39 protein-coding genes and 1 riboswitch (1 of these 40 cut by a window edge) are annotated in these 40,959 nt (G+C 33.1%); of the genes, 18 read left to right on the forward strand and 21 right to left on the reverse strand.

Annotation, left to right across the window (positions count from 1 at the left end; translation table 11 throughout):
• From ilvD to ilvA, 5 genes are all read left to right on the forward strand, one after another.
• Positions 1 to 1,127, forward strand: the 3' portion of a protein-coding gene (gene ilvD, locus BMY33_RS22055) for a dihydroxy-acid dehydratase (protein ID WP_091412544.1). Its footprint begins 550 nt before the window's first position; the window shows 1,127 of its 1,677 coding nt (coding positions 551-1,677); its start codon lies off the left edge, out of view; the stop codon is at positions 1,125 to 1,127.
• Between the two features lie 43 nt (positions 1,128 to 1,170).
• Positions 1,171 to 2,904: a biosynthetic-type acetolactate synthase large subunit gene (ilvB, locus tag BMY33_RS22060; RefSeq protein ID WP_091412546.1), complete on the forward strand. Its 1,734-nt coding sequence runs from the start codon at positions 1,171 to 1,173 to the stop codon at positions 2,902 to 2,904.
• A gap of 2 nt (positions 2,905 to 2,906) precedes the next feature.
• Entirely contained in the window at positions 2,907 to 3,440 is a 534-nt protein-coding gene (gene ilvN / locus BMY33_RS22065; RefSeq protein ID WP_091412548.1) for an acetolactate synthase small subunit, read from the forward strand.
• A 79-nt stretch (positions 3,441 to 3,519) separates the two neighbouring features.
• The gene (gene ilvC / locus BMY33_RS22070; protein WP_091412550.1) at positions 3,520 to 4,995 is read left to right on the forward strand and encodes a ketol-acid reductoisomerase; all 1,476 of its coding nucleotides are present in this window, start codon (positions 3,520 to 3,522) and stop codon (positions 4,993 to 4,995) included.
• 187 nt (positions 4,996 to 5,182) lie between these two features.
• The gene (gene ilvA / locus BMY33_RS22075) at positions 5,183 to 6,448 is read left to right on the forward strand and encodes a threonine ammonia-lyase (RefSeq protein WP_091412552.1); all 1,266 of its coding nucleotides are present in this window, start codon (positions 5,183 to 5,185) and stop codon (positions 6,446 to 6,448) included.
• 21 nt (positions 6,449 to 6,469) lie between these two features.
• Here the strand turns inward: ilvA and BMY33_RS22080 are convergent, their stop codons facing one another.
• The 12 genes from BMY33_RS22080 to BMY33_RS22135 all read right to left on the reverse strand — a co-directional run bounded on the left by BMY33_RS22080 (position 6,470) and on the right by BMY33_RS22135 (position 17,133).
• Positions 6,470 to 6,856, reverse strand: coding sequence for a hypothetical protein (locus tag BMY33_RS22080; RefSeq protein ID WP_091412554.1), 387 nt, complete (start codon positions 6,854 to 6,856; stop codon positions 6,470 to 6,472).
• A gap of 91 nt (positions 6,857 to 6,947) precedes the next feature.
• Complete coding sequence (locus BMY33_RS22085; protein ID WP_091412556.1) at positions 6,948 to 7,490, reverse strand: acyl-CoA thioesterase; 543 nt, start codon at positions 7,488 to 7,490, stop codon at positions 6,948 to 6,950.
• Positions 7,491 to 7,521: 31 nt separating this feature from the next.
• A complete protein-coding gene (locus tag BMY33_RS22090) occupies positions 7,522 to 7,887 on the reverse strand; it encodes a 6-phosphogluconate dehydrogenase (protein ID WP_091412558.1) in 366 nt (121 codons plus the stop codon).
• Between the two features lie 13 nt (positions 7,888 to 7,900).
• Positions 7,901 to 9,181 (reverse strand): IPT/TIG domain-containing protein, encoded by a 1,281-nt coding sequence (locus BMY33_RS22095; protein WP_170837153.1) that lies wholly within the window; start codon positions 9,179 to 9,181, stop codon positions 7,901 to 7,903.
• A gap of 99 nt (positions 9,182 to 9,280) precedes the next feature.
• Positions 9,281 to 10,435, reverse strand: coding sequence for a serine hydrolase domain-containing protein (locus BMY33_RS22100; protein ID WP_091412561.1), 1,155 nt, complete (start codon positions 10,433 to 10,435; stop codon positions 9,281 to 9,283).
• Positions 10,432 to 10,776, reverse strand: coding sequence for a hypothetical protein (locus BMY33_RS22105; protein WP_091412563.1), 345 nt, complete (start codon positions 10,774 to 10,776; stop codon positions 10,432 to 10,434). Before BMY33_RS22105 ends, BMY33_RS22100 begins: the two co-directional genes overlap by 4 nt.
• 9 nt (positions 10,777 to 10,785) lie before the next feature.
• The gene (locus BMY33_RS22110; protein WP_091412565.1) at positions 10,786 to 12,177 is read right to left on the reverse strand and encodes a DNA recombination protein RmuC; all 1,392 of its coding nucleotides are present in this window, start codon (positions 12,175 to 12,177) and stop codon (positions 10,786 to 10,788) included.
• Positions 12,178 to 12,345: 168 nt separating this feature from the next.
• On the reverse strand, positions 12,346 to 12,810 hold the full coding sequence (locus BMY33_RS22115) for a DUF5063 domain-containing protein (protein ID WP_091412567.1): 465 nt from the start codon (positions 12,808 to 12,810) through the stop codon (positions 12,346 to 12,348).
• Between the two features lie 118 nt (positions 12,811 to 12,928).
• Positions 12,929 to 13,978: a hypothetical protein gene (locus BMY33_RS22120; protein WP_091412569.1), complete on the reverse strand. Its 1,050-nt coding sequence runs from the start codon at positions 13,976 to 13,978 to the stop codon at positions 12,929 to 12,931.
• Positions 13,979 to 14,117: 139 nt separating this feature from the next.
• On the reverse strand, positions 14,118 to 14,927 hold the full coding sequence (locus BMY33_RS22125) for an ABC transporter ATP-binding protein (protein WP_091412572.1): 810 nt from the start codon (positions 14,925 to 14,927) through the stop codon (positions 14,118 to 14,120).
• 34 nt (positions 14,928 to 14,961) lie between these two features.
• On the reverse strand, positions 14,962 to 15,993 hold the full coding sequence (locus tag BMY33_RS22130; protein WP_091412574.1) for a FecCD family ABC transporter permease: 1,032 nt from the start codon (positions 15,991 to 15,993) through the stop codon (positions 14,962 to 14,964).
• Positions 15,994 to 17,133, reverse strand: a complete 1,140-nt coding sequence (locus tag BMY33_RS22135; protein WP_091412576.1) for an ABC transporter substrate-binding protein — start codon at positions 17,131 to 17,133, stop codon at positions 15,994 to 15,996.
• An 87-nt stretch (positions 17,134 to 17,220) separates the two neighbouring features.
• Between BMY33_RS22135 and BMY33_RS22140 the strand changes: the two genes are divergently transcribed.
• Positions 17,221 to 17,868, forward strand: coding sequence for a Dph6-related ATP pyrophosphatase (locus BMY33_RS22140; RefSeq protein WP_091412619.1), 648 nt, complete (start codon positions 17,221 to 17,223; stop codon positions 17,866 to 17,868).
• Here the strand turns inward: BMY33_RS22140 and cobC are convergent.
• From cobC to BMY33_RS22165, 5 genes are read right to left on the reverse strand one after another with little or no spacing between them, the layout of a single operon-like run.
• Positions 17,865 to 18,383: an alpha-ribazole phosphatase gene (cobC, locus tag BMY33_RS22145; protein WP_091412578.1), complete on the reverse strand. Its 519-nt coding sequence runs from the start codon at positions 18,381 to 18,383 to the stop codon at positions 17,865 to 17,867. The two genes, BMY33_RS22140 and cobC, sit on opposite strands and share 4 nt — an antisense overlap.
• The gene (locus tag BMY33_RS22150) at positions 18,365 to 19,129 is read right to left on the reverse strand and encodes an adenosylcobinamide-GDP ribazoletransferase (RefSeq protein WP_091412580.1); all 765 of its coding nucleotides are present in this window, start codon (positions 19,127 to 19,129) and stop codon (positions 18,365 to 18,367) included. The genes cobC and BMY33_RS22150 overlap by 19 nt, the downstream gene beginning before the upstream one ends.
• Before the next feature lie 18 nt (positions 19,130 to 19,147).
• A complete protein-coding gene (locus tag BMY33_RS22155; protein WP_091412582.1) occupies positions 19,148 to 19,456 on the reverse strand; it encodes a hypothetical protein in 309 nt (102 codons plus the stop codon).
• Positions 19,457 to 19,467: 11 nt separating this feature from the next.
• Positions 19,468 to 20,502: a nicotinate-nucleotide--dimethylbenzimidazole phosphoribosyltransferase gene (cobT, locus tag BMY33_RS22160; RefSeq protein WP_091412584.1), complete on the reverse strand. Its 1,035-nt coding sequence runs from the start codon at positions 20,500 to 20,502 to the stop codon at positions 19,468 to 19,470.
• The gene (locus tag BMY33_RS22165) at positions 20,503 to 21,006 is read right to left on the reverse strand and encodes a bifunctional adenosylcobinamide kinase/adenosylcobinamide-phosphate guanylyltransferase (RefSeq protein ID WP_091412586.1); all 504 of its coding nucleotides are present in this window, start codon (positions 21,004 to 21,006) and stop codon (positions 20,503 to 20,505) included.
• A 79-nt stretch (positions 21,007 to 21,085) separates the two neighbouring features.
• Positions 21,086 to 21,315, forward strand: a riboswitch (cobalamin riboswitch).
• Between the two features lie 77 nt (positions 21,316 to 21,392).
• Here BMY33_RS22165 and BMY33_RS22170 point away from each other — a divergent pair.
• Positions 21,393 to 23,345, forward strand: a complete 1,953-nt coding sequence (locus tag BMY33_RS22170) for a TonB-dependent receptor plug domain-containing protein (protein ID WP_091412588.1) — start codon at positions 21,393 to 21,395, stop codon at positions 23,343 to 23,345.
• A 71-nt stretch (positions 23,346 to 23,416) separates the two neighbouring features.
• On the opposite strand, the gene BMY33_RS22175 is transcribed toward BMY33_RS22170, so the two are convergent.
• Entirely contained in the window at positions 23,417 to 24,826 is a 1,410-nt protein-coding gene (locus BMY33_RS22175) for a S41 family peptidase (RefSeq protein WP_244543078.1), read from the reverse strand.
• A 138-nt stretch (positions 24,827 to 24,964) separates the two neighbouring features.
• Between BMY33_RS22175 and BMY33_RS22180 the strand changes: the two genes are divergently transcribed.
• From BMY33_RS22180 to BMY33_RS22195, 4 genes are all read left to right on the forward strand, one after another.
• Entirely contained in the window at positions 24,965 to 25,474 is a 510-nt protein-coding gene (locus BMY33_RS22180) for an RNA polymerase sigma factor (protein ID WP_091412590.1), read from the forward strand.
• The gene (locus BMY33_RS22185) at positions 25,461 to 25,973 is read left to right on the forward strand and encodes a hypothetical protein (protein ID WP_091412592.1); all 513 of its coding nucleotides are present in this window, start codon (positions 25,461 to 25,463) and stop codon (positions 25,971 to 25,973) included. The genes BMY33_RS22180 and BMY33_RS22185 overlap by 14 nt, the downstream gene beginning before the upstream one ends.
• Before the next feature lie 49 nt (positions 25,974 to 26,022).
• On the forward strand, positions 26,023 to 26,556 hold the full coding sequence (locus BMY33_RS22190; RefSeq protein WP_027393815.1) for a DUF4252 domain-containing protein: 534 nt from the start codon (positions 26,023 to 26,025) through the stop codon (positions 26,554 to 26,556).
• Between the two features lie 113 nt (positions 26,557 to 26,669).
• Positions 26,670 to 27,218, forward strand: a complete 549-nt coding sequence (locus BMY33_RS22195; protein ID WP_091412594.1) for a DUF4252 domain-containing protein — start codon at positions 26,670 to 26,672, stop codon at positions 27,216 to 27,218.
• An 83-nt stretch (positions 27,219 to 27,301) separates the two neighbouring features.
• On the opposite strand, the gene purB is transcribed toward BMY33_RS22195, so the two are convergent.
• The 3 genes from purB to BMY33_RS22210 all read right to left on the reverse strand — a co-directional run bounded on the left by purB (position 27,302) and on the right by BMY33_RS22210 (position 30,068).
• Positions 27,302 to 28,645: an adenylosuccinate lyase gene (gene purB / locus BMY33_RS22200; RefSeq protein ID WP_091412597.1), complete on the reverse strand. Its 1,344-nt coding sequence runs from the start codon at positions 28,643 to 28,645 to the stop codon at positions 27,302 to 27,304.
• Positions 28,646 to 28,805: 160 nt separating this feature from the next.
• A complete protein-coding gene (locus BMY33_RS22205; RefSeq protein WP_091412599.1) occupies positions 28,806 to 29,357 on the reverse strand; it encodes an adenylosuccinate lyase in 552 nt (183 codons plus the stop codon).
• A gap of 33 nt (positions 29,358 to 29,390) precedes the next feature.
• The gene (locus BMY33_RS22210; protein ID WP_091412600.1) at positions 29,391 to 30,068 is read right to left on the reverse strand and encodes an SIR2 family NAD-dependent protein deacylase; all 678 of its coding nucleotides are present in this window, start codon (positions 30,066 to 30,068) and stop codon (positions 29,391 to 29,393) included.
• Between the two features lie 433 nt (positions 30,069 to 30,501).
• Here BMY33_RS22210 and BMY33_RS22215 point away from each other — a divergent pair, with 433 nt between their 5' ends.
• The 7 genes from BMY33_RS22215 to BMY33_RS22240 all read left to right on the forward strand — a co-directional run.
• A complete protein-coding gene (locus BMY33_RS22215) occupies positions 30,502 to 31,239 on the forward strand; it encodes a LytR/AlgR family response regulator transcription factor (RefSeq protein ID WP_091412602.1) in 738 nt (245 codons plus the stop codon).
• A 1,037-nt stretch (positions 31,240 to 32,276) separates the two neighbouring features.
• The gene (locus BMY33_RS23640) at positions 32,277 to 32,426 is read left to right on the forward strand and encodes a hypothetical protein (protein ID WP_170837154.1); all 150 of its coding nucleotides are present in this window, start codon (positions 32,277 to 32,279) and stop codon (positions 32,424 to 32,426) included.
• A gap of 113 nt (positions 32,427 to 32,539) precedes the next feature.
• On the forward strand, positions 32,540 to 34,597 hold the full coding sequence (locus BMY33_RS22225; protein WP_091412606.1) for a tetratricopeptide repeat-containing sensor histidine kinase: 2,058 nt from the start codon (positions 32,540 to 32,542) through the stop codon (positions 34,595 to 34,597).
• Between the two features lie 109 nt (positions 34,598 to 34,706).
• Positions 34,707 to 35,378 carry a response regulator gene (locus tag BMY33_RS22230; protein ID WP_091412608.1) on the forward strand — a complete coding sequence of 224 codons (672 nt, stop codon included), beginning with the start codon at positions 34,707 to 34,709 and terminating at the stop codon, positions 35,376 to 35,378.
• Positions 35,379 to 35,837: 459 nt separating this feature from the next.
• Positions 35,838 to 36,002, forward strand: a complete 165-nt coding sequence (locus BMY33_RS23645) for a hypothetical protein (protein WP_170837155.1) — start codon at positions 35,838 to 35,840, stop codon at positions 36,000 to 36,002.
• Between the two features lie 48 nt (positions 36,003 to 36,050).
• Positions 36,051 to 36,215, forward strand: coding sequence for a hypothetical protein (locus tag BMY33_RS23650; protein WP_170837156.1), 165 nt, complete (start codon positions 36,051 to 36,053; stop codon positions 36,213 to 36,215).
• A gap of 1,053 nt (positions 36,216 to 37,268) precedes the next feature.
• On the forward strand, positions 37,269 to 40,959 hold a 3,691-nt coding region (locus tag BMY33_RS22240), incomplete at its 3' end, for a VCBS domain-containing protein (RefSeq protein WP_139195722.1).

Consider the following 40,959-nt stretch of genomic DNA (forward strand, 5'->3'; position numbering starts at 1 on the left):
TTATTAAAAAAGCGGTTCCAGGTGCTGGAGCTTGTGGAGGAATGTATACTGCGAATACAATGGCTTCTGCCATTGAAGCTCTAGGAATGTCACTACCTTATAATTCTTCTAACCCAGCAATAAGTAAAAACAAAGAACAAGAAAGTATAGCAGCAGGACGTGCTATGCGAACGCTGTTAGAGAAAGATATTAAGCCATTAGATATTGTAACCAAAAAATCCTTAGAAAATGCGATTCGTTTAGTTACAGTACTCGGTGGTTCTACGAATGCGGTATTACATTTTCTAGCAATTGCTAGAGCTGCGGATGTAGAGTTTACGTTAGCAGATTTTCAAAGAATAAGTGATGAAACACCATTTTTAGCTGATCTTAAGCCAAGTGGAAAATATTTGATGGAGGATGTACATGAGGTAGGCGGGGTTCCCGCAGTACTCAAATATCTTTTAAAGAAAGGATTGTTGCATGGAGATTGTTTAACGGTAACAGGAAAAACACTCACAGAAAATCTTTTAGATGTTCCAGATCTTACAGAAGGACAGGATGTAATAAAGCCATTAGAGAACCCAATCAAACCAACTGGTCATTTAAGAATTATGTTTGGTAATCTGGCAGAAGATGGTTGTGTTGCTAAAATTACAGGAAAAGAAGGACTTCGTTTTCAAGGAAAAGCAAAAGTTTTTGATAGTGAATATGATGCCAATGATGGAATAAGAGATGGATTGGTTAATAAAGGTAATGTAGTCGTCATAAGGTACGAAGGTCCTAAAGGAGGTCCCGGAATGCCAGAGATGTTAAAACCGACTGCGGCAATCATGGGAGCGGGCCTTGGTAAAGAGGTAGCATTAATTACAGACGGAAGATTCTCAGGTGGTACTCATGGGTTTGTGGTTGGTCATATCACTCCAGAAGCACAAGAAGGTGGATTGATTGCATTAGTAAAAGATGGAGATGTTATTACCATTGATGCAGAAACAAATTCTATTACTGTCGCTATTGAAGAAGAAGAAATTAAGAGAAGAAAAGCTTCTTGGATTCAGCCACCATTGAAATTCAAAAAAGGAGTTTTATATAAATATGCAAATACAGTTTCATCTGCATCACAAGGATGTGTTACAGATGAGTTCTAAAAGAACATTTCAGCATAACTGAAATATAAAAACATATAGCGTAATGGAGACACAAACGCAAATAATAGAAAAAGAAATAGAAGAAACCACTGGTCCTATGACAGGTGCAGAAGCAGTAATACATTGTTTACTTGCGGAAGGTGTGGACTTAATTTATGGATATCCTGGAGGAGCAATAATGCCAGTTTATGATGAGCTTTATAAGTTTCAGGATAAACTACATCATGTACTTACTAGGCATGAACAAGGAGCTACACATGCTGCTCAAGGATATGCAAGAACAAGTGGTAAAGTAGGTGTAGCTATTGCAACGTCTGGTCCTGGAGCTACTAATTTTGTGACAGGTATTGCGGACGCGCAAATAGATTCTACGCCCATGGTTTGTATTACGGGACAGGTTGGTTCTCATTTATTAGGGTCTGATGCTTTTCAGGAAACGGATATTATAGGGATTTCAACTCCAATTACTAAATGGAATCATCAGGTTACTAAAGCTGAAGATATTCCTTCTGTGTTAGCCAAAGCATTTTATATTGCTCGTTCAGGTCGTCCAGGTCCTGTTTTGATTGATATAACAAAAGACGCTCAGTTTGGTGAACTTGATTTTAAATACGAAAAATGTAAAGGAGTTCGAAGTTATAAGCCAGTTCCTGAAACAGATCCTAAAACATTAAAGCACGCGGCGGATTTGATCAACAATGCAAAAAAGCCAATGATCGTTTTTGGTCAAGGAGTTATTCTTGGAGAGGCCGAAGAAGAACTAAAAAGTTTTGTAAACAAATCAGGTGTTCCTGCTGCTTGGACAATATTGGGATTATCAGCATTGCCTACAGCTCATGAGTTAAATGTTGGTATGGTAGGAATGCACGGTAATTATGGGCCTAATAAGCTTACTAATGAATGTGACTTACTAATAGCAATTGGAATGCGTTTTGATGATCGGGTTACGGGTAATTTGGAAACCTACGCTAAACAAGCTAAGATTATTCATTTTGAAATTGATCCAGCAGAAGTAAATAAAAATGTAGAGGTTAATGTTGCTGTAATGGGTAATGTGAAGAATACACTGGCAGATATTCTTCCTTTAGTGAATGCTAATACTCATAAAGCTTGGTTACAGGAATTTAAGGATTTTGATACTGTAGAATATGATAAGGTGATCAAAGAAGAACTATACCCATCAAAAGATGGACTTTCTATGGGAGAAGTGCTTAGAGGTATTAATGAAGAAACAAAAGGAGATGCCGTAATCGTATCAGACGTGGGACAGCATCAAATGATAGCTTGTAGATATGCTGAGTTTGTAAAAACAAAGAGTAATGTGACTTCTGGAGGATTAGGAACTATGGGGTTTGCATTGCCAGCTGCAATTGGAGCTAAAATGGGGGCACCAGAACGAGAAGTTGTAGCAATAATTGGAGACGGTGGATATCAAATGACCATACAGGAATTGGGAACTATTTTCCAAACAAGAGTTCCTGTGAAAATTGTAGTGTTAAATAATGACTTTTTAGGAATGGTACGTCAATGGCAGCAATTATTTTTTGATAAAAGATATGCTTCTACTGAAATGGTAAATCCCGATTTTGTAACTATTGCTAAGGGGTATCATATTGATGCAAAAAGAGTTTCTAAAAGAGAAGAACTAGGTTCTGCAATAGAGGAAATGATTGCCTCTAATGAGCCTTACTTTTTAGAAGTATGTGTAGAAAAAGAAAATAATGTATTCCCGATGATACCAACAGGAGCATCGGTTTCAGATATAAGATTGAGTTAGTTATGGAGAGAGAATGTTATACCATATCAGTATATACTGAGAATAATATAGGATTGCTTAATAGAATATCAGCAATTTTCCTAAAACGTCATATCAACTTAGATAGTATGACAGCTTCAGTTTCAGAAATCAAAGATGTATTTCGATTTACCATTGTAGTAAAAATAACAGAAGAACGTGTTAAAAAATTGGTGGGTCAGATAGAAAAGCAAATCGAAGTAATTAAAGCTTTTTATCATAAAGATGATGAAACTATTTATCAGGAAACAGCATTGTTTAAAGTAGCTTCAAAATTATTGTTTGAAGAACGCCAAATACAAAATGTTATTAAAGAAAGTAATGCAAATATTGTCACTGTAACTCCAGAGTTTTTTGTGTTAGAAAAAACTGGAAGACGCAAAGAAGTAGAGGAACTGTATGATAAGTTAGAGCCTTATGGGTTGATGCAATTTGTGCGTTCTGGTAGGATTGCCGTGACAAAAGAAAAGATGCATATTTCTAAAATAATCGAAAGTTTCGGAATAGAAGTAGCATAATACTTAAAAAACAAACAACTAAAAATCAAAATTAAATAGATTTCCGTGTAAGCGGAAGTAACCACAAATTAAGAAGGAAATGGCAAATTATTTTAATACGCTATCATTAAGAGATCAATTAACACAATTAGGGAAATGTAGATTTATGAATTCCTCTGAATTTACAGATGGAGTTGATGAACTAAAAGGAAAAAAAATAGTAATTGTGGGTTGCGGAGCACAAGGACTTAATCAAGGATTGAATATGAGAGATTCGGGATTAGATATTTCATATACTTTGCGCGAGGCTGCCATTAAAGAAGAAAGACAATCATATAAGAACGCAACAGGTAATGGTTTTGCTGTAGGAACATATGAAGAATTAGTTCCAAATGCAGATGTAGTGATTAATCTTACACCAGATAAGCAACATACACAGGTTGTGAATACTGTCATGCCTTTGATGAAGAAAGGAGCTACTTTATCTTATTCTCATGGATTTAATATCGTAGAAGAAGGAATGCAAGTAAGAGAAGATCTGACAGTGATTATGGTTGCACCAAAATGCCCTGGCTCTGAAGTTAGAGAAGAATATAAAAGAGGGTTTGGAGTGCCTACGCTTATTGCTGTACATCCAGAAAATGATCCTCAAGGGCATGGATTGGCTCAAGCAAAAGCATATGCTGTGGGAACAGGTGGCGATAGAGCTGGTGTCTTAGAATCTTCATTTGTAGCAGAAGTAAAATCTGATTTGATGGGAGAGCAAACTATCTTATGTGGATTGTTGCAAACAGGTTCAATTCTTTGTTTTGATAAGATGGTTGCGAAAGGAATTGATGCAGGATATGCGTCAAAACTAATCCAATACGGATGGGAAACTATTACTGAAGGACTGAAGTATGGAGGAATTACGAATATGATGGATAGATTATCTAATCCTTCTAAGATTAAGGCATTCGAACTTTCTGAAGAATTAAAGGATATTATGCGTCCATTATTTCAGAAACACATGGATGATATTATTGGAGGACATTTCTCTAAGACAATGATGGAAGATTGGGGGAATGATGATAAGAACTTATTGTCCTGGAGAGCAGCAACTGGAGAAACAGCATTTGAAAAAACACCTGCTGGCGATGTTGAAATTTCAGAACAAGAGTTTTATGATAATGGCGTATTAATGGTAGCAATGGTACGAGCAGGAGTGGAACTAGCTTTTGAGGCAATGACTTCTTCTGGTATTATAGAAGAATCGGCATATTACGAATCTTTACATGAAACACCACTTATTGCGAATACCATAGCTCGTAAGAAATTGTTTGAAATGAATAGAGTAATTTCTGATACTGCTGAGTATGGTTGTTATTTGTTTGATCATGCTTGTAAACCGTTGTTAGGAGACTTCATGAAAAATGTGGATACAGATGTAATCGGAAAAGCATTTGATCAAGGTAAGAACAATGGAGTAGATAACGCAAAGTTAATTGAAGTAAACGCAGCTTTAAGAAATCATCCGATAGAAGTGGTAGGAGCAAGATTAAGAGCTTCTATGACAGCAATGAAACGAGTAATTTAACAATAGTAAATTATCCTAAATGATTGTTTACGAGTTCAATCTGTCAACTAAAACAATAGAAATAATAGATTAAACCAATTGTATAATAATTTATTTGTCTAGCTGGGTCTGTCGAAGTTTTTTGAGATGTGTATTGTGTAATCTTTGATGGACTCAGACTGGCAGATATAATTAATTAACTTATTATATGAATACTGAAGTAACCACATATTTTCCTCAACTAGAGGATATACAGAAAGCATCCTCTATTATTAAAGAGGTTTCTATGGTTACTCCTTTGATGAATAGTATTCGATATTCTCGTAAATATGATACTAATATTTTATTAAAAAGGGAAGATTTACAGCGTGTTAGGTCTTATAAAATAAGAGGAGCTTTTAATAAAATTAGTTCACTTACTAAAGCGCAATTAGCAAAAGGAGTTGTGTGTGCAAGTGCTGGAAATCATGCGCAAGGAGTGGCTTTTGCTTGTCATCATTTAGGTATTCAAGGAACTATTTATATGCCTTCCGTTACGCCAAAACAGAAAATCGAACAAACTGAAATGTTTGGAGGTAAGCATGTGCGAATTGTACTAGAAGGAGATACATTTGATGACGCTTCAAGAGCGGCGAAGGAGGCTTGTGTCACGGAAGGAAAAACATTTGTGCATCCTTTTGATGACCCTAAAACTATAGAAGGTCAAGGAACTATTGGTTTAGAAATTTTTAAGCAAGTCGATCATCCTATTGACTATATTTTTGTTGCTGTTGGAGGAGGAGGTTTGGCATCGGGTTTATGTGGAGCAATGAAAGCATTGTCTCCTAAAACTAAAATTATTGGAGTAGAACCTGAAGGCGCACCATCAATGTTAACTTCAATACAACAAAATAAGAATACAGAAATCTTTAACATAGATAAGTTTATCGATGGAGCAGCGGTACAAAAAGTAGGTGATATAAATTTTGAAATCTGCAAATCGTATTTGTCTGATATGATAACCGTTCCTGAGGGATTAGTGTGTCAGACTATTTTGGATCTTTATAATAGAGATGCAATTGTAGTAGAGCCTGCTGGAGCTTTAACGTTAGCGGCCTTAGAATCTTATAAGGATAAGATAGCAGATAAAAATGTAGTATGTATTATTGGCGGAAGTAATAATGATATTACACGTACAGCTGAGATTAAAGAAAGAGCATTATTGTATGCTGATTTGAAACACTATTTTATTGTTCGTTTTCCTCAAAGAGCAGGTGCCTTAAAACAATTCGTAGGAGAGGTTTTAGGACCAAATGATGATATCACTCACTTCGAATATTCCAAAAAATCAAGTAGAGAAAATGCCCCAGCTGTTGTAGGTATAGAACTTAAAGATAAAAAAGACTTAAATCCTTTGATTACCAGAATGAAGAAATTTAATTTTTTCGGAGATTATCTAAATGATAAGCCAGATTTATTTCAATTCTTAGTATAGATAAAATATCAAGTGGATCTATTACTGTTGTAATAAACCATCTGCTATCCAATCCTCTACAATATCAATAGTAGCTTGTGGCATTCTTCCTCCTTCATCGGATGGAGGCATTACATTAAAAGCATTGTTTGTGCTTATAAAACTAAACAAGTTTCTATCATTTACTGCATTTACGACTTCTTGAAAAGTTTCTAATGCCATTGGAGCCGAATTTTGCAAAGGAGTTCCATGACATTCTGTACAATTAGTATCAATAATTACTTTTACATGACCAACATAAGTAGAGGTTTGTCCTGGGATAGGATCTGGATCAATAGGTACTTCAGGTTCTGTAGTACTATCATCACTACTGCTGCAGCTAAATAATGTAAACGCAACTAATGCAACTAATAGAATTGGGGATTTCATAGATTTTATTTTTTTCTTCAATATAGCAAATATTATCAGGATCAAATAGGATTCCTGATTTTACAAGTATAACGCTGAGATATTAGATAAATTATAGATCTACCTGAACATTATATTCTTTTAGTAATTCTAGGTGATCTTCTAATTGGAATTCTGAAGCTTTAAACCGATCTTTTCTTGACTTTGCATCTTCCTTACGAATAATACTTCTAACAAAACGACGCACTGCTGTTTCATTTTCTAACACTAAACCAGGGACAGGGACACTACTTCCTTGATCATTCTTAGCAACCATAGTAAAATAACTAGAATTGCAATGTTTTACTTTGCCAGTCATAATATTTTCAGATTCTACTCTTACTCCAACAACCATAGAAGTTTTCCCTACGTTATTTACTGAGGCTTTCATGGTTACTAACTCTCCAACTTCTATTGGTTTCAAAAAGTCTACTTTGTCTACGCTAGCGGTAACACAATATGCTTCAGAATGTTTAGATCCGCAAGCAAATGCAATTTGATCCATTAATGATAGGATGTATCCACCGTGGATTTTGCCACTGAAATTGGAATGGGAGGGAAGCATTAATTCAGAAATGACTACTCTGGATTCTCTGGCGGTTTTAAATTTCTTCATTTCTATTTTTTTAAAGAATTCTTTTGAAGCTTTATTTCCTAAAATGAGGTGATTCTTCTTCTTCTACATCAATTACAAAATACTTAGAATCTCCTAACCAAGAAACTGTAGCAAAACGTTCTTTATATTTTAGTTTTACATATCTCCCTTGGTATTCTTCTAATTTTTTAATGACTTCCTTATCTTTATCTTCTACGGAAAAACTAAATATTTGAGCCCCCGAAATCCCTTGACTGATCTCGCCTTCCCAGGTTTTAAAAACAATACCTTTGTTACTAAATTTTATAAGTTCACCGCTACGTACACCTTCACTATACGTGGCAAAATATACAGAAGTATACCATAAGGTAAACAAAAGTACAATTCCTAAAATTATGAAAAACAGCGTTTTTTTCATCAAAAAATATTTACTAAAATTCTGGTGTTATAATTCTGATACTATCATCTGTTGATATATAAATAATATCATTTTCTCCAACCAACAGACCTCTAGGGTTATTAAATGTAGCTATAGTTGGAACACCATCCATAAAACCAATTTCTCCGGTACCTGCAAGTGTACTTACGATACCTTCTGGGCTAAGCTGGCGTATTTTTTTATTTCCAAAGTCTACAACAATAATATTTCCTTCAGAATCAATATCTAAATCAAGCAGACCATCAAATTGAGCAACATCGCTTTCTCCATCAACATCACCATCAACTCCTGTACCTGCAATAGTAGATACTACTCGTTCTGGAGTAACCTGTCGTATCCGATTACCATCGCCAAATATGAGATTACCATCATTATCAAACTCCATTCCTGTGACAAAACCAATTTGAGCCACATCAGCAGGGCCATCTACAAAACCTGCTTCTCCAGTTCCTACAAACGTACTAACTACATTGTCCGGTGTAATTTTTCGGATAGTAGCAGCTGAAAAATCACTTACATATAGGTTTCCAGAACTATCAATAGCAAGCCCAATAGGGGAAGAAAATTGAGCGATACTGCCAATTCCATTAACCAATCCGAATTCTCCAGTTCCTGCAATAGTTTCAACTGTTTGATTAATAAGGTCTATTTTTCTAACATTGTTGTTATTGAAATCAACCAATACAAGATTTCCGTCAGGATCTATGATCATACTTCTCGGATTCGAAAAAGTAGCTTCAGCTAATGTACCGTCAACTGATCCAGTAACTCCAGTCATTCCTGTAACTGTACTTACGATATTATTGATATCAATTTTTCTAATCTTATTATTGCCATAATCCGTTATATAAATAGCACCTTCATTATCTTCTGCAATATTCCATAGAGAAGAAAAAGATGCTTCTGCAACAGGTCCATCTACATCACCAGATACTTCACTACGTATTAGCGTGCTTACTTGTGCTGGTGTGATTATATATGTAAATTCTGGTCCTAAGGTTTCTTCTCCTTGCGTCACTACTTTGACGATTCCAGTTTGTGCGCCTCTTGGAACAATAGCCTTAATTTCTGTTTCGGTAATAGAGTTTATTACGGCCTCTACATCATTAAAAAATACAGAAATAGCATTTTCATTGGTTTCAAAAGCAATACCGGTAATCGTAACTTCAGTATCCCCTGGTCCACTTTCTGGAGATATATTTTCTATAGCAGTATTAGTGGTAAAGGTAAGATTGTCTCCATCTTTAGTGCAACCTGTAATTCCCAAGATCATTAGAAAAAGAATAGTACAAATGCTATTTTTTTTAAAAATAAGTGTGAAAGATACCATGTGTTGATTTTTTATATTACTACAAATATATATGTAAAATTTTTAGAAAGAATCATAAATCTTAGTCACGAATTCATCAATTTTGCTGGGTTCTAACCATCTAGTTACAATAACAAGACTTTGTTTTTGATCAATTACGATAAAATTACCTCCAAAACCTGCGGCATAATAAATATGTTCAGGGAGACCTTCCCAGTGACGAGTCCCTTTTTTATTTAACCACCACATAAACCCATAATTAGAATTTGCCTTGGATGATTTTATAGCTTCGGTTATCCAATTTTTAGAAATAAGTTGCTTGTTGTTCCATGTGCCATTATTCATGAAAAGTAACCCAAAACGTGCGTGATCTAGCGTGTTAATAAATAATCCTCCGCCAGAATGACCACCACCACTTACAGATTGCATTTTTATCCCATCAATGTTTACCCAAGAGTTATCATACCCATACCATCTCCAAGTGGTTGAGGCTCCAATTGGGGCCATTATTTTTTCTTTCAAGACTTGTGGAAGCGGCTTTCTCCAAACATTAAGAAGCGAATATGCTAATAAATTTACTCTAACATCATTGTATTCGAAAACATCACCTGGAGTATTTAATTTTCTGAATTTCCAATCATCAATACCTCCTTCTTTTGGTGGGCGATCTGCCCAATCATAGCCTCCCCATAATTGTCCAGACCAATCAGATGACTGTGTTAGTAGGTGTCTCCAAGTTATTTTTTTATTATGGTTACCATCATACGTGTTATCCCAAATATAGTTGTACGCAAAATCATCTACTGTACTAATTAGTTTGTCATCTATAGCTAAGCCTGCTAGAGTAGATAGGTAACTTTTAGTAACACTAAAAGTCATATCTACACGATCTATATCACCCCATTTAGCAATAATATATCCGTCTTTTAGAATAAGGCCCGAAGGAATACCTCGTTTTTTTGTAGGTCCCAGTATTTTATGATAGGGCTCTTTTTCGAAACCTTTTAAAATCGCTCGCCTTAAGTCTTTAGGACCAGAATATTCTTGATTCTTTGCATATTGAATGGCTTCATTAAGTATTTTCGTGTCAATATTAAATTCTGAAGGACTCTTTTCCTCCCAATTTCCACGTTCTGGGAAATAGAGCTGTTGCGCAACACCTATTTCTGTAAAAAGCCCAAGAACTAATAAAAAAATGAATGTGCGATTGGTTTTCATAAGGTTAATGATTTTGTCTTGATCACTTTTTTCATTAAAAGAAATATTCCAATTGCAAATAAGATACTCCCTATAACAGATACGATGCTAATTGCTGTTGTTATATAGGAGTACATATTACCTTCCCATTGTTGATAAAAAGCAAATTGAATAAATAATATACGCCCAATAACAATACATAAAAATATGATCACATTACCAATCAAAATTAGAATGCCATCAATTTGAGATCCCATTTTTAGTAGATAATATATACTAATTACAATAAAGAATAATGTTGGAATTGCATATGCTAATCCCATTAATAATTGTATGATAATCTGAGTAATATCTGCTTCCATAAGTAAAAATTAAATATCGTTATCTTCAGAAGCTCGTTTTATAATTGCCTCTGGTAGGGATTTCTTAGCTTTAGCTCCCATTTTTTTAAGTTTTTCTACACTGGTAATTAGATTACCACGTCCTTCTACGAGTTTATTCATAGCAGAGGAATAGTCTTTTTTAGCATCATCGATCTTTTTTCCTACTCCCGTCAGATCTTTAACCAATCCTTCGAATTTGTCATAAAGTGCACCTGCTTGTCTTGCAATTTCTATCGCATTACGTTGTTGTTTTTCATTATTCCACATAGTGTCAATGGTTCGCAGAGTTGCTAAAAGAGTGGATGGAGTTACAATAACTATGTTTTTCTCAAATGCTTGATTGTATAGTTTACTATCCTCATTAATGGCAATAGCAAAAGCAGGTTCTATTGGTACAAAAAGTAATACAAAATCAGGAGATTCTATGTCATATAAATCTTGATAATTTTTCTCGGAAAGCTGATCGATATGACGTTTTAAAGATGTGATATGCTCCTTTAGGTACGTTGTTCTAAGATCTTCATCATCTTCATTTACATAGCGTTCATAAGCTGTTAATGTTACTTTAGAATCAATTACCATTTTCTTGCTGTCAGGTAGATGAATTACCACATCTGGTAAAACACGTTGCCCATCAGCGGTTGTGAAACTTTGCTGGACAAAATATTCTCGATCTTTTTCTAGTCCAGATTTTTCCAATACTCGTTCTAAGACCAATTCACCCCAGTTTCCTTGCATTTTACTATCACCCTTCAAAGCTTTTGTAAGGTTAGTAGCTTCTTTACTCATCTGTTCGTTAAGATCTTTTAATCCTACTATTTGCTGACGTAAGGCTGCATGATAATCAATACTTTCTTTATGCGTTTGTTCTACTTTTTTCTCAAAAGTATTTATTTTTTCTTGTAAAGGATTCAGAATATTTTTAATATTCTCTTTATTCTGTTCAGTAAATTTATTGGATTTCTCATCCAGGATTTTGTTTGCAAGATTCTCAAATTCTTTTGTGAATTTTTCTTGTAACTTTTCTACTTCTTCCTTTTGCTCTTGGTTTTTGAGTTGTAAGTTTTCAAACTCGGCATTACGTCGGGTAAGTTCAGTATTGAGAAACTCTTTTTCTCTACGGATTTCATCTCTTTCCTTAGCGGTGTTAGAAAGTTGTTTTTCTAAAGATTCTTTTTGTACTTGTTGTTGTTGTTTTGCGAGTTCTAGCTGTTGTTCAGAAGTTTTTTTTGCTTCTTCTAACTGTAATTGTAATTGATTAGAGCGTTCGTTTAACGTACTTTGATCACTTTTGTTTTTAAGTGATGCCACGTATTTACCTATAAAAAAACCTATTATAATTGCAACGACTGCAACGACTAGCAATATGTATTCTGACATGTAATTTTTTGTTTACTCGATAATCGAGATTTTGATTTTCCGAGGCTTGCCTCAAGATAAAAAAATAAGTTTACCACAAATGCTCAAGAGCTTGCCTTAAGAGTAGTTTTTTCAAAGATAAAAATTTAGCCAGTATAAGTCGAAAAGAAGTAAGGGTAAATAATCAAATTATGATTGTTCTTCTAAATCTTTTAATGTTTTTAAAATATTAACAATATGTCTCTCAGAATGATTACGCATAATAAATTCAAAATACCACAAAGCATCTTTATCACTTGTGTTTTCGAATCGCCATTGTACTTCCATAAGATCTTTGATGATATCTGATAAGTCATCATTAGCATCGCCAAGTCCATTATCGGGTTTGGTCATTTCAAAAGGATCTAAAATCATTTGATAAAACCCTAACTTTGGAAAATTTGATCGTATAGTATTTGATATCTTTTCAAAACTAAATTCAGGAGCTTCGGGGTATTCTTGTTCGTCTTCAGGAATGTCTCCTGAGATAGCAAGATATTCCTGATATAAAGATATGAGGGTTTGTTTTAAAACAAGTTCCTTATTCTCAATAGGAAGTTTTGGAGTAGTTCCCCATTGTACAATTTGAATGATAATTTCTTTTAGGTTTTTCAAATCAATAGTTTATTACAAAATTAAGTAAGAATCTGGATACAACCATTTCTTTTTGGTTATAAAATAAATGGCTACCCGAAAAACGAATAGCCATTTAATATATATATAAGTGTTATAGTTATATCTGAACTTTGATATCAAGAGTGATCGATCCGTCGTTACCATCAGTTCCAGTAATGTTTGTAACTTTGATCATCCCCTTTTTTCCATATTGATCTGTAAATTCTAAAACATCTCCCATTGATAGACCTGTAACTCTTTCTGTCGTTGCCTGAGTTATTACATCTAGATCAGAAGCACTAGTAATAGCATCAAAATCAATAGTCGAAGTAGCAATATAGAATTTATTTAATTCATCTTGCGCTACACCAGTAAGACCAGATACCGCAGCGTCAGCAACATTATCATTATCAGTGTCAAAAAGTTCAGGATAGTTTGAAGTTGAAGCAAGGGATGCATTTTGGGTAAATCCATAATAATATCCAAAATCCCATAAAGCAGCTGTTTCTTCACCTTCACTTATTTTGTAAACTTTATTGTTAAATACAGACATAAAAGTATCAGAAGAACCATCACCAAGAGGTGCAGCTAATAGTGTACTTGTAAATGTTTTTATACCATTAGCAGTACTTGTTCCACTACCAGTAATAGTAATAGTTCCTATAGCAGTATCACTAATTGCATTTCTTTTAGAGATATCTCTAAAGTCACCACGACCAGTTGTAGCCCATATAGTATATACAATGTTACTATCTGCACTGGTAGGCACTGGGAATGGAATTGCAAATTCAAATGCATCACCATTATCAGATGATAGATCTAAAGAACCGTCTTTTTTATCATCTACAGTTACACCTGCAACCGCAAAATCGTAAGGTGCCGCTCCAAAACCAGAGACATTTTGAGTTACATATAATCGTCTCATTGTATTACTAGAGGATTGAAAAGAAACTTTTACAGTTGCATTAGTTCCAGAAACATTAGCTCCGTCGATAGTTACTGTGCGATTGTCATTTCCTGTTTCGAAAACAGAAAGTTCGCCATCAAAAGCAGTAGGGTCAGTAGGATCAATAAAAATATCATCATTACTATCAGAACTACAACTTGTAATAAATAGTGTTACAGCAGATAATAATGCGATTGATTTGAGTCTAAAAATTTTGTTCATTTTGTTAAGGTTTTATTTGAGCGGCGAAGGTATTGGTTTTATACATGGAAGAGGGATGTTAACAACGCAGAAATCATACGCTTTTTCTATAAAAGGTTTGTTTACTCGATGAACGTATTTATGATTTGTACTGGGAAAGTTAGTGCCTAACTTTATAACTTCCAGTTTCTGGATCAAATAGAATAAGATCTTCTGGGAACAAAGAAGAAAATGCTCGGCATTGTATTAATTCTTTAGGACGACCAAACTCAAAACCTTCTGTATTCATCACGATCATTTTGTCACACAATTGTATTGCAAAATCAATTTCATGTGTAGAGAATAGAATGGTTTTTTGTGTTTCAAAGGCTAAACGCTTTAATAATTTTAGAATATACGCTTTATGGTAAACATCAAGATGAGTAGTGGGTTCGTCTAACATAATAAAAGGTGTATCCTGAGCAATAGCTCTAGCGATAAGGACCTTTTGTAGTTGTCCATCACTCAATTCGAAACATCTTTTGTCTACTAATTTTTCAATATGAGTTACTTCGATGGCTTTTTTTATTTTCTCAATATCTTCCTCAAGTAATTTGCCTACCCAGTTGGTATATGGCTGCCTTCCAAGTGCTACGAGTTCTTTTACGGTAAGGTTTTTTGAAGCAATTTGTTCCGTAAGGACGATGCTTAATTGAGAAGCTAATTCAGACGTTTTGTAGTCTTTAATTTCTTTTTCAGATAGAAATACATTGCCACGAAGTGCGGGTTGAACTTTAGATAAGGTACGAAGTAATGTTGATTTTCCAATACCATTCGCACCAACTAATCCTACGAGTTCTCCTTCATATAACGTAAGGTTTATATCCGCAGCTACAACTTCTAGATTGTTTTTATAACTATAGCCAATAGAGAGATCTTCCGTTTTTAGAACGATATTTTGATTTTCGGTATCTGATGATTCTATTTCCATAGCAATATTTAGCGCTAAAATTCTAAACTATCTTTTAAAATAACATCTTTCGTTTCCTTATTAATAACCATATTACAACAGGAGCCCCAATTAACGATGTAATGGCATTAATGGGTAAAGTATATTCTGTTCCTGGTAACTGGGAGATAGTATCGCAAACTAACATAATCATACTTCCGATTAGCATAACGGCGGGGATCAATGTTTTATGATCCGAAGTATGAAATAACTGTCGTGTTAAGTGCGGTACGGCTAATCCTATAAAAGCAATTGGGCCTGCAAAGGCGGTAATACTTCCTGCTAATAATCCCGTGGCTAGAATAATCAAAAAACGACTTTTTTTAACATTTAATCCAAGACTACGTGCATAGTTCTCTCCAAGTAAAAGTGTATTTAGAGGTTTTATTGCAAAAACCGCGAGAATCATTCCTAGTAAGGAGATAGAAGAAAAGATTACTACATCTACCCAAGATAAATTCCCTAAACTTCCAAATCCCCAAAAAATATAACGTTGCAATTGTTCTGCTGGGGCAAAATAAGAAAGTACACTTACTATTGCAGCTGTAATACTTCCAAACATTAATCCGATAATTAAAATCGCCATAGTGTCTCTTACTCTAATAGATACAAGCATAACCATAAAAAGAACTAATATGCTACCAAGACTAGCTGCGGCAACTAATCCCCAGTTAGATACTAGGAATAATGCTGTCGATCCACCAATCAAAGCGCTTCCTAGAATTAATAATGCTACACCAAGACTGGCTCCAGAACTAATTCCTAATACAAATGGTCCTGCCAGAGGGTTTCTAAATAATGTTTGCATCAATAGGCCTGAAACCCCTAATCCACTTCCTACAATTACAGCAGTGATCGCTTTAGGTAATCTATAATCAATAATAATATGTTTCCATGACTCTTTTTCTACGGTAGCACCTACTAAACTCTTTAAGGTATCAAACCATGGTATTAATACAGAACCAAGACTGATATTAGTTACAAAACATAGTAATAGAACTATGATGATGATGATGAATACACTTTTATATGATTTGTTTGGGGTCAACTAGTTCAGTTTTTCGAAAAAATAAGGTTCGTAATCTGTTAAAAGTTCAGGGTGCGCTATTTGGATAATATCTTTAAGAATTAAATCTGGACGCATAGGCCCTAATTCATAATATATTAATCCACCTTTTGCACCTGTTTTTAATGTAGAAGAATATACGGTTTTATTTTTAAATGCTTCGAAGAAAGTATATCTGTTGTTCTTTTCTTTTAGCTCCGAAAGTGATTTAGAAGATCCAGAACCTATCCACAGTTGTGCATTTTGAGCTTTTTCTAGTACACTTTCAAAATTTAATGCTATACTCCCTGTTTTTGAAGTTTTCTCCCATAAATATTTTGTGTTCGCATCTTTTAAGAATTTAGCAACATAACTATCTCCTCCAGGTATATACCAAACGTCTTTAAACATGTTGCCGGATAATACAGTTGGAGATGTTGTAGCATTTTTAGCTAAAGCTGATGCTTCATTATAATCTTTTTCAATCTTCTTAAAAATACTATCTGCTTCTTTTTCTTTATTATAAAAGGCCGCTACGAATTTTATCCATTCCGCTCTTCCTAGCGGATGTTGTTCCATCCAAGAACCATTCATAACAACAGGAATTCCAGTTCTTTCTAGGAGATCGTACGTCTTAGTATCACCTGTGGCGGAGTATCCAATAATAAGTTCCGGAGCTAGTTCTAGTGTAAGTTCTGTATTTAGATGACCATTATTACCTAATTCTATAATTGATCCATCATCAATCAAACTTCGAGTCTTCTCTGATGAAATATAATCACAATGAGGAAAACCAATTAACTTGTTTTCTAATTCCAAATATTCCAGCATTGGTATATCTGTTGTCGAAGTAACCACCGTTTTATCTACGGGGATCTGTATGTAAGAAGCTTTACCGTTTACAGTTGGTTTTTTTGTTCCTTTAGGATATAAAACATAAGTGAATGAATTTTTAGCATCAGGCCAAGGCGAAGTAATCTTTATCTCCTTATGTGTTTCTTTATTTTTAATAGTAAAGCCTATTGCATATTGAACTTCTTGTTCAATAAGTTTTTTTGTTATTATTGAGGTCCCCTCTTTATTTCCTTTTTTGCAGGATTGAAAAGAAAGAAATAATATGAACAGGATACAAAGATTCTTCATTTGATTTAGAATATTTTTCAAACTTCGATATATTTTTTGAAAAGCTATAATGATTTACCGTTAATTTGTGCAGATAAATATTATGATATGTCATTTTTATGCTCTTGGAGTGGGGGAAAAGATAGTTGTTATGCAATGCATATTGCCGTTAAAAAAGGGTTACAACCTATTGTTTTGTTAAATGTGCTCAATGAATATGGTGATCGATCTCGTTCTCACGGAATCCCTAAAGAAATCTTAGAAGCACAAGCAGATGCAATGAAATTGCCTATTCATTTTTTTGAAAGTACCTGGAATGATTACGAGCGATTGTATATAGAGAGTTTAAAAAGATTGACAGATACGTATAATCTAAAATCGGCAGTCTTTGGGGATATTGACATTCAGTCTCATAGAGATTGGGAAGAAAAAGTATCTAATGCAGCTAACCTAAAAGCAATTTTGCCTATTTGGCAACAATCGAGAAAACAATTAGTGCTTGATATGATTGATAATGGAATCGAAGCTTTAATTGTTTCTTGTAATAATATACTAGGGCCAGATTTTTTAGGACGAAAGATCGATAAAAAACTTATTGAAGATTTGGAGGCTTTAGGCGTCGATGCTTGTGGGGAGAATGGAGAATATCATACATTGGTTGTAAATGCTCCACTTTTTAAAGAAAAACTTCGAGTTAATGTGGTAGGAAAAGAAACTTCATCTAACTATAATTTTGCTTCCCTAAAGTTACTTTAGATTTTAATTACATCTCCATAACTTACCTTTATTTTAAATGAGTCTTTTAGGTCTATTTGTCTAATATAAGCTAGTAAAGCTCGTATTGGGCCTGCGTGAGCAACAATTATTATTTTTTCATCAGAAGAATGATCAAGCGATTCATAAAATTCGACAATTCTCTCTTGTAACATCACATAAGATTCTCCATTAGGAACTTTTACATTAACAAAGTCTTCCATCCAAGGGTTTAGTTCTTCTTGTGGAATATCATCCCAAGTTTTTAATTCCCAATTTCCGAAGTTTAATTCTTGAAGCCTATTGTCTATTTTTATTTGAATATTAAAACTTTCTGCCAATATTTTACAGCGTTTTAAAGGACTGCAATAAATTTTAGATATTTCTTTTGAAGGTATTCGATGATGAATTTCAATAACCTCAGATTCGAAGGTGCTCGTGACTCCTAGGTCACTTTGTCCATAACATATTCCTTTTTTTATGTCAGGAGTTGTATGTCTTACCAGATATATTTCCATAGGGCTATTACACTAAGATAAAATATAACTTCACTAAGCTGTTGAACCGCACCAGCGCAATCACCTGTTTGACCACCAATCCATTTTTTAAATTTAGCAGCTAAGAACATTTTTGAAAGATACATTGGTATTAGCGTAAGGAATATTAAAGGATTTAGAAAAAAAGTTAATGGAATTATTCCGAAGAAAGCACTTATTGTTAACATAGTAATGCTCATACTCTTTGCAGCAGGTTTTGCTTTGCTATCTTCAGTATCTCGTACATATGGATGTGTAAAAATAAGGGTAGTTGCTATAAACCTACTGAGACTATGACCAGAAATCATTATTAAAGGAATGTATAGAGGATCTATTTCTCTTAAAGCAGAAAATTTGATTGCCAGTAGTAGTAGTATTCCAATAGTTCCATAAGTTCCTAATCGAGAGTCTTTCATGATTAAAAGAATCTTTTCTTTGGTCCAACCACCTCCAAAACCATCACAGACATCAGCAAATCCATCTTCGTGAAATGCTCCTGTAGCATACACTGTACTAAACATAGAAAGAAGTAATGAGATTTCTGTAGAAAATAAATAGGAGCAAGCATAAAATATAAAACCTCCAATTCCTCCAATTAGGATGCCAACTAGCGGAAAGTATTTTGAACTCTTTCGTAAGTATTCTGGATCGTGATTTACCCATTTAGGACAAGGAATCCTAGTGAAAAACATTAGAGCAGTAAAAAATATATGGATCTCTTTTTTCATAAACTTTGGCTCTTGATTTTAGAAAATGAATTTCCAGAAAGGTATAAACACAGAAATGAATAATATAATAGATAGGACGATCCCTACTATTCCTGTCTTATTTTTCTTTAGCACCGCAATAATACCCAGATAAAAACTAAGTAAAGAAATACTAATCATAATTATTTTGAATAATCTTTTAAATGAAACTAGATCATCCATAAAAATAAAACGAACTTCTTCGCCTGTAATATGACTATTCTGGATATCATGCATTAGAATATGGAATTTGTATAGAAAGAAAAAGCCTACAAAAGCTATTAATATCGATAAAATTCCCTTTTTCATTAAATATTTTTTTAGTCTTTGGTAGTAACCTCTGCTTCTTCAAAACTAGCCATATTATTGAGAAATGCCACAGCGGATTCTAAAATAGGATACGCAACTGCGGCACCTGTACCTTCCCCTAATCTCATTCCAAGTGTTACTAATGGAGTTTTTTCAAGAAAGTTTAATATTTTTTGATGTCCTTGCTCTTCAGATGAATGTGCAAAAATACAATAGTCTATTACATTATTGTTTATGGTATTTGCAGCTAACAAGGCAGCTGTTACAATAAAACCATCGATAAGAATAGTCATTTTTAGTTCTGCAGCCTTTAGGATAGCTCCAGTAATCATTGCAATTTCAAAACCTCCAAAAGTTGCAAGTGCTTCTAATGGAGAATTAGGATGATGCTTTTCAAAAACGGTTTTTAGAACTCTTTTTTTTGTTTTTATAGCATCTCCTTGGGCTCCAGTTCCAGCTCCTACACATTCAGTAATTGGAATTGCTGTAAAATGTGACATTAATAAAGCTGCCGCAGAAGAATTACCGATTCCCATTTCACCAAAACCAATTACATTACACCCATTATTATGTGTTTCAGAAACAATGTTCGCACCTTTTTTTATAGCTGTTTTACACTGGTCAATGGACATTGCGGGTTCTGTTTCATAGTTTTTAGTTCCATATCCTATTTTAGCATCAATAAGATCTGATTGATTTCCAAAATTATGATTTACTCCTGCATCAATAATTTTCAAGTGAATCTTATTTCGATTACAAAATGAGTTGATGGCGGCACCTCCACTAAGAAAGTTATATACCATTTGTTGGGTTACAATTTGTGGGTATGGATTTACTTCACCTTTTTCTGCAATTCCATGATCTCCTGCAAAAACAAGAATAGTAGGTTGTTTTAATGTAGGGTTTGTTTTATGCTGTATTAATCCTATTTGTAACGCGATTTTCTCTAATTTTCCTAAAGATCCAACAGGTTTAGTCTTAAGATTAATTTTATGTTGTATCGTATTTTCTAAAGATCTATCTAATGAAGAAATAGTAAAATCCATTTATTTTATTTTTACTGGTATTCCGGATACCATTAGTACTGCGTGATCTGCATGTTTGGCAATATGCTGATTCATCCAACCTTGTAACTCTGTGAATTTCCTGCCAATTTCTGTCGTGGCATGAACTCCCATTCCAATTTCATTGGATATTATGATAATGGTAGCGTTAATTTTTAAGAGTTTATCAAACTCTGCTTTTGCTTGTGATAAAGAAAGTTCAATGTCATTTTTAGTATCAACAAAGAAATTAGTAAGCCATAGAGTTACACAATCAATAACCACTGTTGTATCATTATCGACAACTTTAGATAGTTCTTTTTCTTCCTCAATGGAGACCCATCTATTGTCTCGATCAGAAATATGTCGGTCAATGCGTTTTTGATGATTCCCATCCCAAATTCTAGAAGTCGCTAAATATGTGGGATTATCTGAGAGTTCTAATGCGAGATTTTGGGCATAACTACTTTTGCCTGAGCGTTCTCCTCCTGTTACGTAATACAACATTTGTGGTTTTTAAGAGTGTAAATATACTAGTATTACTAATTTATTTGTTAAAGCGAATACATTTTCGAAGAAATATAATACATTCGCGCAGAATTTCGGTTCCAAGATTCTTATCATAGAGTTGAGGATTAAAAGGGAATCGGGTGATCTTGAAATATATAGAAACTCCCGAGCTGTTCCCGCAACTGTAAACTTTGTCCGTATTATACGGGTGCTTGTTGTTGATTCTTTATAACCACTGTCCGCCTTGGATGGGAAGGTAAACATCAAGACGTAAGCCAGGAGACCTGCCTAGAATCATTATGTCAAACTTTCGGGATAGAAGTTTAGGTATGGGTAAACTGCATACTTTTTTCCGGCAATTGTAAAATTAAGTCATTTAGGAAATGAACAAAAAAGTGTTTTTTGGGGCTACACTAATTATGTTAGGAGCTCAGGTTATTTCAGCGCAAGAAGTAAATCAAGAAGAAAAGGTAAACGAATTAGATGAGGTTGTAATTTCTGATTCTAAATTTAAATTAAAGAGAGAGCAAAGCGGTAAGGTAATTACCAAGATTAGCTCAGAAGAACTTGAACGTAGTCAAGGTCAATCAGTTGCTACGGTATTAAACAGAGTGGCAGGAGTTTTTGTTAATGGAAGTAATAATGCAGCAGGAGAGCCATTGGGTGTTTATATCCGAGGTGGGCGTAATCGTCAGGTTGTGATTAGAGTTGATGGAGTTACTGTAAGCGATCCAACTTCGTCCGCAGGAGATTTTGATTTACGATTATTGTCTACAAATCAAATAGAGTCTATAGAAATTTTAAAAGGAGCTTCCAGTACATTATATGGATCTGGAGCGGCCGCAGCAGTAATTAATATTACTACAAAATTAGAAAGTAAAGACGCTATTGCAGCTCAATTTTCTTCTAGTATTGGTACAAACCAATCACAGGATGATCAAGATTATGATGTAAATGAATTTGTAAATTTTGCTTCTATTAATGGTACTATTGGTAAAGTAAGTTATTTAGGTAGTCTTTCTCATCAATCTACTGATGGTTTATCAGCTGCAGAAGATCCTCTCGAATCTACTACTGGTAATACTTTTGATAGTGATGCATATAATAAGTTTAATGTGTATGCAAAAGTGGGATATCAATGGAGTAAGAACTTTAAGTTTCACTTTTTTGGTAACCTAGATCAGTATAAGACAGATTTTGATGGTGGAGCAGGATTCGACGCTAATAATCAATTTAATAGTAGACAATTAAGAGGTGGGAGTTTTTGGGAAGCTAAATACCCAAATGGAAGTTTCACTTTTGTAGATAGTTATGCATTGTTAGAAAGAGAGTTTAATTCTAATTTTCCATCTAAATATGAAGGTAAGATATATACTTTTGATGCATATAATAAATATAACTTCAATAACACTTTTTACACCGTAATTGGAGCTAACGGATCATACAGTGATTTTAATTTATTTAGTATTCCATTTGGCAGTGATGATTTTGAACAAACAATAAATGATAATGAAGCTGACTTTGATATCATTGATCCATATGTGAATTTGGTATATGCTTCTAAGTTTGGTCTTAATATTAATGCCGGAGCAAGACTGAATATTCATAGTTCATATGGAAATCATATGGTGTATAGTATAAACCCTTCTTATACATATACTTTTGGTGAAAACTATATTAAAGGATTAGCGTCATATAGTACAGCGTATATTACACCATCTTTATTTCAGTTGTATGACACGGCATTTTTTAGTGGAAATCCAGATTTGGAGCCAGAAGAAAGTACAACTATAGAAGCTGGATTTGAATTTTCTCATCAGAAAAAAGCAACAATAAGTGTCGTGTATTTCGATAGAACATCAGAAAATTTTATCACTTTTGATCCAACTACTTTTGTGAATTTGAATTCTACAGAAGATATTGAAGTGAATGGAGTGGAGGTTGAAGCGAATGCGAAGTTATTAGATGATAAGCTATCTATTAATGCTAATTTCACGTATACTAACATTGATAAATTAGAAAATAATATCCGAATTCCAGAAAATAGTTTACAAGCTACTATTGGATATCAATTATGTCCTAAGACATTTACTTCTTTAAGTTATCAATTAAATAGTAAAAGAAATGATACGTTTTTTAATCCTGTAACTTTTGCTTCTGATCCAGTAGAGTTAGATGGTTATGGAATATTAGATTTTTATATTAGTCATCAATTAATGGATAATCTTAGTATTTATGCAGCGATGAATAATGTAACAAATGAAGAGTATCAAGAGATATTTGGATTTAGTACTAGAGGGAGAAATGCTCGAATAGGATTTAATTTGAAGTTTTAAACATATTTTCCGTACTAAAAAAAGGTCCCAAACTTAAGTTTGGGACCTTTTTTTATAAAATCTTATATCAACTATTTTTTGTTAAAGGTTTTATACATTCTTTCGTAATCAGTTTGGTACATATTACTACCTCCAAATTCACTAAATTCAATATTTTTACTTTGTATAGTACTCCTGTTGCCTAAAATATTATTAATAGCAGCGTTAAGAAGAGGCTCATTAGGATCTCCAAGTATTCCCAGATTACTATAATCTTCTGGGTTATTTATTTCAGGAGTAAATCCATTAAAGTAATCGGTAAATCCAACAGAATTAATTGTTTTTAAAATCAAAGGTTGCATGGCATATGTATGGCCTAGATTTAAGTTGTTTCCTGATCTAAAATAATTGTCAGAATCATAAATCGTAGTTGAAGCCTGAAATTTACCTCTGGTAATATCACCTACTTGAATTACCGTAATGTAAGGATCTAAACCATTTATTATTAATTCACTTGCAGAAGCAGATCTGTTAGTGGTAAGAATATATACTCTGCTAAGATTAAGGCTGTTGATACCGTCTCCGTTTCTTATCTGATTATCAAAACGATTGGTATCTCCAAATTGTGGTTGTCTATCAGAGTTCCACTCTTCTGTCGTAAAAATTTCGCCATTAAATTGTCCGGTAATCATACTAGCTAAGTCCTTGGTAGTTTCAGTATCACCTCCACCATTATATCTTAGATCTAATATAAAGTCAGTAACTCCATCAGATTTAAATTGACCAAAAGCATTGTTAAGTTCAGCTTCAAAATTTGATCTAAATCCATTATAGACTAAATATCCCACAGGATTTCCTCCCACATCTAATGTTTTTGATAAAAAAACTGGGTTTTCTGTGTACTGTGTTTTGGTTAGAGAAATAGAAGCTCCCGTTGGTGTAACATCAGTTCCGTCGAAAGTGGCTAAGCCAATTGTATATGAATCAGGTGATAGTAATGTACCTGTATTGGTGTCTGTAATTTGAGTTCCATCTATGGTATTAAAGATATCCCCTCTTTTTATACCTTTGGCTTCGGCATCCGTCCCTGGTAGTACATAACGAACATATCCAAAAACTTGAGAAGGCTCATTAGGGTAACGAACTAATCCGAATTCCATTCCATTATTTAAAGTAATCCCATCTAACAACTGTTCTAAAGCGATATAGTCATTAACAATCCAGCTGAATTCATCTTGATCCGCAACTAAGTGGTCAAAAAATGATTCTGGAGAAGTAAATGAGTTTAAGAAGTCATTATATTCCGTGTTTGAAGAAAAACGGTCGTCCGCCAAATCTGGCACATCTTCCTTATAAAGATACCATACATTCATTCCTCTTCTGATAAAATCTTTGATTTGAAGATCAGAAGATGTTTGAATTACATCATCATTATCATTAAAACAACCCGTAACTATACTTCCCAAGAAAAGAAGCACAGTAAAATACTTTAACAATTTCATAAACTTTTTTTGTTTTATATAACCCTAAAAATAGGGACTTTATTATAATTTAAAAAAAATGTGTAACAAATTATAGGTATAGTCGTCTCCCTTATATAAAGCTAACAAGTTAGTTTTGTAACAACCAACCAACACAATATGAAAGAAAGAGCATTTATAACGCTTACTAATGGTTTTAAAGACAAGCTGTATAGGTTGGCTAAACGATTGTTGGTGAGTAATGAAGAAGCAGAGGATGCTACGCAAGAAATATTACTGAAGCTGTGGAGGAATAAAACTAAAATGGCCGAGTACAAAAATGTAGAAGCTTTTGCGATGACGATGACTAAGAATTATTGCTATGACAAGTTAAAAGCAAAGGAAACTGGAAACTTAAAAATAGTACATAGTAATTATAAAGATGAGCGTCCCTCGTTACAAAGACAAGTAGAGGCTAAAGATAGTCTGGAGTGGGTAGGGAAAATTATGGATGGATTACCAGAGCAACAGCGTATGATAATCCAGCTAAGAGATATAGAACAATACAATAATGCAGAAATTGCTGAAATGTTAGAGATGAATGAAACGGCAGTGAGAGTAGCATTATCAAGAGGAAGAAAAACAATACGACAAGAATTATTAAAAAAACACAATTATGGAGTTGGCTAAACTAGAAAAACTACTGGACAAGTATTTCGAAGGAGAAACGACCCTTTCTGAAGAAAAAGAATTAAAGGTTTATTTTACCGGAGAAAGCGTGCCGTCACATTTGGAGAGATACAAGGATTTATTTCAGTTTTTTTCTGAAGAAAGTCAAGTAACTGCGAGTTCTGAAATTAGCTTAAATGCTAATACGAATAAAGTACCATGGTATACCTGGATAGGTGTAGCAGCATCAATAGCCTTGATTGTGGGGCTGTTTATGACCAATATACTGCCGGGGTCAGATCCTGGTAAAGGCCCTCTTCTAGTAATGGAAGGTGACTTAGGTACTATCGAAGATCCTGAATTAGCATTACAGAAAACCAAAGAAGCCCTTGATTTGGTAGCTAGTTTAATGAATGAGGGTAAAAAGGATTTGGTCTACCTGAACGAGTTCGATACTGCTAAAAAAGAATTAGTGTATTTAAACGAATTCGAAACAGCCAAAAATAAATTAATAAAATAAAAACGAATATTATTCCTATAACAAAGGGATATCTTAAAATGAATTAATTATGAAAAAGTTTGTAATCATACTATTAGTAGCATTTGTACCATATATATCTATTGCACAAAGCAATTTTGATAAATATGAAGACATGAATGATGTGTCATCTATTGTAGTAACTAGTAAAATGTTTAAGTTGTTAAGCAAGATGGATCTAGAAAGTAATGATCCTGAAATCAAAGATTATGTGAACCTAGTAGAAAATATTGAAAACATTAAAATCTTTGTTACCGAAAAAAATGAAATCGGTCAGAAAATGAAAGCAGATGTGCAAAAGTACCTTAAGAGTACTTCGTTAGATGAACTAATGCGTTTTAAAAGTGATGGAAAAAATGTGAAATTTTATTCTAAACCTGGTAAAAATGATAATTACGTTACAGAATTGTTTATGTTCTTAGAGGGAATGGAGAATGATGGAGGTCCTAATACAGTGGTAATGACAATTACTGGTGATATAGATCTAAGGCAAGTTTCTAAAATTGCTGATCATTTAAATGTTCCAGGAGGAGAAGAACTTAAGAAAGTGAACAAGAAAAATTAAGCTTTTATATTTTAGTTTAAGTTACACCCAAGCTTCTTTAGGTAGAAATATCTAAGGGAGCTTATCATCAATCAATCAACCTGTTCGGCTTGTACGAATAAAAACCAATTAAAATGAAAAATATAATAAAACTAACATTAGCAATCTGCGGAATGCTATTTATAAGTTGTAATAGTGAGACATCTCTTCAGAGATATTTTGTAGATCATCAAAGTGATGCAGATTTTGTGGCTGTAGATCTCGCAACAAGTCTACTAGATGCTAGAACTAAAAAGGTAAATCTTTCTGATGACGAGAGAGAAGCGCTGGAAAGTATCAAAAAAGTTAATTTTTTAGCAATGCCTCTTAAAGAAGGTACAAAAACAAGGTATGAAGAAGAAAAAGCAAAGATCAACACAATATTGGATGCTAATAAGTATGAAACCTTAATGAGATTTGGTTCTAACGGAACAAAAGCAGTTTTAAAGTTTCAGGGAGAAGAAGATAATATAGACGAGATGATTGTATTTGCTTCTAATGGAGAACGCGGTTTAGCTTTGGTCAGAGTATTAGGTGATGATATGAAGCCAGGAAACGTTGCAAAACTGATGAATGCTATTGATAAAGGAGATGTAGATATTGGTGCTATAAAAGATATTTTAGGAGATGTAAAAATCGATTAATATCAACTATCTATGATATAAAAAAAGAGCTTCGACTGTTTTAGTCGAAGCTCTTTTTTTATAATTCTATACCCTAAACTATTTTAGATTCCTGTGTAATTAGAAGGAGTGATTGCTTTTAACTCTGATTTTATAGTATCTGAAACTTCTAGTGTCTCAATAAATTCTGAAATAGAATTCTGATTAATTTTAGTATTTGTTCTAGTTAATCCTTTCAATGCCTCATATGGATTTGGGTAGCCTTCTCTTCTTAAAATGGTTTGGATAGCCTCTGCAACCACAGCCCAGTTGTTTTCGAGATCTTGAGCAAACTTTTCTTCGTTAAGCAATAACTTGTTTAACCCTTTTAGAGTAGCCTGAAAAGCAATTAATGTATGCCCAAAAGGAACACCTACATTTCTAAGTACAGTACTATCTGTTAGGTCACGTTGTAATCTACTAACAGGCAATTTTGCAGACAAATGCTCAAACAAAGCATTAGCAATACCAATATTTCCTTCACTGTTTTCAAAATCAATTGGGTTTACTTTGTGTGGCATAGCAGAAGATCCAACTTCTCCTTTCTTGATTTTTTGTTTAAAGTAATCCATAGATACATATGTCCATACATCACGATCTAAATCTAATATGATGGTGTTTATGCGCTTTAACCCATCAAACAAGGCTGCCATATGATCATAATGCTCAATCTGAGTAGTCGGAAAAGAATGGTGTAAGCCTAATTTTTCCTGTACAAAACGAGTTCCAAAATCTTTCCAGTCTATGGTAGGATACGCAACTTTGTGAGCATTATAGTTACCTGTAGCACCACCAAATTTAGCAGCGCTAGGAATATCATTTAACAAATCAAATTGGGCCTCTAACCTCGTTACATATACCTGAAATTCTTTTCCTAATCGAGTAGGAGAAGCAGGTTGCCCGTGTGTGCGAGCTAACATAGAGACATCAGACCATTCTTCTACTAATGACTTTAATTTAGCTAATAATTCTAAATAATGTGGAATATACACATCACCGATAGATTCTTTAATGCTTAAAGGGATGGCAGTATTGTTAATATCCTGAGAGGTCAAACCAAAATGTATAAACTCTTTATATTGCTGTAATCCTAGAATATCAAACTTTTCTTTAATAAAGTACTCTACCGCCTTTACATCGTGGTTAGTTACTTTTTCTATATCTTTTATAGCTTGTGCGTCCTCTGTAGAAAACTGAGTATAAATCTCTCTTAATTTTCCAAAAATTACTGTGTCAATATCTTTTAATTGTGGTAGTGGAATCTCACATAAAGCAATAAAATATTCTATTTCTACCAGTACACGATATTTTATCAAAGCTTCTTCACTGTAGTAAGTGCTTAATGATTGTGTTTTAGAAGCATAACGACCATCGATTGGTGAAATAGCTTGCAGAGGAGATAATGACATAACGTTGATTTTTTGAAAGGTGCAAAGATAATTTATTTAATAAGGAATAACGAAGTACAAAGAACGATTTTTTGATTGTCTACATATCCAAAGATAAAAATCGAAGATTTATATTAATTTCATAAGTATATAGATAGAAGTTATGATTTAGATCAATTCTCTATATCTTTTTTAAAATCATTCGGGATCGAGCTTTATAAGCAGCACTTCCATCATGGTAGTTATTTTCTAATGTAATCTTTAGTTCTGGGTGTATCCAATCGAACTCCGTTCCGAGAAGATATAAACTAGTCATGGAATAAGCCTTAGGAGCTACTTTTTGATCAGAAATGAGCCAATCAAAACAAGTTTCCGTTATTTTTTCTAAATGTATTGTTGAGAGCATTTCCCGAACTACAGGTAGTTTCTCTTTATAGTAGGCGAGTATTAGGTATTCACATATTTTTGCCATGGGGCGTACTGCAGGATCTTGGTGTACTTTGGGAAGAAGTGCTACAAAAGAGTCTAAATATGGTAAAATAGCTTCTAATTCTTTTTTGCATAAAAATTCTAATCCCCAAGAGGCTCTGCATGAAATTTCATCGTCTACTAGATTACAGATTTCTATTAGTTGAGGTAGTAGCTCAGGATTTTGCAAAATTAGGTTGGCAAAATGATTTCGTTTTTCTCTAGAGTGGTTGGTTCCTCTAATTTCCTCTTCTAGGTTGATCATTAATTTTTAATTCTTTTAATATCCGTATGTCAATTACCCAACTAATTCCTGTACTACCTGCGGAACCCCAACTGTAGCTTTTTCTGCCAAGATGGTTAGATTTTCTTTTGGAGAAATAGCAGGTTTGGGGTCTATAAAATATATAGGAGTGTTCACAGGAACAAATTGAACTAAACTGGCAGCAGGGTATACCTGCATAGAAGTTCCTATAATGATTAGAATATCTGCTTTCTCTGTAATTTGTATCGCTCTATCAAGCATTGGCACTTCTTCTCCAAACCAAACAATATGTGGTCTTAGTTGCGAATTATGCTCACATAAATCTCCGAGGTTAAGATCTGTTTTCCAATCTAAAACTAGATTCTCATCAAATTGACTTCGTACTTTTAATAATTCTCCGTGTAAATGAACCACATTACTACTTCCTGCACGTTCATGGAGATCATCAACATTTTGGGTGATAACTGTTACTTTATGAGTTTTTTCTAATTCTACCAGCGCTAAATGGCCTTTGTTGGGGGCTACGGTATGTAATTGACTTCGTCTTTTGTTATAAAAGTCTAACACTAATTCTTGATTGTTATTCCATCCGATAGGGGACGCAACCTCCATAATATCATGACCTTCCCATAGTCCATTGGCATCCCTAAAGGTATTGATGCCGCTTTCTGCACTAATTCCTGCACCTGTGAGTACAACTACGTTTTTCATTAGAATTTGTTTTTCTAAAACTATTTAAAATATTTTAATTAAACGATGGCTTTTAGAATAAAATAATGGAATAGTAATAATCATATTTAGACCCTAATGATATCATTGTTAATTATTTCCACTAATTGATACAGGATGTTTTGGATTTAGGGCGTTTTTGCAGCTAATCTTATTTTTCCTGAAGTAAATATACTAAGTACGCTCTTTTTCCGTTTAGAGAATCTAACCCCCATAAACCGATAACATGCGATATATTTCGATAAAAGAATTCTTCTTAAACCCTGTAAATAGTACAGCTCCGTATTAATATTGTGGTTTTACCGTAACCTAGATACTATTAAAAGACATAACTTGTAGTCAGTAAATGTGTACAATTTTTTTTTGAATACTGACAGTATTTAATAACCAACGCTAACCTTTAATTGTTTACCTCATGAAATACCCTTACATCATTATTGATAATGATCAGAATTCTGCACGCACAATTCAGATCGCATTAGAAGATCACAATGATTATATCTGTACCGGAATTGCTAAAAATGAGCAAGAAGCGTTGGACTTGATTTTAGAAAGAAAACCTAGATTGGTTTTTCTTGAACCGGAAGTTCCGGGAGTTCAATCGTCCAAAACACAGTATAATTTATTGTCAGAACTATCCAAGTATATGACAAACTTGCCTGAGTTTATCATTATGACTAAAACAACAGAGTATGCTATAGAAGGTATACGTAATAGTGTGCTGGATTATATCCTAAAACCTCTAAGTAAGAGTGATCTTATTAAAACATTATTAAGGTTCGAAAAAGACTTTGATGAAGTGATGGATAATACGTTGTGTTTTAAGTCTTATGGAGATTATCGCTTTGTTAATATCGATGAGGTATTGTATCTGAAAGCAGATAATAATACTACTGATTTTATGATGAGTAGTGGTAATAAGGTAGAAGCTTTTAAGACGCTTAAACACTTTCAGAACCTATTGCCAGATCATTTTGTTCGTATCCATAATAGCTATATTATCAATACAAAATATGTGTCTAGGATACATTTTGGAAAAGCAAAGTGCGCTATTAAGAACACTAGTGATATGATTCCTTTCTCTAAATCGTATAAGACTAATGTAGAAGAGATCAAGGATACACTAGCAAAAAACAGTTTTTTATATGTGTAGTAAAAAGCACTAAAAGACGGATAATGATTAGGATGTTATTTATAAGTATCTAGTAAATGTGTATGATGACAGCCAAATTGTTTTATTTGATACTATATCACACAATATCATTTATATAATAAAACGCAGGTCTAGAAAACCTCCCAATTCAGGGAGGTTTTTTTGTTTTTAATCGAATTTAGTAATAACAAAGGAGGAATTTTCTGTCTGGATTATTTTTTGGTTTAAATCTTAAATTTAGTTGTTGGTATTGTGTGAGTAGAATTTGTAATTGTAAAATTCCCTTATTTATTAAGTCGGGTTTATTATATGTTATCTTTTTTATTTTAGATTTTTCCGAAACTAATGTCTAATGAATATGAGTTTTTTTTAAATGAAAAAATTCCCTGTACTATAAATTATATGTTTCTTAGTATTTGTTCTTTAGGGCGTGGGGATTTTTTCGATTTGTCTTGAAGCTAAATACCTACATGTGTTCAGGGGAATTTTTTTGTAGAAATCCGGGGAAAATCTATAACTCTTTATCTTTCAGTGGTCAAGACGGTTTAATTTGTAAAAAGACGCGATACTTCGCTTTATCTGATTTTTGTTTTTTTTAAGCTTTTTTTATGGTTTATTTACCGGAATCAGATAGGTAATCTATTTCCTACACTTTTAAGTGTTTTTTAAAATCGGGTCATTCACTCGTATAATCTACCCATCCACTTCCTAGAGGTATCCATCTACTAAACACACCTTAATATATTAGGCGCGAGGGGGCAATCTCCCTACATTTGTAGTGTACAATTAAGGTTATCAACCTATTACACATTTACTAAAAGGATATACAAAGAGAAATCTAAGTATTAGCTGGCCAGCGAAATCCTTAAACAACAAGATCAGAGTAGATGAAAATCTATTCGAACAGGGCAAAAAAAGTCTTGAAAAGGAAAAATTTTAATAAAAGAAAATTACAAACCAGAATAAAATATAAATATAAAAGATAAACCGTTATGAAAGCTATAAAAACTATTTTCGCAGTATTATTTGTAAGTTCAATGTTCATCGCTTGTGAGTCAGACAGTATTAATGAAGAAGTGGGAATTGATGAATTAGAGCTATTAGCAGATGAGGATGATAATACTGACACAGAAGTGGAAACTTATTCTTCGGAGGACGATAATACTGATACAGAAGTTGAAGGGTAAATTATACTCATTAATATATAAAAAAAAGTCTCGATAAAATCGAGACTTTTTTTTATATATTAATTTTTTATTTTGTTCTAATTGGTTAAATTGATGAATAAATAATAAGATCAATGAAATTGTTTGTAAAATTTTTGTTTTTGTTTTCTATTCTATTTGTAGTAAGCTGTGATAGAGGTATTGATCTAGCCGAAAAAAGTAACGAGTTTGATTTAAAATCTGGGATGATTCAAAACTATCTTGAGGAAGCTAAAAATAAAAATAATACTGCTAAAGAAAGGCGTAGTAGTTTGGAAAATGCTTACGCTATTACATCTTCTTTAGATGATAATAGTTTTAAAGCTAATCAAATTCTTCAAATTACTCTGCAATATTATCATCTTAAAGATTTAGAAAATTTTAAAAAGTTCAATGATAAAACCTTAGAAATATCTACCGACGTAAAGGATTCAATAATTATGGCTAGGTCCTATTTTTTGAATGGCGTTTATTATAGAAAAGATGATTTAACTTCTGCTTACAGAAATTTTTATGAAGCAGAAAAGATATATCTGGCTTTTGAAGAGAGTGGTATTAGAGACCCGAAAAGTTATGCGTATGATTATGGGAAAATATTAACAGATCTTGCCAAGATTTCCCAAAAAGTTAAAGATTACAGTAAAAGTGAAGATTTTACGATAAGAGCAATCGAGAAGTTTAAACTTGCTGAAAATTTGAAATATTTACCAGTATGTTATACGAATCTTGGTATTCTTGCTAAGTACTTAGAACGATATGATGATGCCGTTACATATCATGAGTTAGCTATTGAATCTGCTAAGAATACAGAACAAGAAACGTTGCGTATAATCATTTCGTATAATAACATAGGAACAGTTTATAAGTCTCAGAATAAATTTGAAGAGGCTAAAAAATATTATAATAAGGCTTTGTCATATCAAAAGATATTAGAAAAAACACCGTCAAGATATGCCAGATTGTTAGATAATCTTGCGTATGTTCATTTTTTAGCTGATGATGAAGAAATAGATGTGCTAGGGACATTTTATAAAGCTTTGTGGAAACGAGATAGTATTAATGATTTAGCAGGTATCTCAACTAATTCATTACATTTAGCCGAATATTATAAGGTTGAAGGAAATGATAGTTTGGCAAATCATTATGGTCAACGAGCTAAAAATACTTCAATTGAAATTGGTAATAATGAAGAATTGCTTAGGTCTTATAAGTTGTTGTCTGAAATCACAGACAGTAAGACAGGGCTGGAATATACAAGAACTTATATTAAATTAAGCGATAGTTTGGTAAAAGAAGAGAGGGCGTTTCGAGATAAATTTTCAAGAATAGAATTTGAAACTGCCGAAAAAACTAAAGAAATTGCAGCAATTAGCCGAGAAAATCAATATTTAATTTTTGCAATTCTAGGATTGTCTGTATTGTCATTATTAGGATATGTAATTTTTAAACAGCAGCAGAGTAATAAAGAATTATTATTCGAGCAAAATCAGCAACAATCCAATCAAGAGATTTATCGTTTACTACTAAGTCAGCAATTAAAATTAGAAGAAGGACGTAAATTAGAACAACATCGTATGTCCGAGGAGTTGCACGATGGTGTGTTGGGTAGATTGTTTGGCGTACGGTTAAGTCTTGATGGGATCAATCAGCGAGCTAATGATGGATTTACGGATGCTAGAAATAAATATATAGATGAGCTAAAATCGATAGAACGAGAAATTAGATTGATCTCTCATGATCTTGGTACAGAAACCTTATCACCTGATATTGCTTATGTGGATGTAGTAGAGAGTTTGGTGAGTGATTTATGTACGGTACATAAAATGGATTTTGCATTTGCTAATGATGAAAACATAGATTGGGAGACGGTAGATGATCAGAAAAAAGTAAATCTGTTCCGTATTATACAAGAGTCCTTACAGAATATATTTAAGCACGCTCGTGCAAAAAGCGTAAAAATAAACTTCGATTATGTGGATGATAAAATAAATCTTACTATTTTAGATGATGGAATAGGATTCAAAAGCAGTAAGGTCAAAAGAGGAATTGGTTTAAAAAATATTACATCTAGAGTTACTCAAATGGATGGTGTAGTAGATTTTATAAGTAATCAAGATTCAGGTACGAAAGTATCTGTTGGTATACCAATTTAATTAATGTAAAAAATTATCAGATCTGGTTTTCCATATAATAATAGGTGATAACTATAGTTACTACTATATAGAACCGATAGGATAACAACTGACACACAAAATTTTAAAGATGAAGAAAAAGTTAAAAGTTCTTATGATTGATGATCATCCAATGATTATTGAGGGATACAAGAACACCTTATTAGGAGAAAATCAAAAAGAATATCAGATTAAAATAGATATCGCATCCAATTGTGATGATGCATATGATAATATTCTAAAATCTTCTAAGACGACTCCTTATGATATGCTTTTTGTGGACATTAAATTACCACCTTCTTCTGATGGAACGATTACATCTGGAGAGGATTTAGCGAAGCATGCAAAAGAATTATTGCCTAAGGCAAAGATTATAATTCTAACCATGCATAGAGAAGATCATAGAATTCATAATATATTAAAGAATATTAATCCATCAGGTTTTTTGATAAAAAGTGATCTTACTTCTAGTGAGTTATTGCTAGCTTTTAATAATATCGTTAGCGGTACTCCTTATTATAGCGCTACGGTAAATAATCATTTTAGAAAAATGATGACCAATAATTTCTCTTTGGATGAAAAGAATTTAAAAATTCTTTATCACTTATCAAGGGGGGTAAAAACAAAGAATTTACCTAATTACGTAAGTTTGTCATTGAGTGCAATTGAGAAGCGTAAAAATCAAATTAAAGAGATGTTTTCTATTGCAAAAGCAGATGATCAGAAATTGTTAGAAGAAGCGCGTAAACGAGGTTTCGTATAGGATTTAAATTATTTTTTGAAAAGATTAAAAAAAGACAGCTATTTTGCTGTCTTTTTTTATGAATTGATGTGACGTTTAGTTGCGAGTTTATCTTATGTAGACGTCTTAAACGTAAAAAAAATGAAATAATCTAATTTTTATACAGGGGATTTTTCCCTTTATTTTTATTTAAATTAACTTTTTGTTAACATTTTTTGTGTTCTTATTTTATTTTTAGTTAATTCTGTTGTTAATTGAGGTGAAGCCGTAATTTTTTGGGCTCTATTGTATTTGATATTCAGTAATTTAGCGATGTATTAACAGGGCTTTTTAATACTTCACACAAACTTTTTTCAAAGTATTTTTTTTAGTAAATAAAGAGATAGATGATATCTTTTAATGAGATATTATTTTATAGATTTTCGACACAATCTGTAAGTGTCATAAAATGGTTTACAGAAAAATTAAATTTATTTTATTATGAAGAAGTTATCAAATCTAGAAGGTGTGGTTGTACTAAGTAAAAAAGCACAAAAAACAGTACACGGTGGTGATTATGTAATGAGTAGTTGTAGTGATTATTGTCCTGGAACAGTACAGGGTAATATTTTCACAGGACAATGCACTTGTATCACAGGAGAGTAATCAAGATACCCCATATCTTTTTTATGTAAACCTTAAATTAAATTAAAAATGAAAAAATTAGCAAATGTTATTGGTGTAACCTTATTAAGTAAGAAAGCACAAAAAACAGTACACGGTGGTGATTATGTAATGAGTAGTTGTAGTGATTATTGTCCTGGAACGGTCCAGGGAAATATCTTTACAGGACAGTGTACTTGTATTACCGGTGAGTAGTTAGACAATATTTGTCTTATAAATAATAGTAAAACCTTCCTTAACCGGAAGGTTTTTTTGTTGAAATTATTAGTTGTATTCTATGTGTTATTTGAGTTTTTTTTAATTAAAATTAAAATGAATATTCCCTGAGGTAAAACATGTTTTTAAGCTTGATTAAATAAGGGAAATAAGCTTTTTTTATTATTGTATTTTAAAGGGAAAATACTCTTAATTTTATCTTTCTTTCTTTATTGTGTTTTTTGCAATATTATGTTGTTACGGTTTTTAAGTAAAAATTTTGAGGTTATTATTTGTTGATAATCAGATTAATATAAGTAAATTTAAAATGTTAAAAAATTTAATCAATGATGTTATCGTGTTTTTTTATTGTATTAATTGATTTATGTTAAAATTTAACATGTCTATTTATGACAATTTTTAACATTTTTAATAATGTCTTTTTATGGTTAATTTTTTTTAAATTATTTGTTATTGTTTTAATGATTTTTATTGTTGTTTTTCGTTTTTAAAGTTCGACTAACATTTTTTAATATAGAAATGCATTTTTAATTAAAGAAGTAAACTCATAATAATAGGTGTGTATGAAAATAATTACTTTAAGGAATAAACTATCATTACATATATATGTAGTTATAATTTTCTGGTTAAGTGACCATTACTTTTTTTTAAACAAACTATTAAAGAGAATACTTTGTTTTTTTCAATTACCTCCTAATTCTATTTTACTTCATATTAGGAATTCTCAAGTAAACCTACTCCGTACCCATATTTATATAATAAACTTTAAAGTACTTGATCTGTATAAAAATGCTTTTCGACTAAGGATAACCACTGTTTCATCGATAAACAAAAATTTTCTAAAGTGGTTTTTTATAAGTTTAAAAAAAGGAAAAGCAATTAAATGGTTAAGTACTCCTCTAGGACTATATACGTAAGTAGATACTTCTTATATATATCCTAAGCTTATTAATAGTAAAGAATAATCAACTGTTTGTATTTACTATTAACTGAAATTGTTTTAAGAAAAATATTAAAATTTAAGGTGTACTGATGCAAAAAGTAAATAATAAAACTATTATTAATCGATTATTTTTTTTAGATAAGTATAATCTAGAAGTCAAATCATTATTTAAAAAAACTAGAAAATATAAATTCTTATTATCTGTTTTATATTTTGTTTGTTTTATCAATCCTACGTATGTTTTTTCTCAGAAGAAATTATCAATTATTCAAATTGAAGCATATCAGAATTTTTACCCACAAGATCAAGAAAATAATTTAAGAGGTAATGAACTATTATTGCGAAGTAGATCAAAAACAGAGTTTGAAACTAAATCACTACCTATATTTTCAAATAGGTCATTTTCTTCAAGATCACCATCAGACCCTCCTACTTTAGATCTCGATGAGTTTACTGCGGGTAACAATTATGAATATAATTTAGAACCAACAACAGGTAATGTTTTTGCTGTTTCTAGAGGAAATGTAGCAATTACTTCAGATACAGGTACTTTATCTAGTGCTACCATTACTGTAAGTGGAACTGTAGATCCAGCTGAATTACTGGCAATAAATAGTGGCGCTGGTTTCGATTTATATTTTTTCACAGCTTCTAATACCTTTATTTATGATAGAGGAGGAGGAATTATTTTAGAAGTGGCACAAGTAGGAACTACCTTTACGATTACAGAAACTACCAATGATCCGATTCCTAATAGTGTTTTTGAAGATTTCATAGGGGTTATGTTTTATGGTGATTTAACAGATCCATATACCGAAGGAACGAGAACGATAGACATTACATTAAATGATTCAACAGGAGGTTCCTCAACATCTCAAACCATTATTAATATAACCCGGTTACCAGAAGCTTTTGATGATAATAATAGTATCGCAGCTAATTCTATGATTGCTGTTACAGGTGATGTGTTAACGAATGATGTTGATGATACACCCGGAGAGGTGTTATCAGTAACAGAGGTAAATGTATTTCCATCAGAAGTGGGCGCGAGTTATAATACACTTTATGGAACTTTTGTAATTCAGTCAAACGGATCGTACTCTTATACGGTAAATACAGACAATCCGGCAGTCGCTGGATTAGTGAATGGGACTAGTTTAGATGATATTGTTGCATATACCGTAGAAGATCTTGAAGGAAATTTTGATTATGGTATTTTAACGATTACTATTAATGGTGTCGATGATCCACCAACGGCAGTCGATGATACTAATAGCGTGACTGTTTGTGTTTCCAATACAGCAACTAGTAATCTTATTGAGGGAGATGGTGTAAATGGTCAGGATTTATTAGATAGACCATTATCTATGTTAGTTTGGGAAAGTCAATTCACTGATAATCAAACTGTAGGTGGGTTTTCTAGAACTATTGATGGTATTACACTTGATTTTACCTCTTCTGATCCAGGAGGAATGGGGACTGTAATAGATTTACCCAGTGGAATAAGAAATAATCAAAGTGTTTTATCTACTGCAACCAATGGAGGACACACAGGATATATGATATTTAGTATCAATTCTGCAATAAATCCTAATTTAGATACATCATTACAAATTGACTTTAATCAGGAAGTTTTTAATTTAGGGTTTTTAGTAACGGATATTGATTATTCTCAGGGTACTACTTGGCAAGATCAAATAACAATTCATGGATTTTTAGATGGAACGCCCGTTACCTATACAAATACAATAACAGGTGGTATTGTTGATGCAGGAGGTGATACGTATTATGGTACAGGAAACGCTATACCATCAGATGCCACGGGAAATATTAATGTGGCTTTTGACGGACCTATAGATCAGTTAGTCTTATCTTATAATTATGGGCCAGATGTAACGGATGCGGACCCTGCAACACAAATAGCAGGTATTTCGGATATTTTTTGGCAAGGAGATAATGGGGTAACTGTAATAACTATAAACGGTACTCCGGTTGTTGGTGCTACAACAGTAGCAACTACCTATGGATTTATTACTGTTAACCCAGATGGTACATATGTTTATACGGTTGATAAAACAAATCCAGCAGTAGCGAACTTATTAGTAGGACAAACACTAACTGATACAATTCCTTATACCTTAAGAGATGCTTTGTCAAATACAGATGCTGCAAATCTTATAATTACCATTAATGGATCTGCAGTAGATACTGATACAGATGGAGAACCGGATTGGACAGATTTAGATGATGATAATGATGGGATACTAGATGAGAATGAATGTTATGTAAGTACTGTGCTTATAGGAAGTCCTGATGGAGTAGAGGATGGTAGTTTTGGAATGGGGTATTGGGATACAGAGTATTATAGCGGGCATTTTGCAATTGTAGGCTCTACTTTTGGAAATAGTAATCAGAATAGTACACTTAATGGGTCTGTAGGTACACCTACTTTTGTTGGAGAGGCTTTTTTAGGTGGAAATTCTTTAAGCTTTAATGAATCAGGATCTTACGCTGAGACTTCGCCAGGAGTTTTTGATACAAATACGAGTACAGGTTTAGTTCCTCCAAGTTATGTAGGAACAAATATAGATGATGTTGGTTTTCAACCTTATTACCAAACGATATTCAAACGTGAAGCTGATATAGATGGAGTGCTAACTTTTGGAAGCACTGGATTTAATGTTGATGATGTGTTCGAACTTTTTATTAATGGAACTAGAGAAGTTTTTGCTTCTTTCTGTTGTGGCGCTTCGGATTCTCCAAATGATTCTTTTAGTTTTAATGTTACTAAAGGAGATGATCTAGAAATTAGATATACTAATTTGGGATTTGTTGGTAGTTTTCAATTTAATTTAGAATTAACACCTTCTTGTAATACAGATGTTGATGGAGACGGAACTCCTAATGGTCAGGATTTGGATAGTGATAATGATGGTTGTGATGATGTAGTAGAATCAGGTGGAGTTGATACAACTCCAGAAGATGGGGTTTTAGATGGAACAGGTTTTGATGGAAATGGTTTAGTAACTGGTGGTGTAGGCGGTTATGATGGAGTAACCGGTAATGAGTTTGTTGCAACACAACTAACGGTAACAGCAACTCCTACAAATGAAACAGTAAATGCTGGAGAAACGGCTACATTTAGTGTAACTGCAACTGCCGAATCTACAACTACTTTTGTTACAGGGACACCAAATTATACAATTCCTCCTGCGACAAACGTTTCTGGAGCTATAATTTATCAATGGCAAAGAAATGGAACTAATATTGATGGTACTACAGATGGTGGAGTTTATACAGGATTTAATGGTGCGACCTTAACTATTACAAATCCTACAACAAGCCTTAGTGGGAATATATATAATGTAATCGTAACGCACCCTGATAATGTATGTATTAATGAACAGAATAGTGCAACGTTAACGGTTAATCCAACCAGTGACTTATCCCTTAGTAAAGGTGCAGTATTAACGACTGATGCCGATGGCAGTACAACGATCAGTGCAGGTGATACGGTTACCTTTAGTATTACTGTAAGTAATGCAGGAGCGAACAATGCTACGGGTGTTGGCGTAGGCGATACGGTTCCCGATGGCTATACGACTATTGGTAGTATTAGTAATGGCGGAAGTGAGAGTGGCGGTTTGATCAGTTGGAGTGGACTTAGTGTTACCACTACGACGCCTTTGGTATTGACCTATACGGCTGTTGTTACAGCTACGGGTAACTACACAAACTTTGCTGAGATTACCGCGAGTGATAACTTTGATCCCGACAGTA

Source organism: Aquimarina amphilecti (genome assembly GCF_900109375.1).
In the GTDB taxonomy this organism is placed as follows: Bacteria; Bacteroidota; Bacteroidia; order Flavobacteriales; family Flavobacteriaceae; genus Aquimarina; species Aquimarina amphilecti.

Coding starts and splice junctions, on each gene's coding strand:
- BMY33_RS22120 (WP_091412569.1), bottom strand. CDS start 13,978: ATGAACAAAATTTTTAGACTCAAATCAATCGCATTATTATCTGCTGTA.
- BMY33_RS22125 (WP_091412572.1), bottom strand. CDS start 14,927: ATGGAAATAGAATCATCAGATACCGAAAATCAAAATATCGTTCTAAAA.
- BMY33_RS22190 (WP_027393815.1), top strand. CDS start 26,023: ATGAAAAAGTTTGTAATCATACTATTAGTAGCATTTGTACCATATATA.
- BMY33_RS23640 (WP_170837154.1), top strand. CDS start 32,277: ATGTTCATCGCTTGTGAGTCAGACAGTATTAATGAAGAAGTGGGAATT.
- cobC (WP_091412578.1), bottom strand. CDS start 18,383: ATGGAAATATATCTGGTAAGACATACAACTCCTGACATAAAAAAAGGA.
- BMY33_RS22195 (WP_091412594.1), top strand. CDS start 26,670: ATGAAAAATATAATAAAACTAACATTAGCAATCTGCGGAATGCTATTT.
- ilvC (WP_091412550.1), top strand. CDS start 3,520: ATGGCAAATTATTTTAATACGCTATCATTAAGAGATCAATTAACACAA.
- BMY33_RS22105 (WP_091412563.1), bottom strand. CDS start 10,776: ATGGAAGCAGATATTACTCAGATTATCATACAATTATTAATGGGATTA.
- BMY33_RS22095 (WP_170837153.1), bottom strand. CDS start 9,181: ATGATCTTGGGAATTACAGGTTGCACTAAAGATGGAGACAATCTTACC.
- BMY33_RS22140 (WP_091412619.1), top strand. CDS start 17,221: ATGTCATTTTTATGCTCTTGGAGTGGGGGAAAAGATAGTTGTTATGCA.
- BMY33_RS22230 (WP_091412608.1), top strand. CDS start 34,707: ATGAAGAAAAAGTTAAAAGTTCTTATGATTGATGATCATCCAATGATT.
- cobT (WP_091412584.1), bottom strand. CDS start 20,502: ATGGATTTTACTATTTCTTCATTAGATAGATCTTTAGAAAATACGATA.
- ilvA (WP_091412552.1), top strand. CDS start 5,183: ATGAATACTGAAGTAACCACATATTTTCCTCAACTAGAGGATATACAG.
- BMY33_RS22225 (WP_091412606.1), top strand. CDS start 32,540: ATGAAATTGTTTGTAAAATTTTTGTTTTTGTTTTCTATTCTATTTGTA.
- BMY33_RS22165 (WP_091412586.1), bottom strand. CDS start 21,006: ATGTTGTATTACGTAACAGGAGGAGAACGCTCAGGCAAAAGTAGTTAT.
- BMY33_RS22135 (WP_091412576.1), bottom strand. CDS start 17,133: ATGAAGAATCTTTGTATCCTGTTCATATTATTTCTTTCTTTTCAATCC.
- BMY33_RS22110 (WP_091412565.1), bottom strand. CDS start 12,177: ATGTCAGAATACATATTGCTAGTCGTTGCAGTCGTTGCAATTATAATA.
- BMY33_RS22185 (WP_091412592.1), top strand. CDS start 25,461: ATGGAGTTGGCTAAACTAGAAAAACTACTGGACAAGTATTTCGAAGGA.
- ilvB (WP_091412546.1), top strand. CDS start 1,171: ATGGAGACACAAACGCAAATAATAGAAAAAGAAATAGAAGAAACCACT.
- purB (WP_091412597.1), bottom strand. CDS start 28,645: ATGTCATTATCTCCTCTGCAAGCTATTTCACCAATCGATGGTCGTTAT.
- BMY33_RS22170 (WP_091412588.1), top strand. CDS start 21,393: ATGAACAAAAAAGTGTTTTTTGGGGCTACACTAATTATGTTAGGAGCT.
- BMY33_RS22215 (WP_091412602.1), top strand. CDS start 30,502: ATGAAATACCCTTACATCATTATTGATAATGATCAGAATTCTGCACGC.
- BMY33_RS22205 (WP_091412599.1), bottom strand. CDS start 29,357: ATGATCAACCTAGAAGAGGAAATTAGAGGAACCAACCACTCTAGAGAA.
- BMY33_RS23650 (WP_170837156.1), top strand. CDS start 36,051: ATGAAAAAATTAGCAAATGTTATTGGTGTAACCTTATTAAGTAAGAAA.
- BMY33_RS22150 (WP_091412580.1), bottom strand. CDS start 19,129: ATGAAAAAAGAGATCCATATATTTTTTACTGCTCTAATGTTTTTCACT.
- BMY33_RS22180 (WP_091412590.1), top strand. CDS start 24,965: ATGAAAGAAAGAGCATTTATAACGCTTACTAATGGTTTTAAAGACAAG.
- BMY33_RS22085 (WP_091412556.1), bottom strand. CDS start 7,490: ATGAAGAAATTTAAAACCGCCAGAGAATCCAGAGTAGTCATTTCTGAA.
- BMY33_RS22175 (WP_244543078.1), bottom strand. CDS start 24,826: ATGAAATTGTTAAAGTATTTTACTGTGCTTCTTTTCTTGGGAAGTATA.
- BMY33_RS22155 (WP_091412582.1), bottom strand. CDS start 19,456: ATGAAAAAGGGAATTTTATCGATATTAATAGCTTTTGTAGGCTTTTTC.
- BMY33_RS23645 (WP_170837155.1), top strand. CDS start 35,838: ATGAAGAAGTTATCAAATCTAGAAGGTGTGGTTGTACTAAGTAAAAAA.
- BMY33_RS22090 (WP_091412558.1), bottom strand. CDS start 7,887: ATGAAAAAAACGCTGTTTTTCATAATTTTAGGAATTGTACTTTTGTTT.
- BMY33_RS22080 (WP_091412554.1), bottom strand. CDS start 6,856: ATGAAATCCCCAATTCTATTAGTTGCATTAGTTGCGTTTACATTATTT.
- BMY33_RS22100 (WP_091412561.1), bottom strand. CDS start 10,435: ATGAAAACCAATCGCACATTCATTTTTTTATTAGTTCTTGGGCTTTTT.
- BMY33_RS22210 (WP_091412600.1), bottom strand. CDS start 30,068: ATGAAAAACGTAGTTGTACTCACAGGTGCAGGAATTAGTGCAGAAAGC.
- ilvN (WP_091412548.1), top strand. CDS start 2,907: ATGGAGAGAGAATGTTATACCATATCAGTATATACTGAGAATAATATA.